The 57080-nt window shown below is 73.1% G+C and carries 46 protein-coding genes, 3 pseudogenes and 1 riboswitch (1 of these 50 running past the window's edge); of the genes and pseudogenes, 32 read left to right on the top strand and 17 right to left on the bottom strand.

Annotation, left to right across the window (positions count from 1 at the left end):
• Positions 1-952, top strand: partial view of a glucose-6-phosphate isomerase gene (gene pgi, locus ACFFGY_RS20795; RefSeq protein ID WP_377046452.1) — the 3' portion only. 650 nt of this gene lie to the left of the window's left edge; 952 of the gene's 1602 nt are visible here — the last part of the coding sequence; its start codon lies beyond the left edge, outside the window; its stop codon occupies positions 950-952.
• 215 nt (positions 953-1167) lie between these two features.
• On the opposite strand, the gene ACFFGY_RS20790 is transcribed toward pgi, so the two are convergent.
• The gene (locus tag ACFFGY_RS20790; protein WP_377046451.1) at positions 1168-2163 is read right to left on the bottom strand and encodes an alpha/beta hydrolase; all 996 of its coding nucleotides are present in this window, start codon (positions 2161-2163) and stop codon (positions 1168-1170) included.
• A 236-nt stretch (positions 2164-2399) separates the two neighbouring features.
• Between ACFFGY_RS20790 and ACFFGY_RS20785 the strand changes: the two genes are divergently transcribed.
• The 19 genes from ACFFGY_RS20785 to ACFFGY_RS20695 all read left to right on the top strand — a co-directional run bounded on the left by ACFFGY_RS20785 (position 2400) and on the right by ACFFGY_RS20695 (position 23314).
• Positions 2400-3566 (top strand): amidohydrolase/deacetylase family metallohydrolase, encoded by a 1167-nt coding sequence (locus ACFFGY_RS20785; RefSeq protein WP_377046450.1) that lies wholly within the window; start codon positions 2400-2402, stop codon positions 3564-3566.
• A 169-nt stretch (positions 3567-3735) separates the two neighbouring features.
• Positions 3736-3954, top strand: a riboswitch (cobalamin riboswitch).
• A gap of 36 nt (positions 3955-3990) precedes the next feature.
• A complete protein-coding gene (locus ACFFGY_RS20780; protein ID WP_377046449.1) occupies positions 3991-4185 on the top strand; it encodes a CbtB domain-containing protein in 195 nt (64 codons plus the stop codon).
• 8 nt (positions 4186-4193) lie between these two features.
• Complete coding sequence (locus tag ACFFGY_RS20775; RefSeq protein WP_377046448.1) at positions 4194-4919, top strand: CbtA family protein; 726 nt, start codon at positions 4194-4196, stop codon at positions 4917-4919.
• 144 nt (positions 4920-5063) lie between these two features.
• Positions 5064-5819: a histidine phosphatase family protein gene (locus tag ACFFGY_RS20770; protein ID WP_377046447.1), complete on the top strand. Its 756-nt coding sequence runs from the start codon at positions 5064-5066 to the stop codon at positions 5817-5819.
• Positions 5820-5843: 24 nt separating this feature from the next.
• Positions 5844-6740, top strand: a complete 897-nt coding sequence (locus tag ACFFGY_RS20765) for an NAD(P)H-hydrate dehydratase (protein ID WP_377046446.1) — start codon at positions 5844-5846, stop codon at positions 6738-6740.
• Positions 6741-6767: 27 nt separating this feature from the next.
• Entirely contained in the window at positions 6768-7571 is an 804-nt protein-coding gene (locus tag ACFFGY_RS20760; RefSeq protein WP_377046445.1) for a dienelactone hydrolase family protein, read from the top strand.
• Between the two features lie 271 nt (positions 7572-7842).
• On the top strand, positions 7843-9939 hold the full coding sequence (gene mutL / locus ACFFGY_RS20755; RefSeq protein WP_377046444.1) for a DNA mismatch repair endonuclease MutL: 2097 nt from the start codon (positions 7843-7845) through the stop codon (positions 9937-9939).
• Between the two features lie 529 nt (positions 9940-10468).
• Positions 10469-11125 (top strand): cytochrome c3 family protein, encoded by a 657-nt coding sequence (locus ACFFGY_RS20750; protein WP_377046443.1) that lies wholly within the window; start codon positions 10469-10471, stop codon positions 11123-11125.
• Positions 11113-14343 carry a 4Fe-4S dicluster domain-containing protein gene (locus ACFFGY_RS20745; RefSeq protein ID WP_377046442.1) on the top strand — a complete coding sequence of 1077 codons (3231 nt, stop codon included), beginning with the start codon at positions 11113-11115 and terminating at the stop codon, positions 14341-14343. Before ACFFGY_RS20750 ends, ACFFGY_RS20745 begins: the two co-directional genes overlap by 13 nt.
• Positions 14340-15689: an NrfD/PsrC family molybdoenzyme membrane anchor subunit gene (gene nrfD / locus ACFFGY_RS20740; RefSeq protein ID WP_377046441.1), complete on the top strand. Its 1350-nt coding sequence runs from the start codon at positions 14340-14342 to the stop codon at positions 15687-15689. Before ACFFGY_RS20745 ends, nrfD begins: the two co-directional genes overlap by 4 nt.
• Positions 15686-16342 (top strand): DUF3341 domain-containing protein, encoded by a 657-nt coding sequence (locus ACFFGY_RS20735; protein WP_377046440.1) that lies wholly within the window; start codon positions 15686-15688, stop codon positions 16340-16342. The genes nrfD and ACFFGY_RS20735 overlap by 4 nt, the downstream gene beginning before the upstream one ends.
• Positions 16339-17211 carry a c-type cytochrome gene (locus tag ACFFGY_RS20730; protein WP_377046439.1) on the top strand — a complete coding sequence of 291 codons (873 nt, stop codon included), beginning with the start codon at positions 16339-16341 and terminating at the stop codon, positions 17209-17211. Before ACFFGY_RS20735 ends, ACFFGY_RS20730 begins: the two co-directional genes overlap by 4 nt.
• Entirely contained in the window at positions 17208-18281 is a 1074-nt protein-coding gene (locus ACFFGY_RS20725) for a hypothetical protein (RefSeq protein ID WP_377046438.1), read from the top strand. The genes ACFFGY_RS20730 and ACFFGY_RS20725 overlap by 4 nt, the downstream gene beginning before the upstream one ends.
• Positions 18271-18705, top strand: a complete 435-nt coding sequence (locus ACFFGY_RS20720) for a hypothetical protein (protein ID WP_377046437.1) — start codon at positions 18271-18273, stop codon at positions 18703-18705. The genes ACFFGY_RS20725 and ACFFGY_RS20720 overlap by 11 nt, the downstream gene beginning before the upstream one ends.
• Entirely contained in the window at positions 18702-19529 is an 828-nt protein-coding gene (locus tag ACFFGY_RS20715) for an SCO family protein (RefSeq protein ID WP_377046436.1), read from the top strand. The genes ACFFGY_RS20720 and ACFFGY_RS20715 overlap by 4 nt, the downstream gene beginning before the upstream one ends.
• Positions 19526-20467: a cytochrome c oxidase subunit II gene (gene coxB, locus ACFFGY_RS20710; protein ID WP_377046435.1), complete on the top strand. Its 942-nt coding sequence runs from the start codon at positions 19526-19528 to the stop codon at positions 20465-20467. Before ACFFGY_RS20715 ends, coxB begins: the two co-directional genes overlap by 4 nt.
• Positions 20464-22182, top strand: coding sequence for a cytochrome c oxidase subunit I (locus tag ACFFGY_RS20705; RefSeq protein WP_377046434.1), 1719 nt, complete (start codon positions 20464-20466; stop codon positions 22180-22182). The genes coxB and ACFFGY_RS20705 overlap by 4 nt, the downstream gene beginning before the upstream one ends.
• Positions 22179-22859 (top strand): cytochrome c oxidase subunit 3, encoded by a 681-nt coding sequence (locus tag ACFFGY_RS20700; RefSeq protein WP_377046433.1) that lies wholly within the window; start codon positions 22179-22181, stop codon positions 22857-22859. The genes ACFFGY_RS20705 and ACFFGY_RS20700 overlap by 4 nt, the downstream gene beginning before the upstream one ends.
• Complete coding sequence (locus ACFFGY_RS20695) at positions 22856-23314, top strand: cytochrome C oxidase subunit IV family protein (protein ID WP_377046432.1); 459 nt, start codon at positions 22856-22858, stop codon at positions 23312-23314. The genes ACFFGY_RS20700 and ACFFGY_RS20695 overlap by 4 nt, the downstream gene beginning before the upstream one ends.
• 213 nt (positions 23315-23527) lie before the next feature.
• Here ACFFGY_RS20695 and ACFFGY_RS20690 read toward each other — a convergent pair whose 3' ends face one another.
• Complete coding sequence (locus ACFFGY_RS20690) at positions 23528-23908, bottom strand: response regulator (RefSeq protein WP_377046431.1); 381 nt, start codon at positions 23906-23908, stop codon at positions 23528-23530.
• 13 nt (positions 23909-23921) lie between these two features.
• Entirely contained in the window at positions 23922-25853 is a 1932-nt protein-coding gene (locus ACFFGY_RS20685) for a PAS domain S-box protein (RefSeq protein ID WP_377046430.1), read from the bottom strand.
• 234 nt (positions 25854-26087) lie between these two features.
• On the opposite strand from ACFFGY_RS20685, the gene ACFFGY_RS20680 reads away from it, so the two are divergent.
• Together ACFFGY_RS20680 and ACFFGY_RS20675 are read left to right on the top strand one after the other, a co-directional pair.
• Entirely contained in the window at positions 26088-27230 is a 1143-nt protein-coding gene (locus ACFFGY_RS20680) for a transglutaminase-like domain-containing protein (RefSeq protein ID WP_377046429.1), read from the top strand.
• A 402-nt stretch (positions 27231-27632) separates the two neighbouring features.
• Entirely contained in the window at positions 27633-29408 is a 1776-nt protein-coding gene (locus ACFFGY_RS20675) for a S9 family peptidase (protein WP_377046428.1), read from the top strand.
• A 388-nt stretch (positions 29409-29796) separates the two neighbouring features.
• On the opposite strand, the gene ACFFGY_RS20670 is transcribed toward ACFFGY_RS20675, so the two are convergent.
• Positions 29797-30690: a LysR family transcriptional regulator gene (locus ACFFGY_RS20670; protein ID WP_377046427.1), complete on the bottom strand. Its 894-nt coding sequence runs from the start codon at positions 30688-30690 to the stop codon at positions 29797-29799.
• A gap of 123 nt (positions 30691-30813) precedes the next feature.
• Between ACFFGY_RS20670 and ACFFGY_RS20665 the strand changes: the two genes are divergently transcribed.
• Positions 30814-31836 carry a zinc-dependent alcohol dehydrogenase family protein gene (locus tag ACFFGY_RS20665; RefSeq protein WP_377046426.1) on the top strand — a complete coding sequence of 341 codons (1023 nt, stop codon included), beginning with the start codon at positions 30814-30816 and terminating at the stop codon, positions 31834-31836.
• 218 nt (positions 31837-32054) lie between these two features.
• Here ACFFGY_RS20665 and ACFFGY_RS20660 read toward each other — a convergent pair whose 3' ends face one another.
• The 8 genes and pseudogenes from ACFFGY_RS20660 to ACFFGY_RS20625 all read right to left on the bottom strand — a co-directional run bounded on the left by ACFFGY_RS20660 (position 32055) and on the right by ACFFGY_RS20625 (position 40955).
• Positions 32055-34136, bottom strand: a complete 2082-nt coding sequence (locus ACFFGY_RS20660; protein WP_377046425.1) for a putative bifunctional diguanylate cyclase/phosphodiesterase — start codon at positions 34134-34136, stop codon at positions 32055-32057.
• Between the two features lie 74 nt (positions 34137-34210).
• On the bottom strand, positions 34211-35269 hold the full coding sequence (locus ACFFGY_RS20655; RefSeq protein ID WP_377046424.1) for an alanine racemase: 1059 nt from the start codon (positions 35267-35269) through the stop codon (positions 34211-34213).
• A 319-nt stretch (positions 35270-35588) separates the two neighbouring features.
• Positions 35589-36503, bottom strand: a complete 915-nt coding sequence (locus ACFFGY_RS20650; RefSeq protein WP_377046423.1) for an aldose epimerase family protein — start codon at positions 36501-36503, stop codon at positions 35589-35591.
• Positions 36500-37348, bottom strand: a complete 849-nt coding sequence (locus ACFFGY_RS20645; protein WP_377046422.1) for an NAD-dependent epimerase/dehydratase family protein — start codon at positions 37346-37348, stop codon at positions 36500-36502. Before ACFFGY_RS20645 ends, ACFFGY_RS20650 begins: the two co-directional genes overlap by 4 nt.
• A gap of 832 nt (positions 37349-38180) precedes the next feature.
• Positions 38181-38432 (bottom strand): annotated as a pseudogene (locus ACFFGY_RS20640) (RsmD family RNA methyltransferase); the annotation flags it as partial.
• A gap of 201 nt (positions 38433-38633) precedes the next feature.
• Positions 38634-38924: pseudogene (locus ACFFGY_RS20635) on the bottom strand (RsmD family RNA methyltransferase); the annotation flags it as partial.
• 217 nt (positions 38925-39141) lie between these two features.
• A pseudogene (locus ACFFGY_RS20630) lies at positions 39142-39831 on the bottom strand (pseudouridine synthase); the annotation flags it as partial.
• 299 nt (positions 39832-40130) lie between these two features.
• Entirely contained in the window at positions 40131-40955 is an 825-nt protein-coding gene (locus tag ACFFGY_RS20625) for a gamma-glutamyl-gamma-aminobutyrate hydrolase family protein (protein WP_377046421.1), read from the bottom strand.
• Between the two features lie 563 nt (positions 40956-41518).
• Between ACFFGY_RS20625 and ACFFGY_RS20620 the strand changes: the two genes are divergently transcribed.
• Complete coding sequence (locus ACFFGY_RS20620; protein ID WP_377046420.1) at positions 41519-42991, top strand: short-chain fatty acid transporter; 1473 nt, start codon at positions 41519-41521, stop codon at positions 42989-42991.
• A gap of 71 nt (positions 42992-43062) precedes the next feature.
• Here the strand turns inward: ACFFGY_RS20620 and ACFFGY_RS20615 are convergent, their stop codons facing one another.
• Positions 43063-43491, bottom strand: a complete 429-nt coding sequence (locus tag ACFFGY_RS20615) for a GFA family protein (RefSeq protein WP_377046419.1) — start codon at positions 43489-43491, stop codon at positions 43063-43065.
• Between the two features lie 650 nt (positions 43492-44141).
• On the opposite strand from ACFFGY_RS20615, the gene ACFFGY_RS20610 reads away from it, so the two are divergent.
• The 7 genes from ACFFGY_RS20610 to ACFFGY_RS20580 all read left to right on the top strand — a co-directional run bounded on the left by ACFFGY_RS20610 (position 44142) and on the right by ACFFGY_RS20580 (position 50299).
• Positions 44142-44768 carry a trimeric intracellular cation channel family protein gene (locus tag ACFFGY_RS20610; protein ID WP_377046418.1) on the top strand — a complete coding sequence of 209 codons (627 nt, stop codon included), beginning with the start codon at positions 44142-44144 and terminating at the stop codon, positions 44766-44768.
• A 352-nt stretch (positions 44769-45120) separates the two neighbouring features.
• Complete coding sequence (locus tag ACFFGY_RS20605) at positions 45121-46434, top strand: PLP-dependent aminotransferase family protein (protein ID WP_377046417.1); 1314 nt, start codon at positions 45121-45123, stop codon at positions 46432-46434.
• A 95-nt stretch (positions 46435-46529) separates the two neighbouring features.
• Positions 46530-46961 (top strand): nucleoside deaminase, encoded by a 432-nt coding sequence (locus ACFFGY_RS20600; RefSeq protein ID WP_456316179.1) that lies wholly within the window; start codon positions 46530-46532, stop codon positions 46959-46961.
• 276 nt (positions 46962-47237) lie between these two features.
• On the top strand, positions 47238-48074 hold the full coding sequence (gene tsaB / locus ACFFGY_RS20595; protein WP_377046415.1) for a tRNA (adenosine(37)-N6)-threonylcarbamoyltransferase complex dimerization subunit type 1 TsaB: 837 nt from the start codon (positions 47238-47240) through the stop codon (positions 48072-48074).
• Positions 48075-48082: 8 nt separating this feature from the next.
• Positions 48083-48577, top strand: a complete 495-nt coding sequence (locus tag ACFFGY_RS20590) for a GNAT family N-acetyltransferase (protein ID WP_377046414.1) — start codon at positions 48083-48085, stop codon at positions 48575-48577.
• 71 nt (positions 48578-48648) lie between these two features.
• Positions 48649-49011, top strand: a complete 363-nt coding sequence (locus tag ACFFGY_RS20585; RefSeq protein WP_377046413.1) for a DUF423 domain-containing protein — start codon at positions 48649-48651, stop codon at positions 49009-49011.
• 214 nt (positions 49012-49225) lie between these two features.
• Positions 49226-50299, top strand: a complete 1074-nt coding sequence (locus tag ACFFGY_RS20580; protein WP_377046412.1) for an alpha/beta hydrolase — start codon at positions 49226-49228, stop codon at positions 50297-50299.
• 136 nt (positions 50300-50435) lie between these two features.
• On the opposite strand, the gene ACFFGY_RS20575 is transcribed toward ACFFGY_RS20580, so the two are convergent.
• The 4 genes from ACFFGY_RS20575 to ACFFGY_RS20560 form a co-directional block, all read right to left on the bottom strand.
• Positions 50436-52259, bottom strand: a complete 1824-nt coding sequence (locus ACFFGY_RS20575) for a polysaccharide biosynthesis/export family protein (protein ID WP_377046411.1) — start codon at positions 52257-52259, stop codon at positions 50436-50438.
• Positions 52260-52312: 53 nt separating this feature from the next.
• The gene (locus tag ACFFGY_RS20570) at positions 52313-53566 is read right to left on the bottom strand and encodes a capsule biosynthesis protein (RefSeq protein WP_377046410.1); all 1254 of its coding nucleotides are present in this window, start codon (positions 53564-53566) and stop codon (positions 52313-52315) included.
• Positions 53535-54182 carry an ABC transporter ATP-binding protein gene (locus ACFFGY_RS20565; protein ID WP_377046409.1) on the bottom strand — a complete coding sequence of 216 codons (648 nt, stop codon included), beginning with the start codon at positions 54180-54182 and terminating at the stop codon, positions 53535-53537. The genes ACFFGY_RS20570 and ACFFGY_RS20565 overlap by 32 nt, the downstream gene beginning before the upstream one ends.
• 166 nt (positions 54183-54348) lie before the next feature.
• A complete protein-coding gene (locus ACFFGY_RS20560; protein ID WP_377046408.1) occupies positions 54349-54774 on the bottom strand; it encodes a DVU3141 family protein in 426 nt (141 codons plus the stop codon).
• 206 nt (positions 54775-54980) lie between these two features.
• Here ACFFGY_RS20560 and ACFFGY_RS20555 point away from each other — a divergent pair, with 206 nt between their 5' ends.
• Positions 54981-57008: a capsular polysaccharide export protein, LipB/KpsS family gene (locus ACFFGY_RS20555; protein ID WP_377046407.1), complete on the top strand. Its 2028-nt coding sequence runs from the start codon at positions 54981-54983 to the stop codon at positions 57006-57008.
• Positions 57009-57080: the final 72 nt, after the last annotated feature.

Genomic DNA, 57080 nt, shown 5'->3' with positions numbered 1-57080 from the left:
GGCCGGGGACCGGCAGCTCGTGGCGCTGTCCACCAACGAGAAGGCAACGGCAGCCTTCGGCGTGCCGGCGGACCAGGTCTTCGGCTTCAAGGACTGGGTGGGCGGCCGCTTCAGCCTGTGGTCCGCGGTGGGGCTGTCGGTGGCGCTGAGCTGCGGCTGGCCGGTGTTCGAGCAGCTGCTGGCCGGCGCCCGCGCCATGGACGAGCATTTCCTCGCCGCCCCCGACCGCGAGAACCTGCCGCTGCTGATGGCGCTGGCCGAGGTCTGGCACGTCGACGGCCTCGGCCTGCGCTCGCGCGCCGTGCTGCCCTATGACGAGCGCCTGTCCCGCTTCCCGGCGCACCTGCAGCAGCTCGAGATGGAGTCGCTGGGCAAGCGCGTGACGGTCGAGGGCCTGCCCGCCGAGCACGGCACCGGCCCGGTGGTGTTCGGGGAGCCCGGCACCAATGCCCAGCACTCCTTCATGCAGCTGCTGCACCAGGGCACCACGCCGGTGCCGGTGGACTTCGTGCTGGTGGCCCGCCCCGACCACGGCTTCCCCGACAGCCACCGCCTGCTGCTGGCCAACGGCCTGGCCCAGGCCGAGGCGCTGCTGCGCGGCCGCGACGCCGCCGAGGTGCGCGCCGAGATGCAGGCCGCCGGCAAGTCGGAGGCGGCGATCGAGCACCTCCTGCCCCATCGCCTCTTCCCCGGCGACCGGCCGAGCACCACGATCCTGATCCCCGAGCTTTCGCCCTTCACGCTGGGGCAGCTGGTCGCCCTGTACGAGCACAAGGTCTTCTGCCTCGGCGCCATCTGGGACGTGAACGCCTTCGACCAGTGGGGCGTGGAGCTGGGCAAGCAGCTGGCCACCGCGATCCTGCCGGAACTCTCGGGCGGCGCGGCGCAGGAACACGACCCCTCCACGACGGCGCTGATCGCCGAGCTTCGGAGCCTCTGGCCGCAGCCCTGAACGGCACGACCTGGGTGGGGTGGCCTGGGTGGGGTGGCCTGGATGGGCCAGCCTGAACGGGGTGGCTTGGGCGGAGCGACCCGGGCGGGGCGGCCTGAACGGCACGCCTTGGGCATGGCGGCCTGAGCAGAGCGGCCCGGGGCGGGTCGGCGCGGGCGGCGACCTGGGCCGGGGAACCTGCCTCCGCCGGGCCAGCCCCGTCGCGCGGCGGCCCGCTACGCGACGCGCAGCGCGGGGTAGGTGAAGAACTCGTGCATCACGTGCCAGATGCGGTGCCGGTTGATGCCGAGCACGGCGATGTGCGCCACGCCCTGCATCATGGCGAACTGCCGGTCCTTGTTCGGCAGCTTCGAGAAGAACTCGAACAGCTCCGCATCCGTGGCGTTGCCGTCGGTCGCCGCCCGCGTCATCAGCACCGGGCAGGTGATCCGCGCCGGGTCCACCAGCGGCATGTTCACCGCCATGTCGAGGTAGGTCCCGCTGGGCGCCCGGTCGCCCAGCGCCAGCTCGTAATCCGCCAGCGCCTGGGCCATGGCGGGCTCGAAGGTCGAGGGATCGTCGCGGCTGAAGATGCCGGTGAAGCTGTCGCGGTTCATCGGCCGGTAGGGCTGCGCGCGGTAGGTCGCCGCCTGCTCGCGCCGGCGCATGATCTCCGGCGCGCCCTCGCCGGTATAGGTGAAGGCGTCGAGCACCAGCCGGTCGAAGCGGTCCGGCGCTTCCATGGCGTAGACGCCCGCCCGCAGCGCGCCGGAGGACTGGGCATAAACCATCAGCGCCCGCGTCCCGGTCACCTGCTCCACCACCGGGAACACCGCGGCGAGGTCCGCCGCGCCGGAGCGGACATCGGAGTTGCTGCCGGTGCGCGAGGAGCGGCCGTAGTTCTCGTGGTCCACGGTCCAGACGTCGAAGCCCAGCGCCGCGAACTCGTCCATGAAGGAATAGCCGGGGTGGCCCGGCACCTGCAGGTCGAAGCCGCCCCGCCCCGAAAAGGACGAGCCGTGCACCAGGAACAGCACCGGCCGGCGCTCCTCGCCTTCCAGGCGCTTGCGATACAGGTAGAGCCGGACCTCGCCCTTCTGGGCCCAGCGCTCCTCGGCCAGGATGCGCGGGGGTTCGGCGGCCATGGCGCGCGGGATGGCCGTGGTGGCGGCCGCCGCCAGGGCCGCGCCCTGGATCAGGCCGCGACGCGCGAGCAGGCTCTGCTGTGTCATCGGGTGGTGCTCTGGACGTTTCGTTGCGGCAATGCTGAACCGCCGGCAGCGCCCTGCCAAGCGGTTTCGGCACCCCCCCACCCGCAGGGGCGAAGCCCCCGACAGGAGTTGCCGTGCGACGCCCCCGCGGGCGCCCGTCGTCCCGATCTTGCAGCCCGGGCGAAGGGCTCTAGGCTCCAGGCCCGCCTGACGGCCGCCGTTTCCCCGCGGCCGCTGCTTCCGGGAGTTCCTCGCCCATGTCCTTCGACCTCATCCTGCGCGGCGGCCGCGTCATCGACCCGTCGCAGCGAATCGACGGCATCATGGATGTCGGCTTCCGGGACGGGCAGGTCGCGCGCGTCGCCCCAGCGCTGGCGGCCGAGGCGCATACCGATGTCCGCGACGTCGCCGGCCACGTGGTCACGCCGGGGCTGATCGACCTGCACACCCACGTCTACGACGGCGGCACCTCGCTGGGCATCGATGCGGAGCACTTCGCGCGCATCAGCGGCGTCACCACCGCGGTCGACACCGGCTCCGCCGGGCCCGGCAATTTCCGCGGCTTCCGCCGGCACGTGATCGAGCGCTCGGCGGTGCGCATCCTGGCCTACCTCCACGTCTCGCACGCCGGCATCTACGGCTTCGACAAGCGCGTCATGGTGGGCGAGAGCGAGGAGATGCGGCTGATGAACCCCGTCGACGCGGTGCGGGTCGCCGACGAGAACCGCGACGTGGTGGTGGGCATCAAGGTGCGCGTCGGCCGCCACGCCTCGGGCACCTCCGGCATCGCGCCGCTCGACATCGCGCTGCAGGTGGCCGACGAGGTAGGCCTGCCGCTGATGGCCCATATCGACCACCCGCCCCCGTCCTACGAGGAGGTGATCGACCGCCTGCGCCCCGGCGACATCCTGACCCATTGCTTCCGCCCCTTCCCCAACGCCCCCGTCACGGCGCAGGGGCGGGTGAAGCAGGCGGTGCTGGCGGCCCGGGCGCGCGGCGTCCTGTTCGACATCGGCCACGGCCAGGGCTCGTTCTCCTTCAAGACGGCGCGCGCCATGCTGGCCAACGGCTTTCCGCCCGACACCATCTCCTCCGACGTCCATGCGCTGTGCATCAACGGCCCGGCCTTCGACCAGGTCACCACGCTGTCGAAGTTCCTGTGCCTGGGCATGCCGCTGGATGAGGTGATCGCCCGCTCCACCGTGGAAGCCGCCCGCGCGCTGAACCGGCCCGAGCTCGGCACGCTGAAGCCCGGCAGCCCGGGCGACGCCACGATCCTGCGCATCCGTGACGGGCAGTTCAGCTACACCGACGTGGTGGGCGAGGTGCTGCAGGGCACCCAGCGCATCGAGTCCGCGGGCGTGGTGATCGCCGGCCAGTGGTGGCACCCGCAGGACGGGCGGGCCTTCAAGGCGGCCGCCTGAACGGCCGCGGCGGCGCATGCATCCCGGGGGGATGGAAACCCTGCGCCGCCGCCGCAAGGCGTGCCGGCGCGCAAGCGGGCCGGCCAACAAGGCGGCCTGTTCCCTGCCCGCAGAATCCGCCCCGGACGCTTGTTGGACCCGGACGCTTGTTGGAAACCGCGCCGGCGCGATAGGGTGGCCGCGCACCGGTCTCGCGCGAGCGAGTGAAAAGGGAACACCGTGCGGCCCCGCCCCGGGGCCAAGTCGGTGGCTGCCCCCGTAACTGTGGGCGGGTCGCCGCTGCTCCGTCTGCCTCCGGGCAGGTCACTGGCACGGGTTCGTGCCGGGAAGACAGGAGCATCGGCCATGACCCGCGAGCCAGGAGACCTGCCGGGGCATGGCCAACCTTCCGGGCCGGCGCGGGGTGCGCCGGCGGAGACCCATCATGACGCCCACCCAGACCCTTTCCGCCCCGGCCAGTGCCGGCACCGCGACCTCCGCCGCCGCGCGCGGCGCCGCCAGCCTCATCATGCTGTGCTTCGGTGCCTTCCTGCTCTGGGGCGTCGGCTTCGCCCACAACGATCGGCTGCACAACGCGGCGCACGACACGCGCCATTCCAACGGCTTCCCCTGCCACTGAGACGCGCGATGTTCGCCCATCTCCGGCACATCCTCCTCGTCGCGGTGCTGGCCGGCCTCATGGCCGGCCTCGTCGCGACGGCCGGGCACCAGCTGAGCACGGTTCCCACCATCCTGGCCGCCGAGGTTTACGAGCAGGCCGCCGAACCCGCCGCCGCGGCACCGCCGCATGACCACGCCGCCGCCGGAACCGAGGCCGGCCACGACCACGCGGCCGCCTGGGAGCCGCGGGACGGGCTGGAGCGGACGCTCTACACCCTGCTGGCGGACGTGCTCACCGGCGTCGCCTACGCGCTGATGCTGGGTGCCGCGATCAGCCTCCGCGGCCAGCCGGTCGACGGACGGCAGGGCCTGCTCTGGGGCTTGGCGGGCTTCGCCGTGTTCACCCTGGCGCCCTCGATCGGCCTGCCGCCGGAACCCCCCGGGATGCCGGTGGCGGACCTCACGGCGCGGCAGCTCTGGTGGGTGGCGACCGCCGCCCTCACCACGCTGGGCCTAGGCCTGGTTCTTCTCGGCCGCAGGCCGCTGCCGGCCCTGCTCGGCGTGGTCCTGCTGGTGCTGCCGCACCTCTACGGCGCGCCGCTGGCGCCTGAGGAAACCTCCGCCGTGCCGGAAGCCCTGATCCACCGCTTCGTCACCGAGGTGATGGTGGTGAGCCTGTTGTTCTGGGCCACGCTGGGCCTCGCGCTCGGCGCGCTGCACGCCCGCTTCCGGCCGCGCGCGGCGCTGGCCTGACAGCTGTTCCGGGCGCCCGAGAAGCGCCCCGATCCCGCCCGCCGCCAACAATCCGCCGCTTGCCGCGTTGCTGCCCAGGAAGGGCCCCCAGGAAGGCCCCCCGGAATGGCCTCTTGGAACGGCCTCTTGGAACGGCGGTGAGCGATGCGGCAGAACTGGCCCGAGCGCCTGTGGATCGTGCGGCACGGGGAAAGTGCCGGCAACGTCGCGCGCGACGCGGCGCAGGCGGCCGGCCTGGCCCGGATCGACCTCGCGCAGCGCGACGCCGACGTGCCGCTCAGCGCCCGGGGCGAGCAGCAGGCCGAGGCGCTGGGCCACTGGTTCGCGGCGCAACCACCCGAGGCAAGGCCGGAGGTGCTGCTGACCTCGCCCTACCGCCGCGCGCGGCAGACCGCGGCACAGCTGCGCCGCGCCGGCGCCCTGCTGGGGGAGGCCCCCGACCTCGCCCCGGACGAGCGGCTGCGGGAAAAGGAGTTCGGCATCCTCGACCGGCTGACCTTCGCCGGCATCCGGGAACTCGAGCCCGAGCAGGCCGAGTTCCGCCGCCTGCTCGGCAAGTTCTACCACCGGCCGCCTGGGGGCGAGAGCTGGTGCGACGTGATCCTGCGCCTGCGCAGCGCCCTCGACACGATCAGCCTCCATCACGGGGGGCAGCGCGTCTTGATCGTGTGCCACCAGGTGATCGTGCTCTGCTTCCGCTACCTCCTGGAACAGCTGGATGAGGAACAGCTGCTCGCCATCGACCGGGCCGAGCAGGTCGCGAACTGCTCCGTCACCGAGTACCGCTTCGACCCGGCGCTGGGGCGGATGCGGCTGGAGCGCTTCAACTTCACCGCCCCGCTGCGCGAGGAACAGGCCCCCGTGACCACCGCCCCCGACGCCAACGTGGCCGCCCGATGAGCGACCCCCGATGAGCGACCCCCAATGAGCGAACTGGTCGAACTCACGCCCGCCCTGCTGCGCTCCATGCCGCTGCCCAGCCCGGAAAGCGGCGACAAGGAAAGCCGCGGCCGCGTCATGGTGGTGGGCGGCAGCCGCGAGGTTCCGGGCGCCGTGCTGCTCGCCGGCACCGCCGCGCTGCGCGCCGGCGCGGGCAAGCTGCAGCTGGCGGTGGGGGCCGCGGTCGCGCCCCAGCTGGCGGTGGCCGTGCCGGAATCGCGCGCCATCGCCCTGCCCGAAACCGCCGGCGGCGCCATCGACCCCGCGGCGGCCGAAACCCTGGCGGCGCGCGCCGACACCTGCGCCGCGCTGGTGATCGGCCCCGGCATGGTGGAGGCCGGGGCCGCCGCGGCGCTGACCGGCACCCTGCTGGAACGGGTGAGCAGCCCGGGCCTGGTGATCGACGCCGCCGCCATGTCGGGCCTGCGCGAACAGCGCCGCGCACTGCAACGGCACGGCGGCCGGGCCATCATCACGCCGCATGCGGGCGAGATGGCCAACCTCCTGGGCACGGAAAAGGCCGCCGTGGAGGGGGACCCGCTCGGCACCGCCCGGCGCGCGGCCGAGGAACTCGGCGTGGTGGTGATCATGAAGGGCGCCACCACCCGCATCGTCACGCCCGACGGAGAAGGCTGGATCTTTCGCGGCGGCTCGATCGGGCTGGCGACCTCGGGCTCGGGCGACGTGCTGGCCGGGGTGATCGGCGGGCTGCTGGCGCGCGGCGCGGCGCCGGCCCAGGCGGCGCTCTGGGGCGTTTACCTCCACGGCGAGGCCGGCCATCGCCTGGGCGAAGCGCAGGGCGGCCCGCTGGGCTTCCTGGCACGCGAGCTCCCGCCGCTGATCCCCCGGCTGATGGCGGGGCTCTCGCCCGGCACGCAGTAGGGCGTGTCACGAACCTGACCGGCGATCGTGACCGCGGCGGAGGTCCTGGGCTATGGCTGCCAGTTCCGCCCATGTTGCGAGGGTCCCAGCACCGTCATGCCGCACGAGCAGATCACCATCGCCACCGCGGACGGCGAATGCCCCGCGCACCTGTTCACGCCCGGCGCCGGCCGCCGCGGCCCGGCGATCATCTTCTACATGGATGCAGGCGGTATCCGGCCCGCCGCGCTGGCCATGGCCGAGCGGCTGTCGGAGGCCGGCTACGTCGTGCTGCTGCCAGACCTCTTCTACCGCTACGGCCCCTACGGTCCCTTCGATCCCAAGGCAGTGCTGGCGGGCGACGTGCGCGCCATTCTCGGCCCGCTGATGGCGACGACGGGCAATGCGAAGGCCGCCGAGGACACGCGGGCGTTCCTCGCCTGTCTCGACGCGCGCGGCGACGCGCAGGGCAAGAAGCTCGGCGCGGTCGGCTTTTGCATGGGCGGCGGCATGGCGATCGCGGCGGCGGGCACCTGGCCGGATCGCTTCGCCGCCGTCGCCAGCTTCCACGGCGGCAACCTCGCGACCGACGCGAGCGACAGTCCGCATGGCTACGCGCCCAGGCTGAAGGCCGAACTCTACGTCGCCGCCGCCGAGAACGACGGCAGCTATCCGCCCGCGATGGCCGAACGGTTCGAGCAGGCGCTGGACGCGGCGCATGTGCGCTACCGCGCCGAAACCTATCCCGCGGCGCATGGCTGGATGAAGCCGGATTTCCCTGTTTACGACGAGGCGGCCGCCGAACATGGCTGGAAGGAGATGCTCGCCTTTTTCGGCCGCACTCTCGGGTAGCGGCAGAAAGGCCGACCTTTGTCGCCCCGGAAGGTCACCCCGAAAAGCCGCCAAACACCACCCGGCACCTTTTCCGCAGTCCCGATCAGGGTTGGCCGCTTCCCCTTCCCTGCCCCCTTCCGGAGAAAGGCGGCAGCGCCGCGGCCAGGACCCGCCCATGGATCGAGGACGGACCCTCGATCCCATCCACGACCGCTGGCCAGGCCCGTCAAAACTCCCGAACAGCCGCCACCCCGTGACGCCGCCCCCGCCACCGCCTATCTCTCGTTGCATGCCGATCCGTCTCCTTCCCGCCGTCACGGCCGACCGCATCGCGGCCGGCGAGGTGGTGGAGCGCCCGGCGGCCGCGGTGAAGGAACTGGTGGAGAACGCCCTCGACGCCGGGGCGCGGCGCATCAGCGTCACCGTCGAGGGCGGCGGCATCGACCGCCTCCTGGTGGAAGATGACGGCGCCGGCATGGGCCCCGACGACCTCGCGCTCTGCGTCGAGCGCCACGCCACCTCCAAACTGCCCGACGAGGACACGCTGACCCGGATCGCCACGCTGGGCTTCCGGGGCGAGGCGCTGCCCTCGATCGGCGCTGTGGCGCGGCTGGCCATCACCTCCCGCACCGCCGACGGCACCGCCCATCGCCTCACCGTCGAGGGCGGCCGCAAGGGCGAGGTCGAACCCGCCAGCGGCGCGCCCGGCACCCGCGTCGAGGTGCGCGACCTGTTCTTCGCCACCCCCGCCCGCCGCAAGTTCCTGCGCCAGCCGCGCACCGAGGCCGAGGCGGCGGCCGAGGCCGTGCGCCGCCTGGCGGTGGCCTGGCCCGACACCGGCTTCCGGGTGGAGGTCGAGGGCCGCACCGTGCTCGACCTTCCGCCCGACACGCGCGAGGGCCGCGTCGCCGCCATCCTGGGCCGGGACTTCGCCGCCGGGGCCATCCCGGTCTCGGGCGCCTGGGACGACCTGCGCCTCAGCGGCCTGGCCGGCCCCGCCACCCTGTCGCGCGCCACCGCCAACGAGCAGCACCTCGTGGTCAACCGCCGCCCGGTGCGCGACCCGGTGCTCAAGGCCGCGCTGCGCGCCGCCTATCGCGACGTGATGGTGTCCGGCCGCCACCCCGTGGCCGCCCTGTTCCTCGAGGTCGAGCCCACCACCGTGGACGTCAACGTCCACCCGATGAAGGCCGAGCTGCGCTTCCGCGAACCCTCCGCCGTGCGCGGCGCGGTGATCGTGGCGCTGCGCCGCGCGCTGGGCATCGGCGCCGCGGCAACGGGCGAGGCGGGCGAGACCGGGCTGCGCGGCGGCCTGCGCGACATGGTGCGCGGCTGGGGCGGCGGCACCACACCCGCCCCGCCCCCCGCCCCGACGCAGGGCTTCGCCGAGGCCGGGCCGCGCAGCCCGACGCTGCCGGAACAGGGGAACCTGCGCTTCGCCCCCACCCCCTTCCGCTTCGCCCCGCCGCCCGCGCCGGGCCGCGACGCCACCGGTCGAAGCGGAAGCGGGCACGGTGGAAGCGGCTGGGACACGGAGCCCGGCCGGCACGCCGCGCCCGGCACGGGTGCCGGAGCCTGGGACGGCGATGCGCCGGAGCGCGGCGGCTGGACCGGCGCGGGACGGGAAGCGGCGGCCCCGCCCGGGGCGGACGCTGCCGGAACCCCCGCGAACGGGGCAAGGCCGGACGGCACCACCCCGGCCGCGGCAGGCCGGGACGCCGGTCCCGACGGAACCGGCGCGGACGCGGCGGGCGCCGATACGGCAGCCTGGCTCCCGGCCGACGGTGCCCCGCTGGCGGAGGACGGCCCGCTCGGCCGCCCCGTGGCGCAGCTGCTGGACACCTACCTCGTGGCCGAGGCGCCCGACGGCGCGCTGGTGCTGGTGGACCAGCACGCGGCGCATGAGCGGCTGACGCAGGAACGGCTCCACGCGCAGCTGGTCGCCGGCGGCGTGCGGGCGCAGCCGCTGCTCTTGCCGGCCGTGGTGGACATGACCCCCGCCCGCGCCGCCCGCCTGCTCGACCATGCGGAGGACCTTGCGCGGCTGGGGCTGGAGATCGAGGGCTTCGGCGCCGGCGCGGTGATGGTACGCGCGCTGCCAGCCCTGCTCGGCGCGCCGGAACCGGCGCCGCTGCTCAATGACCTGGCTGATGGGTTGGCGGAATGGCGCGGCACGGAAGCGCTGGAAGCACGCCTCGACGCCGCGGTCGCGCGCCTGGCCTGCCACGGCAGCGTCCGCGCGGGCCGGCGCCTCAACGGCGCCGAGATGACGGCGCTGCTGCGCGCCATGGAAGCGACGCCGCGCGCCGCCACCTGCTCGCACGGCCGCCCCACCTTCCTGCGCTTCGGCAAGGCGGAGCTGGAGCGCCTGTTCGGCCGCCGCTGAACCGGCGGCGTTGGAGGCCGCCGCGACGGCGGCGCGCGGATGCTTGCCGCCGGCATGCTTCGCGGGATGCTTCCGCCGGCCTGCCGTTGCGGGCGTGGTTTCCCGCGATGGCGACGCGCCGGATGGTTCCATCGGCGCGCCTGCCCGCGCTACTTGCTGCCGGGATGGTTCCACCGCCGACATGTCGCGCCGTTCACGCCCCTGAACTCCGCGCGAGAAGGCCCGTTCGGCCACACGTTATCTCGTTGTGTTGAACGGTGGTGCCGGGCGCGGTTATTCCCAGCACCGGCGGTTTCTCGCAGCTTGGCGGCAGATGGCTCCCTTGCTTTGGTGATCAGGTCTGCGATGCGCCTCATTCGCAACAACGCGGCGCATCCCGCGCCGGGTCCCATTGAGGGCCCGGCCCGTTGTTGCATGCCCTTACGCCCGAGGTTTCGCCGCGTCGCGACGCGCGCCGTGGCGCACTCCTGGTGTTGCATGAGAGCGGCCGCGCATCGCGACGCGGCCTCGGCGGCCTAGAAGCGCGTCCGTGGCACAGATCTTCCCGCCCTATGCCAATACCCTGTCGCGGGCGGCGCTGGCAGCGACGGCGCTGCTGGTGCTGTCGCTGCTGGCGCTGGGTTTCTGGCTGCCCTTCACCTCGCACGTGACGCATCAGGACATCACCGTGGAACAGCCGGTGCAGTTCAGCCACGCGCACCATGCCGGCGAGCTCGGCATACAATGCGGCTACTGCCACACCTCGGTACAGAAATCGCGCTTCGCCGGCGTGCCGCCGACCGAGACCTGCATGACCTGCCATTCGCAGATCTGGACCAACGCCGCGATCCTGGCGCCGGTGCGCGAAAGCCTGGCGAAGGGGCAGCCGCTGCGGTGGGAGCGCGTGCACGTGCTGCCGGACTACGTCTTCTTTGACCACAGCGTGCACGTCAACAACGGCGTCGGCTGCTCGTCCTGTCACGGCGACGTCACGCGAATGCAGCAGATCCGTCAGGTCGCACCCCTCACCATGGAGTGGTGCCTCAGCTGCCACCGCGACCCGGCGCCGAACCTGCGGCCCCAGAGCGAGATCTTCAACATGGACTGGCAGCCCGCCGCCGATCAGCGCCAGCGCGGCGAGCAGCTGATCCAGCACTACATGATCCACACCGAAGGGCTGACGGAGTGTTCGCGTTGTCATCGCTAACACCCCCGCCCCGCCGCACCGAAATCCGCCACGCCGCCCCGGCGGCGCGTTCCGCCGATGAGGCGGGCACGGCGCCGCGCGTCGGCGAGATTTCCCGGGGCGAGCGTCATCCGCACGGACAGGCCGCGCACCATCCGCACGACCACGGCGCGGCCCGGCATGCACCCGCGCAGCACGGACAGGGCCCACAGGATCAGGGCTCTCACGATCAGCCCCCCCACGATCACGGCGGCCACGATCACCCCCATCCTCACGACCACGGCCACCCGCACGCCGCCGCCGCGCCGGGCGCCCCGGCCGGAACACCGGCCAACGCCGCCGAGGCCCCGGCGCTGAGCCGTCGCCAGGCCGGGCTGGCGCTGCTGGCCGCGGGCTTTGGTCTTTCCGCCTGCAAGCCCGCCGAGCAGATCGTGCCCTACGTGCAGCAGCCCGAAACCGTGCTGCCCGGCGTCCCGCAGCACTACGCCACGGCGCTGACGCTGGGGGGCTTCGCGCGCGGCGTGGTCGCCACCAGCTTCGAGGGGCGCCCGGTGAAGCTCGAAGGCAATGCCGCGCACCCGGCGAGCCTGGGCGCGACGGATGCCTTCAACGAGGCCGCGATCCTGTCGCTCTACGATCCCGACCGCTCGCGCGTGTTCCGCAAGAACAACCGCATCGGCGCGCGCGAGATCTTCGAGGCGGAGCTCACCCCGCGCAGCCGTGCCCTGGCGGAGCGCGGCGGCGAGGGCCTTCATATCCTTTCCGGCCACCTCACCTCACCCACCACGCTGCGCCTGCTGCGCGAAGTCCGGGCGCGCTTCCCGGCGATGCACTGGCACGCGCACGAGCCGGCGGGCGAAGACAACGCCCTGCGGGGCGCGCAGCTGACCTTCGGGCAACCCCTGCGCGCCGTGCCGCGGCTGGAACGCGCCGCGGTGATCCTGTGTCTCGACGCCGATCCGCTGGGCCCGGGGCCGGACCAGATCCGCCTCGGGCGCGGCTTCGCCGAAGGGCGGCGGGCGCGGCGCAGCGGCGGCCCCGCGGCCGGCGCGAACCCGGACGCAGCCTCCCCGCGCTTCAACCGCCTGTACGCGGCGGAAGCGGTGATGAGCGCCACCGGCGCCAAGGCCGACCACCGCCTCGCCCTGCCGCCCGCCGGGCTGCGGGACCTGCTCCTCGCGCTCGCCGCGCGCATCGGCACCGCGGCGCCGGCCTCCGCCCCCATCCCCGAACCCCCGGCCCTCGCGCCCGAGGCGCAGCGCTTCCTCGACGCGGTGTCCGCCGACCTCCTCGCTCATCGCGGCGAGGCGGTGGTGCTGGTGGGACCCTGGCAGCCGCCGGAGCTGCACGCGCTGGCGCACTGGATCAACCGCCAGCTCGACGCGCCGGTGGACTATCTCAGCCCACCCGAGCACGCCGCGGAAATCCCTGAGGATCTCCCCGCCCTGGCCGCGGCGCTGCGCGCCGGCACGGTGGACACGCTGCTGATCCTGGGCGCCAACCCCGCCTACGACGCCCCCGGCGCGCTGGGCTTCGCCGACCTGCTGACCGACCGGGTCTTCACGGTGCATCTCGGCACCACCAACGACGAAACGGCGCGGCGCTGCCGCTGGCACCTGCCGGAAACCCACCCGCTGGAAGACTGGGGCGACGCGCGCGCCACCGACGGCACGGTATCGATCATGCAGCCGCTGATCGAGCCGCTTTACCGCACCGTCGGCGCCGCCTGGCTGCTGGGCGCGCTGCAGGGCCGCTTCGATGGCAACGGCTACGCCGCGGTGCGCGCCACCTGGGCCGCCGCGCAGCCCGCCGATTTCGAGACCTGGTGGCGTCAGGCGCTGCACGATGGCGTGCTGCCCGGCACCGCCGCAACGCCCGTGGCATCCCCCGCCGCCACGCTGCCGGCGCTGCCGCCCGCCGAACCGCCCCCGCCGGGCCTGGTGCTGCTGCTGCGCCCCGACGCCTCGGCCTGGGACGGGCGCTTCAGCAACAATGCCTGGCTGCAGGAACTGCCGCGCCCGCTGACGCGCCACGTCTGGGGCAACGGCGTGGTCCTTTCACCCGCCGAGGCGGAGCGCCAGGGGTTGCGCGACGGCGACGTGGCGCGGCTGACGGTGGCGGGCCGCAGCATCGAGGCGGCGGCGATGGTGCTGCCCGGCCTCGCCCCAGGCGTGCTGCTGCTGCACCTGGGCTACGGCCGCACCGGTGCCGGCGCCATGGGGGACGGGCTGGGGGTCAGCGCCTACGCGCTGCGTCCCGCCGACGGCGCCTCCATCGTCCCCGGCCTCACCCTGGAAAAGACCGACCGGCAGGAGCCGGTGCTGCGCCCGCACGCCGCGCACCGGCTGGAGGGCGAGGACCGCACGCTGTTCCGCCGCTTCGACCTCGCCGCCCTGGCCGAGGCCGAAACACCCGAGGAGGAGCGCCCGCCCAGCCTGATGCCGCAAGGCGCCGACCGCCCGGGCGCCGAAACCCAGCGCCCTGAAACCCCCGCCTGGGCCATGGTGATCGACACCGCGCTGTGCATCGGCTGCAACGCCTGCGTCGTCGCCTGTCAGAGCGAGAACAACGTGCCCGTGGTGGGGCCGGAGGAAGTGGCGCGCAACCGTTCCATGGAATGGCTGCGCATCGACACCTACGACCTCGGCACCGAGGCGGCGCCGCAGCCCGGCTTCCAGCCCGTGCCCTGCATGCACTGCGAACAGGCGCCCTGCGAGCCGGTCTGCCCCGTCGCCGCCTCGGTACACGACTCCGAAGGCCTGAACGTGCAGGTCTACAACCGCTGCGTCGGCACCCGCTTCTGCCAGGCCAACTGCCCCTGGAAGGTCCGGCACTTCAACTTCTTCGGCTACAATGACGGGCAGGAATTCCGCAACCTCGGCGACCCGGTGGTGGCCGCGGCGCACAACCCCGAAGTCACGGTGCGCGCCCGCGGCGTGATGGAGAAGTGCACCTACTGCACCCAGCGCATCTCCTCGGCCCGCCGCACCGCCGAGCGCGAGCATCGCCCCGAGGCGGCCGACGAGGTGCGCACCGCCTGCCAGAGCGCCTGCCCCACCAGCGCGATCATCTTCGGCAACCTCAAGGCGGCGAACTCCCCCGTGGCACCGCTGCGCCAGGAGCCGCAGCACTACGCCCTGCTGGGCGAGCTCGGCACGCGGCCGCGCACCACCTATCTCGGCGCCGTGCGCAACGCGAACCCGGCGCTGGAAGGCCCTGCCCAGGAAGGCCCGGCATGAGTGCCGCCACCGACGGGCTGCTGCCCGAGGACGCCACCTACGGCACGCTGGTGGGCACGGTGGCCGACCCGCTGCTGCGCGAAAAGGCCGGCGGGCGCTACCGCATCGCCTTTCTCGCAGCACTCGCCGTCACGCTGATGATGCTGGGCGTGATCGGCTGGCTCTTCTTCGAGGGCATCGGCATCTTCGGCAACAACACCTCGGTGGTCTGGGGCTTCCCGATCGCCAACTACGTGTGGTGGATAGGCATCGGCAATGCGGGCACCTTCATCTCCGCGGCGCTGCTGCTGACGCGCCAGCCCTGGCGCGCCGCGATCAATCGCTTCGCCGAGGTGATGACGCTGTTCGCGGTCAGCATCGCGGGCCTCTTCCCGATCCTGCACCTCGGGCGCCCCTACCACGCGGGCTGGGTGTTCCCCTATCCGAACAGCATGGATCTTTGGCCGCAGTGGAGCAGCGCGCTGATCTGGGACGCGGCCTCGATCGTCACCTACCTCACCTTCTCGGCACTGTTCTGGTTCCTGGGCCTGATCCCGGACCTCGCGACCCTGCGCGACCGCGCGCGGACGCGGGGCTGGCAGCTGATCTACGGCGCGCTGGCGCTGGGCTGGCGCGGCTCGGCCCGGCACTGGCAGCTGCACGACGCGGTGTACCGCGCCATGGCGATGATGGCGCTGCCGCTGGTGATCTCGGTGCACAGCGTCGCCGCGCTGGACTTCGCCGCCAGCCTGATGCCCGGCTGGCAGGAAACCATCTTCCCGCCCTACTTCGTGGTGGGCGCGCTGTTCTCGGGCTTCGGCATCGTGATCGTGCTCGCCGCCACCATGCGCTGGAGCCTGCACCTGCAGGACGTCATCACCACGCGCCACTTCGAGGTGATGGCCAAGGTCGTGCTGGCGGGCTCGATCGCCATGGGCCTCAGCTACGCCACGGAATGGTTCAACGACTGGTACGCCGGCGACACCGCCGAGCGCGCCCACCTGCACTTCCTGTTCACCGGCACCTACGCGCCGCTCTACCTCGCGATGCTGTTCTGCAACATCGCGGCACCGCAGATCCTCTGGATCCCCGCGCTGCGCCGGCGGATCCTGTGCGTCGTGGCGGTGGCGGTCGTGCTCAACATCGGCATGTGGCTCGAACGCATCCTGATCATCTGGAACACCCTGTCGCACACCCACCTTCCCACCACCGAGAGCGTCTTCTACCCCACGGTCTTCGACTGGATGCTGCTGGCCGGCACGCTGGGCTTCTTCGCGCTGCTGCTGCTGTGCATCTCGCGCCTGATCCCGGTGGTGGCGATGCACGACGTGGGCAAGCTGCTGCATCAGCGGCGGAGCGGCGAATGAGCGCCGCCGCGCAGCCCGGCCCCGCCGTGAACCCCCGCGACCTGCAGGCGCAGCGGCACCGGGCGGAGGCGAGCCCCACCGAACGCCCGGACACCCACGGCGAAACGCGAGAGCGGGCCGAGGCGCACGACGCCGCACCGCCGCTGATCCTGGTGGAGTTCCGCGACCCGGATACGCTGTGCGCCGCCGCGCGCCGGGTGCGCGAAGCGGGCTTCACCGCCCTCGACGCCCACACGCCCTTCGCGGTGGAAGGCTTGGCCGAGGCGCTGGCCCTGCCGCAGCCGAAGCTGCGCCTCGTGATGCTGCTGGCCGGGCTCGGCGCCGCGGCGTTCGTGTACCTCCTGTGCTGGTACAGCGCGGTGTTCGATTACCCGCTGATCGTCGGCGGCCGCCCGCGCAACGCCTGGCAGAGCTTCGCGGTGCTGTGCTTCGAGGCCGGCATCCTGGCCGCCTGCGTGGCGGGCGTCGCGGGCTTCTTTTTCCAGGCCCGGCTGCCGCGCCTGCATCACCCGGTCTTCGACGGCCGCGACTTCCGCCTGGCCTCGCAGGACCGCTTCTTCCTGTCGGTGGCCGACCCCGCTGCCGAGCCGGAGCGCCTGGCCGCGCTGCTCGACGGTCTGGCGCCGCTCTCGATCCGGCGGGTGGAGCCGTGAGCATCGCCGCCTCCCCGGCCACCCGCCCGGCCGCCGTGGCGCGACGCGCCCGCCCCGTCGCGGCGCTGCTGCTGGCCATGCTGGCGCTCGCCGCCTGCAAGCAGGAGATGGTGCAACAGCGCCGCATGGACACCTACGAGGCCAACGGCGTCTGGCACGACGGCACCACCGCCCGTCCGATCCCCGCAGGCACCGTGTCGCGCACCGCGATCGCGCGCGAGGCTGCGGCCACCACGCCGCCGCCGGTCACGCCGGCGCTGCTGCAGCACGGCGCGCAGGTCTACGGCACCTTCTGCACGCCCTGCCACGGCTTGTCCGGCGACGGTGACGGCATGATCGTGCAGCGCGGCTTCCCGCGCCCGCCCTCCTACCACACGCAGCGGCTGCGGGCGGTGCCGGCGCAGTACCTCTACGACGTCATCACCGACGGCTACGGCGTGATGTATTCCTACGCCTCGCGCATCGAGCCCGCCGACCGCTGGGCGGTGGTGGCCTACCTGCGCGCCCTGCAGCTGTCGCGCCACGCCACCGTGGCGGAAGCGCCCGAGGCGCCGGCACGGATCGCGACGGAAGCGGCGGAGCACCGCCTGCCGCAGGACCCGCCGTCCCCGGACCGCGCCGCCGACGGCCAGGGCACCGCCAGCCGCTCCACCGGCGCCAGGCCGGCGGACCCACCGCCCACGGCCGACGGCGGCTCCGCGAGCCCGGCCGCGCCGGGCCAGGTGCCGGCAGAGCAGACCCCGGCGGGGCAGCGCGCATCGGACCAGCCTCAGCCCGACCGGATGCCATCCGGCGAGGCGCCGGCCGGACCGCCGCCGGCCCAGACACCGGCTCAGACGCCGGCTCAGACTCCGGGCGCCGCGCCATGAGGCCGCTGTTCCGCCCCCGCCTCACCCTGCCGGCCGGCCTCCTCGCCGCGGCGATCCTGCTGTGCTGGGCGGTGTTCCTGCCCGACGGCACCGCCGCCGCCGGCTGGCTGGTCGGGCTGGTCTTCACGCTCGGCATCGCGCTCGGCGCCCTGGTGCTCAGCGCCACCGCGGCGCTGACCGGCGGCCGCTGGGAGGCCGCGCTCTGGCCGGCCCTCGGCCCGGCAACGGCGGGGCTGGTGCTGTTCCTGCCACTCGCCGCCCCGCTGCTGTTCCTGGTGCCGGCGGGCCTGTATCCCTGGGCGGCGCGGCCGGAACTCGCGATGCATCCCGACGTGGCGGCCGGCTGGCTCAACGGCTTCGGCTTCGGTTTGCGGGGCTTCGTGGCGCTGGCGCTCTGGGCGGTGCTCGGGCCGCTGATCCTCCTGCTGCGCGGCGCCGCCCGGACGCTGGTGGCGGCGCTGGCCCTGCCGCTGCACTTCGTGGCGCTGACGGTGGTGGCGACGGACTGGGTGCTGTCGGCCGATCCGCGCTTCCATTCCACCGCCTTCCCGATGGAGGTGCTGGTGATGCAGATCCTGGCCGCCCTCAGCTGGGCCGCGGCGCTGCGGCCAACGCCGGCGGGCGAGGCGCCGGGACGCGCCGGGGACCTCGCGGGCCTCATGATCGCGGCGGCGCTGGGCGTGCTCTACCTGAGCTTCGAGCAGTACCTCACCGCCTGGTACGGCGACGTGCCCGACAAGGCGCGCTGGTTCCTCGCCCGCCAGGGCTGGGGATGGGGTGGCCTGCTGGGGCTGGCCACGCTCCTTGCCTCGGTCCTGCCCGTCGCGGCCGGCACGCTGCGCACCGTCCGCCGCTCGCCCCGGTGGCTGGCGCGGGTGGGCCTGGCGGCGCTCCTGGGGCTGCTGCTGCACTGGTGCTGGATCATCCTGCCGCCCTTCGGCGCCACCTCGATCCTCGCCGCCGCGCTGGGCACGGTGGCGGTGGGCGGGCTCTGGCTCGGACTGATGCAGGCGCTGATCGGCCGCCGCCTCGTGGGCGATCCGACGGAAGGGCTGCACCATGCCGTCTGAGATCCAGCTGAGCCAGCAGGCCGAGGCCGAGCTGGCGGAACGCCGCGAGGGCATCGACCTCAGCCCGAAGCCCATCCTCTGGGTGGGGCTGGGGACGCTGGTCTTCCTGCTCGTCTCGATGGCGGGGCTGCTGTTCTACTACCGCTGGGCCGCCACGCCGATCAACGACCCGCCGCCCCCCGCCCGCTTCCCGGCCCCGCGCCTGCAGAGCGACCCGGCCGGCGACCTCGTGATCTTCCGCCAGGAGCAGCAGCGCGGGCGCGAAGGCTATGCCTGGATCAACGGCGAGGGCGGCTTCCTGCGCATTCCCGTCGACCGCGCCATGGAGATCCTGGGCACGCGCGGCGCCCGCGGCTACGACCCGCTGGAAGCCCCCGACCCCGCCATCCCCCTTCCCGTCAGGCCGGAGGCCGCGCGGCCATGACCACACGGCGCCCCGCCCCCCGCGCGCCGCGGCTCCTGCCGTTCGCGCTCCTGCTGGCCGGCCTTCTCCTCGCCTCGCCCGCCGCCCGCGCCGCGCTGACGCAGGCGCAGCTCGATCAGGTCGAGCTCGCGCCGCCCCAGGGTGCCCAGCTGCCCACCGACCTCGCGCTGGTGGATGAGGCCGGCCGCCCCACCACCATCGCCGCGGCGCTGGACGGCCACCCGGCGTTGCTGGTGATGGCGGACTACACCTGCACGACGCTGTGCGGCACGGCGTTGGGCGTGGCGGCCGAGGCGCTGGCCCACACCGGCCTCACCCCGGGCGAGGGGTTCCGCTACCTCGCGATCGGCCTCGACCCGCGCGACGGCCCGGCCGACGCCGCCGCCATGAAGCACAACTTTCTCGGCGGCGACTCGCCCGCCCTGCTGGCCGCCACGCATTTCCTCGGCGGCCCGGCGGAAGCGCTGGGCGCGGTGGCGCGCGCGCTCCATTACCGCGCCGTGTTCGACCCGGATGACGACCGCTACGCCCATCCCACCGGCGCCATCGTGCTCACCGCCGACGGGCGCGTGTCGCGGGTGCTGGACAACTTCTCGCTCGACCCCGACACGCTGCGCCTGGCGCTGGTGGATGCCTCGCAAGGACAGCTCGGCACGCTGGGCGACCGCGTGCGGCTGCTCTGCTACGGCCTGGGCCCGGCGCACGGGCTTTACAACGGCACGGTGGCGCGGATGCTCTCGATCGGCAGCGGCGTGACCATCGCGGCGCTGGCGCTCTTCGTGCTGTGGCTGGTGCGCCAGAACCGCCGGCGGCGCGCGGCATGAGCGAGCTCCGCTTCTGGCCCGACCAGGCCTCCGACATCGCCGGGCGCACCGACTTCCTGGTGCTGATTCTCCTGGTGATCACCGGCGCCATCATGGCGCTGGTAGCCTTCCTGCTGCTAGGCTTCGCGATCCGCTACCGCCGCGGCTCCTCCGCCAAGCGGGGCGAGCTGCCGGAGCTGCTGAAAAAGGAAGTCGAGATCGGCTGGACCTTCGCCACGCTGCTGCTGGCGCTGTTCATCTTCGCCTGGGGCTCCTCCACGCAGCTCTCGGCCGACAAGCCCGAGCCCAACGCCATCGAGATCCACGTCGTCGCCAAGCAGTGGATGTGGAAGGTGCGCCACGCCAACGGCGCGGGCGAGATCGACGCGCTGCACGTGCCGCGCGGCGAGCAGGTGCGGCTGATCATGACCTCGCAGGACGTGATCCATTCCTTCTTCGTGCCGCAGTTCCGCGTGAAGCAGGACGTGCTGCCCGGACGGCTGACGGAGCTGCGCTTCACCCCCACCCGCGCCGGCACCTACAACCTGTTCTGCGCGGAATACTGCGGCACGCTGCATGCCAAGATGGGCGGCACCGTCACGGTGATGGAGCCCGACGACTATGCCCGCTGGCTGACCGCGCAGCCGCAGGGCGACGACATGGCGAAGGAGGGCGCGGCGCTGTTCACCTCGCTGGGCTGCGCCGGCTGCCACGTCGGCTCCTCCACCGTGCGCGCGCCGCGGCTCAACGGCATCTACGGCACGCAGGTGCAGCTCGCCGGCGGCCGCACCGTCACGGCCGACGAGGCCTACCTGCGCGATTCCATCCTGCAGCCCACGCGCGACGTGGTGGCGGGCTTCGGCCCGCAGATGCCCTCCTTCGCCGGCATCGTGGGCGAGGACGACCTCCAGCGCCTCGTGGCCTATATCCGCTCGCTCCATGAAGGGGACCAGCCGTGAGCGACATCACCGCCGACCGAGCGGGCGACCGGGCGGGCGACCAGGCCGGCACGCCCGCCGCCTTTTCCCCGCCCGCGCGCCCCGCCAGCTACCTCACGGCAGAACAGGGCATCGCCTCCTGGCTGCTGACCACCGACCACAAGCGCATCGCCCTGCTCTACGCCCTGGCGCTGACGGTCTTCTTTTTCATCGGCGGCGCCGGCGCGGTGGCGATCCGGCTGGAACTCTTCACCCCGGCGCAGGACCTGATGTCGGCGGACGCCTACAACCGCATGTTCACGCTGCACGGCGTGGTGATGGTGTGGTTCTTCCTGGTGCCCTCGATTCCCAACACGCTGGGCAACTTCCTCCTGCCGCTGATGATCGGCGCCAAGGACCTCGCCTTCCCGCGGCTGAACCTCCTTTCCTGGTACGTCTTCATCACCGCCGGCGCCTGCCTGGTTTACGCGCTGGTGGCTGGCGGCGTGGACACGGGCTGGACCTTCTACGCGCCCTATTCCACCACCTTCTCCAACTCCTACGTGGTGGCGGCCGTGCTGGCGGTGATCGCGGTGGGCTTTTCCTCGATCGCCACGGGGGTGAACTTCATCGCCACCGTGCACATGCTGCGCGCGCCGGGGCTGCACTGGTTCCGGCTGCCGCTGCTGGTCTGGGCGATCTACGGCACCTCGCTGGTGATCGTGCTGGCCACCCCGGTGCTGACTGCGGTGCTGCTGCTGATCTTTGCCGAGCGCGCTTTCGACCTGCCGGTCTTCGACGCGGCGCGCGGCGGCGACCCGCTGCTGTTCCAGCACCTGTTCTGGTTCTACTCGCACCCGGCCGTGTACATCATGATCCTGCCCTCCTTCGGCGTGATCAGCGAGCTCGTGACCTGCTTCGCCCGGCGGCAGGTCTTCGGCTACCGCTTCATGGTCTACGCCATCCTGTGGATCGCGGTGATCGGCTTCACGGTCTGGGGCCACCACATGTTCGTGTCGGGCCAGTCGCTCTACGCCTCGCTGGTCTTCTCGTTCCTGAGCTTCGTGATCGCGGTGCCGTCCGCCATCAAGGTCTTCAACTGGACCTTCACGCTGTACCGCGGCGACATCCGCTTCGACGCGCCGATGCTCTACGCCATCGGCTTCATCGGCCTGTTCACCATCGGCGGGCTGACGGGGCTGTTCCTGGCCTCCATCCCCATCGACGTGCACGTGAGCGACACCTACTACGTCGTGGCGCATTTCCACTTCATCATGGTGGGCGGCGCGGTGTCGGCCTTCTACGGCGGCCTGCATTTCTGGTGGCCCAAGCTCACCGGCCGCATGGCGCCCGACCGCTGGGCGCGCTTCGCCGCGATCCTGATGTTCTTCGGCTTCAGCTTCACCTTCTTTCCCATGTTCATCATGGGCTTCCTCGGCATGCCGCGCCGCTACGGCGCCTACCCGCCGGAGTTCCAGGTCTACCACGTGATGGCGAGCTGCGGCGCCGTGCTGCTGGCGGTCGCCTACCTGCTGCCGATGGGCTACCTCGCCTGGTCGCTGATCTGGGGCAAGCGCGCCGGCAACAACCCCTGGGACGCCACGGGGCTGGAATGGCAGACCACGTCGCCGCCGCCGCGCGAGAACTTCCACACGCCGCCGGTGGTGGAAACCGGCCCCTACTACTACCACCCGCACGGGCGCGGCCCCGGCCCGCGGACGGCGGAAACCGAGAACCCGCAGGGCCACGAGACGTGAGCGCCGCCGCCGCGCCCCAGCCCCAGACCCCGTCGCAGCACGCCGCCACGACGGAACCCTCGCCGCTGCTGGAGCCCTGGGGCAGCCTGCAGCGGCAGCGCCAGGGCGTGGCCTTCGGCACCTGGGTCTTCCTGGGCAGCGAGGCGCTGCTGTTCGGCGGGCTGATCATGACCGTGGCGGTGATGCGCGCCCTCAACCCCCAGGCCTTCGCGGTGGCGGGGCACGAGACCAACGTGGTGTTCGGCACCGTCAACACCGCGATCCTGCTGACCAGCAGCCTGTCCATGGCGATCGCGGCCGAGGCCTCGCGCGCGGAGCTGCGCACCGCCACGCTGCGCGGCCTCGCCGTCACCTGGCTGCTGGGGCTGAGCTTCCTCGTGGTGAAGGCCTTCGAGTACCGCGAGGACATCCACGAGCACCTCGTCCCCGGCCCCAACTTCCCGCTGGCCGAGCCCCAGGCGCAGATCTTCTTCGCGCTGTACTGGATCATGACCGCGCTGCACGCCGTCCACATGACGGTGGGCCTCGGGGTGGTGGGCTGGCTCACCTGGCAGGGCTGGACGCACCGGCGCCCGCTGCGCTCCCCGGCCTTTGAGGCGGCGGCGCTGTACTGGCACCTCGTGGATATCGTCTGGGTGTTCCTGTACCCGCTCTTCTACCTGGGTGGCCGGACGTGAGCGCCGCCGCCGGACAGGCCCGCCCCGCGGAACAGGACCCGTCCCACGAGGCCCCTCACAAGGGCCTCCACAGGGGCCCCCATAAAGGACTGGGCGAGGACGTCCCGCAGACCACGCGCGCCATCCTGCGGCGCGCCGTGCCGCTCTGGGCGGCGCTGATGGTGCTGCTGGCGCTGACCCTGGTGCTGGCCTACGTGCCGATGGGCCACTGGACCACCGTGGCGGCCTTCGCGATCGGCGCGGCCAAGGCCATCCTGATCGGGCTGTTCTTCATGAACCTGCGCCGGCCGGACCCGCTGCTGCGCGTGGCCGGCGGCGCCTCGGTGCTCTGGATCGCGCTCATGTTCGCGCTGACCTTCGCCGACGTGCTGACCCGCCCGTCGCTGACCCAGCCCGGCACCGTCACGCCCGCCACGATGCAGACCGACCACGAAGCCGGGACGCGGCTGTTCTAGGGCGGCTTCCATCCGCCTCGGCGCACGGAAACCGCTCCGCACCGTTGTCTTCCCCGAGCGTCTTCACCCGATCGGAATCTGCTCCAGGGCCTCGCACGACCGCGCGGCCGTTCTCGCTGCTGCTGCCCCGGCCGGCGTCACTCCGGCTGGCGTCACTCCGGCCGGCGCTGCCCCGTTTGGCATCGCTCTGGCCGGCGCCACACGAGGCCGCGGCTACGGCTTCGGGCGCGCGCCGCCGAAGCCCAGCGCCCGCAGGACGGCGTCGATCCTGACGGGCTTCTCGCAACGCCCGACGGCCGCGTAGCGCTGCGGGATCACCCCGCTGTCGTAGCCGGTGACGAACACGAACGGCACGCCGCGCGCCAGCAGCGCGTCGGCCACGCCGTAGGACATCTCGCCGCGCAGGTTGACGTCCAGCACGGCGCCGTCGATCGCCCCCGCGCCGGCGAGCAGCTCCATGGCGTCGCGGACCGTCGGTGCTGGGCCGACCACCTCGGCACCGCTCTCCTCGAGCAGCTCGCGCATCTCGTCCGCGATCAGGTAGTCGTCCTCGGCCACGAGCAAGCGCCGGCCCGTCAGCGCGGGTTTGAGCATCGCCCAGCACTCCTCACACGGCCCCGCTCACCACCGGGGCGGTGATGGTGCAGGTCACGCCGTCGGTCCCCAGCTCGTAGGTCGTCTTCGCCCCGAGCTGGTAGGGAAGCGCCCGCTCGATCAACTCACGTCCGTAGCCGCCTCCCGGCGGCGGCGCACTAACCTCGGGCATCTTCACCCCGCTCTCCCGCCACTCGACCTGCAGCCAGGGCTCGCCGTCCTCGGTCGCGGGAACCAGGCGCCAGGACACGCGCAGCCGCCCCGCGGGCTGTCCCAGGGCGCCGTACTTCACGGCGTTGGTGGCCAGCTCGTGCAGGGCGAGCGCGAAGGTCTGCACCACGCCGGAGCGCAGGCGAACGCCGGGGGGCCCTTCCAGCACTACCTTGCCCGGCTCCTCCAGCGCGCCGTGCACGGCCAGCTCCGCCCGGATCACCTCGCCGAACTCGACCCGCTCGCTCCCGGCCAGGCGCGACAGCAGGCCCTGCACCCGCGACAGCGCTTCGAGCCGGTCGTTGAAGCGCGTCCGGAGGTCCTGCAGCGAGGTGCTGCCCCGCAGCGTCTTGTTGAAGGTGGACCACACCACGCCGATCAGGTTGCGGGTCCGGTGCTGGAGCTCCGCGATCATCACCTCCTGCTGCTCCTGCAGCCGGCGCAGGTCGTCCACGTCGGTCGAGGTGCCGAGCCATTCCACGACCTGCCCGCCCTCGCCCCGCACCGGCGTGGCGCGGGTCCGGAACCAGCGGTAGCGCGCTTCCCCCCGGTGAAAGAGCCGCCCTTCCATCTCGAGCGGCACACCGGCCAGGGTTTCGGCCCCCGCCCGCGCCTGGGCATGAGCCTGGGCCCAGGCCAACAGGGCGCCCTCCCGGTCGTCGGGATGCACGGCCCGGAGCCAGCCGGAACCCCGGCTCTCCTCAACCGAAAGGCCGGTATAGGCGGCCCATTGCGGGCTCGACCAGGTCCAGGCGCCGTCGGTCCTGGCGCGCCAGACCAGCTGCGGCACGCCCTCCACCAGCGCCCGCAGCAGCCCCTCGCTCTCGGCCAGCGCGTCCTCGGCGGCGCGGCGCTCCGTCACGTCCTGGCCGATCTTGATGAAGCCGGTAAGGCGGCCCTCGGCATCCTTCAGCGCGCGCACGGAGCCTTCGATGAACACGCGCGCGCCATCCTTGCGAAGGTGCCAGCGCACGTTCGGCGCCACCCCCGTGGTCCGCGCCGTCTCGACCTCCTTTTCGGGCTCGCCGGCCTCCCGGTCCTCCGGCGTGAACAGGATGGCGCCGGGCCTGCCCTGCACCTCCGCCGCCGACCAGCCGAACACCGCCGCGGCCCCGGGCAGCCAGTCCACGATCCGGTCTTCCCGGTCCGTGATGAGGATGGCGTAGTCCTGCGCCTCCTCCATCATGAGGCGGAAGCGTTCCTCGCTGCTGCGCAGCCGCCCCACCGTGAGCAGCCGGTCGAGCACCGGCCCGAGGATGATGGTGTAGGTGCGCAGGAACTCCGTGTCCTCCTCGCCGAACTCGCGGGGCGCGGTGTCGTCCACCTGGAGCAGTCCGTAGGCCCTGCCGCCGGGCAGCAGGATCGGGGCGTTCACCAGCGCCACCACCCCGGCCTCCTTCATGAAGTCGGGAACCTGGAACCGGTCCTCCTTGCCGATGTCCCGGGTGACCACGGGCGCGCGCTTCCCGATGGAATAGGTTTCGGAGGAGTGCTCCTCCATGGGCAGGCGAAGCTGGCCGACGACGCCCTCGGCCCAGCCCACGCCGGCCCTCACGAAGAGCTCCCGCCCGCCCTCCTGGATCTCTAGGACCTTGGCCCGGCCGGTCCCGAGCGTCGCGGCGACGAGGCGGCAGGCCTCGTGCAGGATCTGGTCCAGGTCGTCGCAGCCCAAAGCGAACTCGCCGAAATCGGCCAGCACCTTCTGCCGCCGGATCATCTGCTCCACGTCAGGCATCGGGGGACGTCTCCGCCAGGGTTGCCGGGCTCGCCGCCGTTTGAACGCCCCGGCCATGCTCCGGCTGCCTCCAACGTGTCGGGCAAGACACCGGAGGAGCACCGGACAGGCGCCAAAGGGGACACCGGACGGGACACCGGACGGGGCGCCAAAGGGGGCACCGGTAGGGGGCACCGGAGTTGACGCGGCATTCCCACGGTTCCACTTGCAGGCTCCGCAACATCGGACACCACCATGGACCGTCGTGCCCTCCTGCTGACGCCTGCCCTGCTCGGCCTCGCTTCCACCGGCGCAGGCGCCGCCGACGCGCCGCCTCCGAACGGGCAGGCCGCGGCACCGGGCAAGGCGGACGGCACGGGCTGGCGCCGCTTCGAGGTGACGACCCGCGTCACCCTCACGGACCCCGAGGGCACCCACACCGGGGGCACCAACACCGGGGGCACCCACACCGGGGGCGCGGCGCAGCTCTGGCTGCCGCTGGTGCAGACCGCCGGCGGCTACCAGCTGCGGCAGGCGCTGCGCTGCGAGGCCGGCGGCCAGGCGGCGGTGGTGCGCGACGCCCAGTACGGCGCCGAGGTCCTGCGGGTGGAGTGGGCGGCGGACTCCCCCGCCCCCCGCACCGCCGAGGTGGTGCAGACCGTGGCCACCCGCGACCGCACCGGCGGCGAGGCGGCGCTTCCCCTCACCGCGGCGGAGCGCCGCTTCTGGCTGCAGCCCACGGAAAGCGTGCCCGTGGACGGCATCGTGCGCGACACGGCCGAGCGCATCGTGGCCGGCCGCACCGCGCCGCGCGACCGGCTGCGCGCCATCTACGACTGGGTGGTGGACAACACCTCGCGCAATCCCGACACGCCCGGCTGCGGGTTGGGCGACGTGCGCGCCATGCTCGAGAGCGGCAACCTCAGCGGCAAGTGCGCCGACATCAACGGGCTGATGACGGGGCTGGCGCGCGCGGCCGGCCTGCCCGCGCGCGACGTGTACGGCATCCGCGTCGCGGCCTCGCGGCAATTCCGGACGCTGGGTGCCAGCGGCGACGTGTCCAAGGCGCAGCACTGCCGCTCGGAAGTCTTCCTGGAAGACACCGGCTGGTTCCCGATCGACCCGGCCGACGTGCGCAAGGTCGTGCTGGAACACAAGCTGGCGCTGGACAGCGAGCCGGTCTCGGCCCTGCGCGAGCAGCTGTTCGGCAACTGGGAGATGAACTGGGTCGGCTACAACAGCGCCACCGACATCGAGCTGCCGGGATCGCTGGCGGGGCAGCGGCCGAACTTCGCCTTCCTGATGTATCCTTGCGCCTTTACCGCGGCGGGGCAGCCCGACTGCCTGGACCCGGCGCATTTCCAGTACGCCATCACGGCGCGCGAAATCGCGGCCTGACACCGGCGGGCAGCGCTTCCGCCTGAGATCGAGATCCGCCCGGTTTTCGAGGCGGCCGACTTCGGCGGGGGTCCTCTCTCCACGGACCGCCGAAGGGGAAAGCAGCACCCGCGAGGGGCTGGCCGGCCGCTGAGGCGCCCGCCTGGGATGTGACCCGGACACGCGGGTGGAGGCCCGGCTTCACCCGCCTCGCGCCCCGGGGCGCAAGCACGGCCCTGCGGGCCGCACGGAACAGGCCGCCCGCCGCGTGGGCACGGCAGTCGGTCCGCTCCGTGACACACCCCATTCCGGGCCACGAAAATCCGCGCCGCTGCCATCGCCACCACGGCGCGCCGGGCGCAGCATGGGCTTTCCACCCCGGCCCGCCTCCTGTTCATGGCCGGACGCTCGCGAGGCTCCTGCATGACCGAACTCCTCGGCACCATCGACCGGCTGCTGTCCGCCCCGGCCGCCACCGCGCCCTCCTTCGCCGCCGATGGCCGCCTGTACTTCCTCAACGATGCGGGCGGCTCCGCCCAGGTCTGGGAGATCCCCGCCAACGGCGCCCCCGCCCGCGCCCGCAGCGACCATGCCGACCCGGTCGCCTTCGTGGCCGGCAGCCCCGTCGACGGTTCCGCCGTGTTCGGCCGCGACCAGGCGGGCGACGAGCGCGTGCAGCTCTACCGCCTGCCGGCCGAGGGCAGCGCCACCGCGCTCACCGCCGACCCGAAGACGATCCACGGCTGGGGCGCCTTCTCGCCCGACGGGACGCAGGTCGCGGTCACCGCCAACAGCCGCCACCCCGCCCATACCGACCCGGTGGTGATCACGCTCTCGACGGGTGAGGCCCGCCGCCTGCGCGAGGTCGAGGGCCCGCACGAGCTGATGGGCTGGCACCCCGACGGCCGCTCCGTGGTGCTGGCCACCGCGCCGCGCACCTTCGAGGGCGACCTGATGCTGGTATCCGCCAACGGCCACCCCTCGCCCCTGACGCCGCACGAAGGCGACTGGCGCCACATGAACCCGCGCTGGCGGCGCGACGGGACCGGCTACTGGCTGCTGACCGACCGCGACCGCGACTTCCTGGGCGTCAGCTTCGCCACGCCAGCCGGCACGCTGCGCCCGCTCTTCACGCCCGAGCACGACGTGGAGAAGCTGGAAGTCTCGCCCGACGGCCGCACCCTGGCGGTGGTCGTCAACGAGCGGAGCTATTCCCGCCTGCAGCTGCTGGATGCCGAGACCGGCGCGGCGCTCGACACCCCGGCCCACCCGCCCGGCGTGATCACCAAGCTTTCCTGGCGCCCCGACGGCGCGGCGGTGGCGCTCGACCTCGCCCAGCCCACCCGCCCCTCGACGCTCTGGCTGGCCGAGCGTGGCGCGGCCGAGGCCCGGCTGCTCTTCGCCGCCAGCGAGGCGCCGGAGAACACCCGCGACTGGACGCTCACGGAGTTCCCCTCCACCGACGGGCGCACCCTCCCTGCCTTCCTGGCCCTGCCGGCCGGCGAGGCGCCGGAAGCCGGCTGGCCCGTGCTGGTCTGGGTCCATGGCGGTCCCGCGATGCAGGCGCTGCCGAACTGGCGGCCGGACCTGCAGACCATCCTGACCCGCGGCATCGCCGTGCTGATCCCCAACGTCCGCGGCTCCACCGGCTACGGCCGTGACTACGCCGGGCTGGACGACCGGGAACTCCGCCTCGACAGCGTGCGCGACCTGGCCGACGCGCATCGCTGGATCGGCACGCAGCCTGGCCTCGACGGCGCGCGCATCGCGGTGATGGGGCAGAGCTACGGCGGCTGGATGACGCTGGCCGCGGTGACGGAATACCCCGAGCTCTGGACCTGCGGCATCGATTACTACGGCATCGCCCGCTGGAAGACCTTCTTCGAGCGCACCGGCCCCTGGCGCGTCGAACACCGCGCGGCGGAATACGGCGACCCGGTCCATGACACCGAGCTGCTGGAACGCCTCTCGCCCCTCAACCGCGTCGAGCGCATCCGCTGCCCGATGCTGGTGGCGCAGGGCCTGACCGACCCGCGCGTGCCGCCGCATGAGAGCCAGCAGATCGCCGAGGCCCTCGGGGCGCGCGGCATCCCGGTGGAGTACCTGACCTTCCCCGACGAGGGCCACGGCTTCTTCAAGCGCCGCAACAAGCGCCGCATCTACGCCGCGGTGGCGAAGTTCCTCGAGCGGCATCTCTGACGCCGCGCGCCGGCCGGACCGTGGAGGGGCGACCATCCACGGCGAGCCGCAGGCGCCCGGCCCGCGCTTGGATCGCGTTGCGGAGCTGACTGGCGGCTTTGCCCGTGAACAGGGGCAAGGCCGATCCGGATGGTTTGCGGACATGGTCCGGGCCGATCACCAGCGACGGTCTGGCGCCCTCGGCGGCCGCTCCCAGATCAAGAGCAGTTTCTCGCAAGCAGGCCTCTGAGCGCTGAGCAGGAAGGGCGTGTCCGCGACCGGAACGTCGATGCGATCACGGACGCGCCGCACGAAGCCGGCATCGCTCGCGCGCAGCCACCGGGCCAGTCAGTCCTTGTCGGTTCCACGGGACCCGACCGAGGGAAGGCCCTCCGCTTCCGGCGGCGAGCTAGCGTGACAGCTTCACGACGTCGATGAAGGCACGCAGGGCTGCCGGCATGTGTGGCCGCCTGGGATAATAAAGGTGAAAGCCGGAAAAGGGCCTGCACCACTCATCCAGGACCCGCACCAGTTCACCACGCGCCAGGTGCTCCTCGACGAAGCTGTCGGGCAGGAACGCGAGGCCGAGGCCGCGCAAAGCTGCGTCGAGAAGCAGGTCCGTATCGTTCACGGTCAGGGCGTTCTCGACGTCGACATCGATCGCACCGTCGGGCCCATCGAAGCGCCAGCGGTACATGACGCCGGTGTCCTGCCAGCAGTAAGTCAGGCAGACATGATCCTGGAGACCGCCAGGAACCGTCGGCGGAGGACGAACCGCGAAGTATCGGGGTGACCCGACCACGGCCATGCGGAGATCCGGGGTCAGTCTGACGGCGGTCATGTCCTGATGCACGAGGGCGCCCGAGCGGATGCCCGCGTCGAAGCCGCTGGCGATGACGTCGGTCATGCTGTCGTCGACAACGAGATCAAGCCGAACGCCGGGATAGGCGGCGCGGAATTCCACCAACCTCGGCATCACCACCAAGTGCGCCGCGATCCGTGGCGCGTTCAGGCGCACGGTGCCGCTGGGTTGCGCCTGGAACGCGCCGACGTCGCGGACGGCGCCATCCAGCTCGGCGAGGGCAGGACGGAGCCGGTCGAACAGCGCCTGACCGGCCTCGGTCGGCGCGACGCTGCGCGTGGTCCGGTTCAGGAGCCGCGCGCCCAACCGCCGCTCAAGCGATCCGATGCTGTGGCTGAGTGCGGAAGGGGACATGGCCAGCCGCTGCGCGGCGCGCCGGAAGCTCCGCTCCTCGGCCACAACCATGAAGCCCATCAGCTCGGCGAACTCTGCCCCGCGCATATTGATGCACCCCGTGCAACAGCCCATGCGGATTGTAGCGGATTATCGCCGGCAATCGACGGTGCGACATCGGCCGCAACGCAGCGATGGCTCTTCCATCGCGCAACGGAACGAGGCGACCCAATGGCGGAGATGATGCGGCGGTGGGAGATGGATGCGATCGGTCGGGAGCGGCTCGCGTTGCGGGAGCGCCCGATACCCTCGCCGGGTCCGCACGAGGTGTTGGTCAAGGTGGCCGCAGTCGCCCTGAACCACCGTGACAAGATGGTCGCCGAAACCGGGAGAGGCCTGCCGATCGCCTTTCCCTTCACGCCCGGATCCGACCTCGCTGGTGCGGTGGTCGCGCTCGGTGAGCGGGCGACCCGCTTCGCTGTCGGCGACCGCGTCATCTCGACCTTCACGCCGGACTGGGTCGACGGCCTGCGTCCCGGGAATGCCCGCACGCCCGCTTACCGGACGCTGGGAGGATACTACCCCGGTGTCCTGGCCGAGTACGTCGCCCTGTCCGAAGACTGGTTCGTCCGGGCGCCACTCACCTTGTCGGACGCGGAGGCGAGCACCCTGCCTTGCGCGGGGCTGACGGCCTGGTTCGCCCTCGTGGAGCGGGCGGGCATACGGGCCGGACAAACCGTGCTGATCCCGAGCACGGGAGGGGTCGCGCTGTTCGGCCTGCTGATCGCCAGGGCGCATGGCGCCGAGGTCATCGTGTCCGGCGATCCGGGCAACCGTCACCGCGCCCTGGCCCTGGGTGCCGACCACTATGTCGATCGTCATCGCGAGGACTGGCTGGATGCCATCTACGCGGTGACGGGCGACCGCGGTGTCGACCATGTGCTGGACGTGATCGGAGGGTCACACTTAGGCAAATCGGTGCAGCTGGCTGCCGTCGGTGGCCACATCTGCCAGATCGGCGCCCTGGAAGGCTTCGACGTTTCCGCGCCGGCCATGCCGCTGATGATGAAGGATGTCACCATTCATGGCATCGGCACCGGCAGTCATCAGGGCCTCGAGAACCTTGTGCGTGCCGTCGACCGGACGGGCCTGAAGCCTGTCATCGACAGGCGTTACCCGCTGGCCAGCCTACTCTGCGCCTTCGAGCATCTTGACCGCGGTCCCTTCGGCAAGGTCGTCATTGAAATGGCGTGATGCGGGGGTGGCGGGGAGCGGTGCCGGGCGACGGAACCACCGCCCGGGCGGAGGCTGCGCCCGCATTCCGGATGCCTCGCCCGGAAGCGGACGCGGGCAGCGATCGGCCAAGTCCTGTTGTTCGGATCGCCAGCAGGGGCGCCCGCCATGGGCCGGAAGCCGACGATCGGGCCGAACCGCTTCCTCCCCCTGCCCGCCGGCAAGCTCCGCAACACCGTCTAGGACGCGCCGGACGGCGCCCGGTCCGCCGTCGCGGCCTCCCCGTCCAGCAGGCGCCGCACCGCCGCGGCCACCATCGGCCGGCCGAGGTGGAAGCCCTGCACCTGGTCGCACCCGGCCTCGCGCGCCAGCGCCAGGTGGTGCGCGGTCTCGATCCCTTCCAGCACCACCCGCAGCCCGAAGCCGTGCGCCAGCGCCACCAGCGCGCGCAAGGTGCTCAGCACCCGCTCATCCTCGCCGAGGTCGAGGCACAGGCGGTCGATCTTCATGGCATACAGCGGCAGGTCGCGCAGGTAGGACAGGTCGCAGTAGCCGGCGCCGAAATCGTCGAGCACCAGCCCGACGCCCAGCTGTTGCAGCGCCCGGCAGTTCTCCGCCACCGCCCCGTCGAGGCGCAGCGGCATGCCCTCGGTGATCTCCAGCAGCAGCCGTTCCGGCGGCAAGCCGGTGTCGCGCAGGATCGCCGCCACCGCGGCGCCGAAGCCATCCGCCATCAGTTCCAGTGGCGAGATGTTGACGCCGAGCCGCACCGCCGCGGGCCAGTGCCGCGCCTCCTGGCAGGCCCGCCGCAGCACCCAGCGGCCGAGCTCGGCCATCATTCCCGCTTCCTCGGCCGCCCGCACCAGCGCCGCGGGCGACACCGAACCGCGCTCGGGGTCGTTCCAGCGCACGAGCGCCTCGAAGCCGACCGGCAGGCCGCCACCGACCGGCAGCACGGGCTGGAAGCGCAGCTCCAGCGCATCCTCGGCCAGGGCGCGGCGCAGCGCCGCCGTCAGCGCCACCGCGTCGCGCAGCGCGGCCATGGCGCCCTCGTCGGCCTGCGCGCGGGCGCCCGACAGGTTGCTGCCATCGGCCACCCGGTTGCGCCCGCCCTCCTTGGCGACGTAGAGCGCGCGGTCCGCCCGGCCCAGCAGCTGCGACGGCGACAGCCCGCGCAGGCCCCGGCGCTGCGACGCCACGCCCAGGCTGACGGTCACCACGGGCAACGCGTCGCCGCGCGCGGCATGGGGGATCGCCAGCCGCTCCACCGCGCGGCGCAGCCGCTGCGCGATCGCCAGCCCCTGCCGCGCGCCGCGGCCCGGCAGCACCGCCGCGAACTCCTCGCCGCCGTAGCGCGCCAGCAGGTCGCCCGCCTCCATCTCGTCGCGCAGCGCGCCCGCCACCACGCGCAGGCACTCATCCCCCGCGAGGTGGCCGTAGTGGTCGTTGAAGCGCTTGAAGTGATCGACGTCGAGCAGGATCACCGACAGCGGCGCGCGCGAGGCTTCGCGCCCCGCCAGCAGCGCCGCGAACTGCGCGTCGAACTGGCGCCGGTTGGCGACGCCGGTCAGCGCGTCGGTGGTGCTGAGCGAGGTGAGCGCCACCTTCTCGGCCGCCAACGCCTGCGCGCGCAGCTGTTCCAGCAGCGACAGCAGGTAGGCCCGCCGGTGCGCCTGCTCCCCCCGCCAGTTTCCCAGCAGCGTGAACAGCGACACCAGCACCAGCACCAGCACGTCCACCGCCACCACCGCCGCCGGCATCGTGCCTTTGGCCAGCATCAGCGCGGCGAGGCCCGCCACGGCCGCGGCGACGAAGCTCACCGCCCAGCCGAAGCGCAGGTTCAGCGTGGTGCCGCCGAAGATCAGCAGCAGCGTGAAGGAAATGGGGTAGAAAACGGCCAGGCCGCTGTCGGACAGCCAGAACTCGGTGGCCGGCACCGCCACCACCAGCACCATGCACAGAAACAGCAGCGCTTCGCGCCAGCGCGCGCGCAGCACGCCCAGCAGCCACAGCGCCACGCACGACAGCGCGGGTGCCACGGCGATGTGGGTCACCAGCGCGAACTCCGCCATGTCGGGCATCAGCCGCAGGTCGGCCAGCACGTAGAGCGCGTAGCACAGCATCCCGACCACCACGGCCCGGCGCAGCTGCGCCACGCGCTCCTCGCGGTGATCGCTCTCGTAGCGGGCCTCCACGACGGGCGCGAAGTGCAGCCGCCAGCCTTCGCGCGCGAGATCGGCCTCCACCGTGCGCAGCAGCGCCGCGCCGGCGCGCGCCTCCCGCCCGGCGGCGGTGGGATCGCCCGCCGCCCCCGCAGGCAAGGGCGGGTGCGCCGCCGCCGGAACGGCAGCGGCGTTCCGGCGCGCCCGGCGCCGGAAGGGGACCCGCCAGTTCCTCAGGTGGTACGCCCCCGCGCCGCCACCGGCCGCTGCTCCACCACCTCGCCGTCGCGCGCGAAGACCACGCGGTCATGGAGGTTGGTGACCACGCAGGTGTGGTTGGGGATGATGCGCACGCGCTCGCCGATCGCGGGCTTCACGGCGCAGCGGCTGACATCCACCGTGCCGTGCTCCTCGTTGACGCGGGTGATCACCGCGTCCGGGTAGTCCACCAGCAGCCCGTAGCCGGGCCCGACCTCGGGCGCCACCAGGTCGCTCGACAAGGTCTTGGAGCCGCAGTCGAGGATCGCGCGGCCCTCGGCCGGGCGGCTGATCACGGTGGCATGCACCACCATGGCAACGTCCTCGAGCCTGGCCGCGCCCGCGCCCAGCATGGCGCGGTCGTTGTAGATGTAGGTGCCCACCCGCATCTCGTCGATCGGCGCGACCTCGTGCACCCGCATCGCGCCCGGCGAGCCGCCGCCGGTCACCATCGGGATCTCCAGCCCTTCCGCCGCGAAGCGCGGCCGCGCCTCGGCCACGAAGCGCGCCGTTTCCGCCGAGGTCGGATAGGTCATCAGCCCGTCGAAGCGCAGGTTCTCGGTGGCCGCGATCCGCTTGGCCAGCGCCAGCGCCTCCTCCACGGTCTCGACGCCGGTGCGCTTGTTGCCGCTGTCGAACTCCACCACCACGCCGATCGGGGTGCCGGCCTCGCGCGCGGCTTCCGCCACGGTGTCGAGCGCCAGGTCATTGTCCACCGCGACGCGCATCCGCACGCGCTTGGCCAGCGCCGCCAGCCGCGGCGCCTTGCCCGCGCCGATCAGCGGATAAGAGATGAAGATGTCGTCCAGCCCGGCATCGGCCATCACCTCGGCCTCGCCCAGCTTCTGGCAGGTGATGCCCACCGCGCCGAGCTCCACCTGCCGGCGGGCGAGTTCCGGCATCTTGTGCGTCTTGATATGGGGGCGGAGCTTGATGCCGTGCCGGTCGCAGTAGTCCTGCATCCGTTGCAGGTTGCGCTCCATCACCGGCAGCTCCACCACCGGCACCGGGGTTTCCAGATCCTCCACGCGCATCGCCGCGAACCCTTTCCGTGTCTCAGCGGGCCCGCGTGGCGGACCCTGTTCGGCGGGAACAGCGTCGATCCCGCCTCCCACTCGTCGAGCCCGCTGTTTGGACCCGCGCCGGCGCCGGCGGAACCCCCCTTGTCGGACCCGGAACGGGTCGCGGATCGGGATGCGGAACCCGGCCGCCCCGCGCGGGGCACGAAGGGGCGTCGCCGACCCGTCTTGCCGGCACCGGCGCCCGTGGCCGGCCGGGCGGCGGCACCTCCACCGCCCGACCGCGCCCGATCGCGCGGCGCCACCCCGAACCCGGCCGCGCCGCCGGGCCGCTTCAGCCCCGGAGGCGCAGCGTCAGCGCGGCGTCCATCGACTCGCCGGGTGCCAGCAGCCGCATGTCGCCGAAGCGCGCCAGCTGCCGGCGGTTGGAAACGTCGGTGACGTGGCTCACCGGCTCCAGGCAGACCACCTCGCGCGTGCGGGGCGCGAAGAGCTGGAAGTTGCCATCCCAGGCGCCGGTGGCGCGCAGCTCCAGCGGCAGGCCCGGCATGTCGATCTCCACCACCCCGTCCCAGCCGGCGAAGGCGCCGTCCAGGCCGATCCAGTTCGCTTCCGGCCCCGACGCGCCCGACGAGGGTTCCACCGCCTCGGGCATGTTGCGCGCATCCGGGCGCAGCGCCGTGTCGGCCCGCATCCGCAGCTGCATCCCCGGCACGCGCCGGAACCACGGGTGCCAGCCCATGCCGAAGGGCATCGCTGCCGCGGCGGTGTTGCGCACCGACGCGCCGAGCTCCAGCCCCGGCTCGCTCAGCGCGAAGCGCAGCTCCGCGACGTAGCGGTAGGGCTGCGACGGGTCCTCCGGCAGCAACGGCGGCGCGTCCTGCACCAGCCGCGCCGAGTGCCCGTCATGCTCCGCCACCCGCCAGGGCCCCTGGCGCGCCAGCCCGTGGATGGCGGTGTTGTCCTCGGCGCCGTTGCGGGGAAAGCGGTGCTCGCCGCCCGGCCAGCGCAGCCAGCCGTCGTCGAGCCGGTTGCACCAGGGCAGCATCGGAAAGGCCCCGGCCTTGGCGGCGATCGGCTCGATGCCCTCGGGCACCGGCAGCAGCACGTCGCGCCCGGCGTGGCGCAGCGAGGCCACGATGGCGCCACCCGCGGGCAGCAGCACCATCTCCCAGGCGCCGGCGCGTAAGGGCAGCGCGCCCGCCCAGGCTTCCGGCGACGGGGGCGCCGCCGGATACGCCCCGCTCACGACGCGTCGTCGAGCGCGAAGGCGTCCGGCGCGCTGGGCTGCGCGCGGCTGTAGCCGCTCGCGGTGTAGCCGCCGCCCTGGTAGCGCTCGCTGACCGGATCGGCATGGATGCCGCCCACCTTGTCGCGATAGCTTTCGGCACTGTCCTCGGGCTGCCAGCCGATGCGGTCGCGGTGGTCGGCGCCCCAGAACGTCGCGGGGTTGTTGCTGGCGCCCCAGATCACGCAATGGCCGGTGCGCTCGGCCAGCACCGCGCGCTCCACCAGCCGCGCGAGGTCGCCGTAGCTCAGCCAGGTCGAGAGCATCCGCGCGTCCACCGGCTCGGTAAAGGAGGAGCCGATGCGGATGTTGACGTTCTCCACCCCGTGCTTGTCCCAGTACAGCCGCCCCATCAGCTCACCGTAGCACTTGCTCAACCCGTAGAAGCTGTCGGGGCGGAAGGCGCAGTCGGCGTCGAGCTTGGCGGCGTTGCCGGCCGGGCGCTCATGGAAGCCGATGCTGTGGTTGGAGGAAGCGAACAGCACCCGCGCCCCTTCGCGACGCGCCGCCTCGTAGATGTGGTACAGGCCCTGGATGTTGGGGCCCAGCACCGTCTCGAAGGGCAGGTCCGTGCTGGCGCCGCCGAAATGCAGGATGGCGCCGCAGCCTTCCGCCAGCCGCAGCATCGTCACGCCGTCGGTCAGGTCGGCGCGGGTGAAGGTCGCGCCCTCGGGCAGCGGGTCGGGAAAGGGCGTCAGGTCGGTCAGGCGCAGGGTCCAGCCCTTGGCGCCGAGTTCCCTGGCCAGCATCCGGCCGAGATTGCCGGACGCGCCGGTGAGCAGCACGGGCTTGGCGGGTTTGGTCATGCGGATCGTCCCTGCGGAAAGCGTGCCCGGCGGCGGCACCGCCGGATCTTGCGCGGCATCCTGCGCCGCTCCCGCCCGGGCGTGAAGCACCCCGTCCGATGATGTGGCGCGACCAGTGCCGGCGGGCAGGCTGCGAAACACCGGTGCACCGGTCAGCAGGGCCGGGCTGCCGATCCCGCTCGGCGGGCTGGCGAAGTCTGGGGGCCGGAAAAAGAAATGGGCTGGCCGGACACGCGGTCCGACCAGCCCAGATTGGCCGCCCCCCGCGGGGGCCACCATTCAACGACGACCTGCCGGGAATAGGCCGCCGCTGATTCTCGGGGGAACGGGCCAGCCTGCCCGAACCCCAAACCTCCGTGCCGCCCCGTTACCGGGCGGCGGGAGCTCCTGCCCCACCGGTCGCCCCGCTGGGCGACCCACTCGGCGCCCCATCAGGCGCAGCGGACCGAACCGCGCGGGCCGCGGCGCGGCGCGACTGCCGCGTGGAGCGCGGCGCGCCGTCGGCCGGCGCCGGGTGCGCCGCGTGGCGCTTCACCCGGGGCGCGGCGGGGCGGTCCTCGTTCACCCCGTCGCTGGTGATCAGCTGCGACCGCGACCGCGCCTCGGCCACGTGGGGCAAAGCGAGCAGCGGTGCCGCGAGCACCAGGGGCAGCAGGAGCAGCCGGAAACGCGCAACCATGGCAACGACGCCCAGAATCCCCTTCCCCGCCGACCTCGGCCGCCCCGTCAGGAGCCGCCGCGGAACGGTCCGGCGATGGGAGGCATCATAGCGGCCGCGCATCTGACGCACCGATGGGCCACCGCTGAAGTTTCGTTCACCTGCCCCGCGCCGCTACCGCGCGGCGGCCGGCACGTCCCCGCCGGCCAGGGCGCCCGCCTCGCGCAGCACCAGCACCCGCGCGGCGCCGTGCGCGCGCTCCGCCAGCGGCTCCCACCCCGGCAGCGAAGGCGCGGGATCGTCGCGGCCGACCTCCACCACCGCCACGGCACCGGGCGCGATCCAGCCCGTACGGCACAGCGCCGGCAGCGCCCGCTCCGGCAGCCCGGCGCCGTAGGGCGGGTCCAGAAACACCAGCCCGCAGGCGAGGTCCGCCCGCGTCGGCCGCGTCGCATCCACCGGCATCACCCGCGCCTCGACCCCGGCGGCGGGCCCCACCGCCGGGGTGCCCGGCGCGGTGGGGCCCGTCGCGGCGTGGCCTGGTGCGACATGGCCTGGCGCGGCAGGACCCGGCGCATCCCTGCCGGCGCCGCGCCCGCCGGCGGCCGCACCGCGCCCGCGCCCTGCCTCGCCCAGCAGCGCCGCGACGTTGGCGCGCAGCACCGCCAGCGCCGCCCGATCGTTTTCCAGGAAGCGCGCCCGCGATGCGCCGCGCGACAAGGCTTCAAGGCCCAGCGCCCCGGTGCCGGCGAAGGCGTCCAGCACCGCCGCGCCGTCCAGCAGCGCCCGCCCACCCCAGGGCGCGTGGAGCAGCATGTCGAACAGCGCCTGCCGCACCCGGTCGGCGGTGGGGCGCGTCGCGGCGCCAGGCGGCGCCAGCAGCCGGCGCCCGCGCCATTGCCCGGCGATGATCCTCACGCGCGCGCCGACCCGGTTGCGCCCCGCGCCCGCCCGCTGCTCACGGCTTGCCGCGGCGCTTGCCGCCCCAGCCGGTCAGGTAGGGGTCGCCCGCCCGGCGCGCCCGCGGCGGCCGCTTGCGCGGCGCCTCCTCCGGCGGCGGCGCCTCGACCTTGGCGGAGGCCGCCTCGGCCGTGCGCTCGCGCCCGCTCAGCACCCGCGGCGCCACGTCGAGGCCGAGCTGGTCGCGCAGGATCTTGGCGTTCACTTCCTCCACCGCGCCACGCGGCAGGCTGCCGAGCTGGAATGGGCCGTAGGCGGTGCGGATCAGCCGCGTCACCTGCAGGTCGAGATGCGCCAGCACGCGCCGGACCTCGCGGTTCTTGCCCTCGTGCAGCGCCACCGTCAGCCAGGCATTGGTGCCCTGCCGCGAGTCCAGCCCGGCCTGGATCGGCCCGTACTTCACGCCGTCCACGGTGATGCCCTTGGCGAGCCACGCCAGCGCCGCCTCGTTGACCTTGCCGTGCACCCGCGCGCGATACCGCCGCAGCCAGCCGTTCGCCGGCAGCTCCAGCTTGCGGGCCAGCGCGCCGTCGTTGGTCAGCAGCAGCAGCCCCTCGCTGTTGAGGTCGAGCCGCCCCACCGAGATCAGCCGCGGCAGGCCGGGGGGGAGCTTCTCGAACACCGTGGGCCGCCCCTGAGGGTCCTTGTGCGTCGTCACCAGCCCGTCGGGCTTGTGGTGGCGGAACAGCCGCGTGCGCTCGGCCGCCGAGATGACCTTGCCGTCCACCGTGATCGCGTCGCCCGGGTTCACGAAGGTGGCCGGCGTGCCCACGGTGCGGCCGGCGATCTTCACGCGCCCTTCCGCGATCATCGCTTCCACCGCGCGGCGGCTCGCCACGCCGGCGCGCGCGAGGTAGCGGGCGATGCGCTCGCCGCGCTCCGCCTCGCCGCCCGCGTCGTCCCCGGGCGCATCGTCCTCGCCGCCGCCGTAGCCAGCCTCGTCGGCCGCCTCCTCGTCGAAGCCGCTGTCGAGCCCGGCCGCCCCGAAGCCCTCGTCCGCCGTCACCCCGGCGGGCATCGCGCCGGACGCTTCGCCCCCTGCTTCATCCGACGCGCCGCCGGACAGGTCGCCCTCGCGACCCGGCGCCCCGCCGCCCCGCCCGCCGGGCGCATCCTCGCCGCCGAAATCCGGCTCCTCCGGCATGTCGCCCCCGCGCCGCCCGCTCATGCCACCCGCTCCACGCCGCCCCGTTCCGCGCTGCCCTGGCCCACGCTGCCCTGGCCCGATCCCGCCGGCTGCCCGGCCGCCTCGCGCCATTCGGCGCAGGCCCGCACGAAAGCGCGGAAAATGTCGCCGTCACGCGGGTCGACGCCGTATTCGGGGTGCCACTGCACGCCGAGGCAGAAACGGAACCCCGCGTGCTCGATCGCCTCCACCACGCCGTCGGGCGCCGTGCCGCTGACCACCGCGCCGATGCCGGGCGTCGCCACCGCCTGGTGGTGCGCGCTGTTCACCGACAGGCGCGCGGCGCCGCCGGTGATGCGCGACAGCAGCGTGCCCGGCACCACCGCCACCTCGTGACCGGGCTCGGTCCGCGGGTTCGGCTGCTCATGCGCCAGCGCCTGCGGAACACTGTCGGGGATGTGCTGGATCAGCGTGCCGCCCAGCGCCACCGCCAGCAGCTGCTCGCCCCCGCAGATGCCCAGCACCGGCATGTCGCGCGCCAGCGCCCCGCGCAGCACCGCCAGCTCGAAGGCCGTGCGGCCGGACTTCAGCACCACCGTCGCGTGCCGCTCGCCCCCACCATACAGTGCCGGGTCCACGTCGAAGGCGCCGCCCGTCACCACCAGCCCGTCCAGCCGGTCCAGGTAATCCTCGGCCAGGGCGGCGTGATGCGGCAGCACCACGGGCAGGCCACCCGCCGCCGCCACCGCCTCGCAGTAGTTCTGGCGGATCGCGTACCAGGGCAGCTTGCTCCAGCCGCCTGCGTCCTCGGCATCCAGGGTCAGGCCGATGGCGGGTCTCACGGGGGCGTCGAGGGCTGTCATGCGGGTGGGTTCCTGGAGGGCAGCGGCCCTGGTCCCGGCAGAAAGCCTGGGGCGCAGGAGCCTCGCGCCGGAAAGCAGCGTGTCGCGGGGACGTTGCCGCTGCTCTAGCGGAGATCGCGCCGGCTGGGGAGGCGGATCAGGGAGGGCGCCGATGCCGGCCCGGAGGGGTGCACCCCGGAGGAGGGGGAGAAAGTGTTCTCCCCCTCCCCGGACCCCGCCCCCTCATCTTTTTCTGGGAGCGCTGCCGCGGAAGCGTGGCCGGGGTCGTGCGCTCCGGCTCACGGAGCCGGAGCGAGGGACGTTCCAGCCCATGCTGGAAAAATCATCCTGTTCGTTTCAGCAGCACCGACGGCCATCGTACCGCGACCGGCCTCCACCCGCCGCGCGGCAGCGTTCCCGGAAAAAGATGAGTGGGGGTCCGGGGGAGAGAATTCCTTCTCTCCCCTGGCGAGGCACCGCCTCAGGAACACCCCACCCCACGCTAGGCGCCCACCACCACCGCGCGTTACTGAAGGAAACAGAAGGCCCGAACGGCCACGACCCGATCCAAGGAGTTCCGCGCCATGTCCCCAGACCTGCCGCCCGACCGCGCGGCCCCGCCAACGCGCGCTCCGGCCTCGCCCGTCGCCCTGCGCCAGGGTGCGATGGCGCGGCTGGCGCTGCGCTTCACCGCCTGGGCCGAGACTTGGTTTCCCGACACCTTCGTCTTCGCCGCCGTGGGCGTGGTCGTGGTGGCCGTGGCGGCGCTGGGCAACGGCGCCACGCCGGCGGCCATCACCAAGGCCTTCGGCGACGGCTTCTGGAGCCTGATCGTGTTCAGCATGCAGATGGTCTTCGTGGCCATCAGCGGCTACGTCGTGGCGACCTCGCCGCCGGCCGCGCGGCTGATCCGCCGGCTGGCGATGATCCCCCGGACCGGCCCGGGCGCGATCGCGCTGATCGCCACGATCAGCATGTCGGCCTCGTTCCTGAACTGGGGTCTGTCGCTGGTGTTCAGCGGGCTGCTCGCCCGCGCCATGGCGACGCGCACCGAGCTGCGGATGGACTACCGCGCGGCGGGGGCGGCCGGCTATCTCGGCCTCGGCGCCACCTGGGCGCTGGGCCTGTCGTCATCGGCGGCGCAGCTGCAGGCCAATGCCGCGAGCCTGCCGCCCGCCCTGCTGCGCATCACCGGCGTGCTGCCCTTCGGCCAGACGATCCTGCTGTGGCAGTCGCTGGTGATGGCCGCGGTGCTGCTGGTGGTGTCGGTGCTGATCGCCTGGCTCTCCGCCCCGCGCGGCGAGGCCGCGGTCACGGCGCAGCACATGGGCATCGACCCGCAGGTGCCGGTGGGCGAGGTCGCGCCGCGCGAACGCCCGGGCGAGTGGCTGGAATACAGCCCCTTCCTGACGGTGGTGCTGGTGGCGCTCACCGTCGGCTGGATGCTGCAGGAATTCACCCGCCTGGGCGTGGTGGTCGCGATCTCGGGCCTCAACGCCTACAACCTGATCTTCCTGATGCTGGGCCTCGTGCTGCACTGGCGGCCGCGCTCCTTCCTCAACGCCGTGGCGCGCGCGGTGCCGGCCACCACCGGCGTGCTGATCCAGTTCCCGCTCTACGGCGCGATCGCCACGATCATGACCAACGCCCGGGGCTGGGGCGATGTCAGCCTGGCGGACCGGATCGCGCACCTCTTCGTCAGCTTCAACACCACTGAGAGTTTTCCCGTGGTGATGGGCATCTACTCCGCGGTGCTGGGCTTCTTTATCCCGTCCGGCGGCGGCAAGTGGATCATCGAGGCGCCCTACGTGATGCAGGCCGCCAACGAGCTGCGCGTCCATCTCGGCTGGGCGGTGCAGGTCTACAACGCGGCCGAGGCGCTGCCGAACCTCGTCAACCCGTTCTGGATGCTGCCGCTGCTGGGCGTCCTGTCGATCAAGGCGCGCGACATCGTGGGCTTCAGCTTCCTGCAGCTGCTCGTGCACACGCCGCTGGTGCTGTTCATGCTGTGGTTCCTGGGCCGCACGCTGCCCTATATCCCGCCCGTGATGCCCTGACGGCCAGGACGGGACGCGTGCCGGGGGGCGGTTTCCCCTGGCACGGCTCGCATCGTGCCGGGATGCCCCGGCTATTCCGCGACGGTCTCGCCCGAGCCGCCGAACTCCGCCGGGAAGTCCCGCAGCTTCGGCAGCCCGTCGCGCATCGGCAGCACGGTTTCGGCGTAGTTCACGTGCACCTGCGGCACGAAGTCGAGGTCGGGGATCGTCGCTGCGAAGACGTCCACCATCTTCAGCGGCGGATGCACCGCCATCAGGTGCCCGCCGCACAGCCGGCAGTACTGGCGGTGGCTCATCTCCGTCTTGTGGTAGGTGGCGATGTGCTCGGCCCCCTTGCGCACCTCGACGGCCTCCGGCGGCCAAAGGCTGAAGGCGTTGACCGGGCCGCCGGACCAGGACCGGCACGACCGGCAGTGGCAATAGCCCATGGCGTTGGGCTGGCCGGTCACCTGGATCTCGACCGCGCCGCAGAAGCAAGCGCCCGCGTACGAACCGGACAAGGCTTCCTCCTCTTCTTCCGGCATCACCGGCGCGGAGTTTCAGCCGGCAGCGGCGGGAGGCAAGCAAAATCGGGCAGCATCACCGTCGGCGCCGAGGCCGCGCCGCCCGGTGACGCCGCCGCCCGGGGCGACACCGGGCGGCTTGCCGGCCTTAGCGCTCGGACTGCGCGTCGGTGACGTGCTCCATCCAGTCCACCCCTGGAACCGTCGAGCTTTTCCTGGAGGGCGAGGTGGCCCATGGCGGTGGTGAGGGCGGCACCGTGCCAAGGCTTCTCGCCGAGTGCGAACCGGACCGCGTCGCCCGGGCGGATCTCCTCCACCGGCCCGCCCTCGCCTTGCCATGCACGCCGGTGGAGATCCGCACCCGAGACTGGCCAGTCCGCCAGGCTGGCTCTATGGGGGCATGTGGCAGGGCCGCTCAGGCCCAGCGGCCAGCTTTCGGAGAACCACGGCGATGTGCCTGTTGTGTGCTCCCGGTTCGACAGGCCAGAGTCTCGCCTGCCGTGCCCACCTGCCCCGGACTTCGCACCCGTGATCGACCCCACCCTGCGCAACGGCATCAAGGCAATGCTCGCGGCTGCGGGCGCCTGGCTGGCGGACGCCTGGCCGGCGGACGGGGCGGCGAAGCCCTGACGGGTTTGGAACCGGCGATGCTGTTGGTCCAGGTGCTGGACCTGATCGGAACCTTCGTCTTCGCCCTCAGCGGGGCGGCGCTGGGCGTGCAGCGGGGCATGGACCTGTTCGGCGTGCTGGTGCTCGCCTTCGTCACGGCGGTGGTGGGCGGCATCGCCCGTGACGTGCTGATCGGCGCCATCCCGCCCGCCTCCGTCGCGAGCTGGCACAACCTGGCCCTGGCCGCCGTGGCCGGGCTGCTGGTGTTCCGCTGCTTCGGGCTGTTCGACCGGTTGCGGCACCCCGTGCAGTTCTTCGACGCAGCCGGGCTCGGGGTGTTCGCCGTGGCCGGGACGCAGAAGGCGCTGGACCACGGGATCAACTGGCCGATGGCGGCGGTGCTGGGCATGGTCAGCGGCATCGGCGGCGGCATGGTGCGCGACGTGCTGACAGCGCAGGTGCCGACCGTGCTGCGCGCGGACATCTACGCCGTCGCGGCACTGGCTGGCGCGCTGGTGGTGGTCGCAGGTGACGCTGTCGGGCTGCCGCCGACCGCCGTGGCCCTGGCCGGGATCGCGCTGTGCGTGTTCCTGCGGCTGATGGCGCTCTACCGCGGCTGGAAGCTGCCTGTCGCGCCATCGCGGAAGCCGGGCGCGCCCGTGTGACGATCGCCGCGCCGATGCCGGTCCGGTCGGAAGGTCCGGATCTGGTCGATCCCGGCGGAAGGCGGTGAGGCCGCCATTCGCCTGGGCGCAACCGCTGGTCAGGTCCGCAGCACGCTCCGCAAGAGCAGCGTCACGGTGGCGCGGGTAAAACCCGGCACGGTGGCAGGCGGGAAAGCTTCGCGCGGGCCGCGGACCTGCCACCCGGCCCGCCATCCGCGCACCCTGCCGGACGCCACCCCCATCCTCACCCGCGCCCCGCGACGATCCACCTACCCCGCCACGGCGCCCCGGCGTACAAGCCCCCGTCCCCGGCGCGCGGGGGGAACACGGGGTGGCAAGAGGAACGCGGCCCATGGCGACCGAGAACAGCACGCCGGTGGCGGAACTCCGGGGCGCGGCGCTCGCCGCCCGCCTGGCCGAGGTCCGGGCGGATTACGACCGCTTCCGCGCCCGCGACCTCAAGCTCGACATGACGCGCGGCAAGCCGGCGCCCGAGCAGGTGGCGCTGGCCGATGCCATGCTGACGCTGCCCGGCAACGGCGACGTGTTCAGCGAGAGCGGCGAGGACGCGCGCAACTACGGCAACCTCCAGGGCTTTGCCGAGACCCGTGCGCTGTTCGCACCCCTGCTGGGCGTGCCACCCGAACAGGTCGCGGTGGGCGAGAACTCCTCGCTCGGCGTCATGCACGACTGCGTCGTCTGGGCCATGCTCAAGGGCGTCCCCGGCTCGTCCCGCCCCTGGAGCAAGGAGGAGGCACCCGCCTTCCTGTGCCCCGTGCCCGGCTACGACCGCCACTTCGCGATCCTGGAGGAATACGGCATCCGCGCCATCCCCGTGCCGCTGACGGGGCGCGGCCCGGACATGGAGGCGGTGGAAGCCCTGGTCGCCGACCCCTCGGTCAAGGGCATGTGGTGCGTGCCGCAGTACAGCAACCCGTCGGGCGAAACCTACGCGCCGGAGGTGGTGCGCCGCCTGGCCGCGATGCGCACCGGTGCGCCGGACTTCCGCCTGTTCTGGGACAATGCCTACGCCGTCCACGACCTCCGCGACGCGCCGGAGCGGGTCGCCAACATCCTCGACGCCTGCACGGCCGCCGGGAATCCCGACCGCGCCTTCATCTTCGCCTCCACCTCCAAGGTGACGCTGGCCGGCGCGGGCCTTTCCTTCTTCGCCGCCTCGCCCGCCAACACCGCCTGGTACCTGGCGCGCGCGGGCAAGCGCACCATCGGCCCCGACAAGCTGAACCAGCTGCGCCACATCCGCTTCCTGCGCGACGAGGCCGGCATCCGTGCCCACATGGTGCGCCACCGCGCGCTGATCGCGCCGAAGTTCGACGCCGTGGACGCGGCGCTGCGCGCGCGCCTGGATGGCACCGGGGTGGCGCACTGGACGGCGCCGGCCGGCGGCTACTTCATCAGCCTCGACGCCACCCCCGGCACCGCGCGCCGCGTGGTGACGCTGGCCAAGGAGGCGGGCCTGGCACTCACCCCCGCCGGCGCCACCTGGCCCGGCGGGCAGGACCCGGAAGACAGCAATCTCCGCCTCGCCCCCACCTTCCCGAGCCTGGAAGACGTGCGCGCCGCCTCCGAGGGCATCGCGATCTGCATCCTGCTCGCCGCCCTGGAGCGCCGCGCGGCCGAGCCGGGGGCGCAGGACGCCGGCTGATGCCCGACGGCGCCGGCCATCCGCCGGAGCCGCCCGGCGCCCCGCCCTCGCCTGAGCCGGCATCCGTCGCCCCGGCATCCGCCGCTCCCACGCCCATATCCCTGGCGCTGGAGGAGGCCGCCGCCGCCGCCGCGCGCGGCGAGGTCCCCGTGGGCGCCGTGGTCACCGACGGGCGCGGCCGGGTGCTCGCCCGCGCCGGCAACGAGGTCGAGGCGCGGCACGACCCTTCCGCCCATGCCGAGATCCTGGCGCTGCGCGCCGCCGCCGCCGGGCGCGGGGAAAAATGGCTGGCGGACTGCACCCTGACGGTCACGCTGGAGCCCTGTCCGATGTGCGCCCAGGCGGCCTCGCTGTTCCGGGTGCGCCGCGTCGCCTTCGGCGCCTACGATCCCAAGGGCGGCGGCGTGGAGCACGGCGCCCGCGTTCTCGCCGCATCCTCCTGCCACCACGTGCCGGAGGTGATCGGCGGCCTGCGGGAGCGCGACTGCGCCGCGCTGCTGCGCCGCTTCTTCGCCGCGCGGCGCTGAGGCGCGCGTTCCGGGTCCGGCGCGTCCGGGCACCGGGCCCAGGTATTGGGCCCGGGTATTGGACCTGAGTATTGGGCCATCGGGCACGGCGTTCCGTGCTCCTTCGCCCCTGCCTTCTCCCCCGTCTTCTCCTCTGCCTTCTCCTGCGGGCCGGTGATGCCATCCCGCCGCGGGCGTGCTCTAAGGAGGCGCCGTGTCCGACCCCGTCCGCCCCACCTGCCGCCCCGACCATCGCCCGGGCCCCGCCATTCCGCCCCTCGCCGCGGCGCCCCCGGCATGAGGATCCTGGCCCTCGACGGCGCGCTGGCCCGCTGTTCCGCCGCGGTGTGGCAGGACGGCACCGTGCTGGCCGAGGCGATGCAGGACGGCGCGCGCGGCCATGCCGCCGTGCTGCCGGCGCTGGCGCGCGACGTGCTCCGGCGCGCCCTGCCCCCTGCATCCTTGCCCGCCGCACCCTCGCCCGCGACGGCCTCGTCCCCCGCTGCACCGCCCCCCGGTGCGCCGACCTCCGATGCGTCGTCCCCCGGTGCGCCGACCTCCGATGCGTCGTCCCCCGGTGCGTCGTCCCCTGGTGTGTCACCCGCCGGGCCGGCCGCCGCGGCACGGCCGCCCGAGCCCGGTGCCGACGCGCCGAGCACCCGCCCCGATGCCGTGGCGGTCACCGTCGGGCCCGGCGGCTTCACCGGGCTGCGCGCCGCGATCGCGCTGGCCCAGGGCTTCGCCGCCGGCTGGGGCGTCCCCTGCATCGGCGTCACGGTGGGCGAGGCGCTGCTGGCTGCCCTCGCGGCCGCCGGGGAGCCGCCCCTCCCCAGCTGGGTCGCGGTGGACACCAAGCGGGGCCGCGTCGCCCTGGAACGCCCGAACGAGGCCCCGGCCGTCTTCGCACTGGATGACCTTCCCCCGGCGCCCGCCTCGCTGCTGGTGCTGGGCGACGCGGCGCCGCTGCTGCGCGAGGCGCTGGCCGCGCGCGGCGCCGCGGTCACCCTCGGCCCCGCGCTGCCCGAGGCCGCGGCCGTGGCCGCCGTGGCCGCCCGGCGCCTGCGGGGCGAGCTGCCGCCGATCGAGGCGACGGAGCCGCTCTACCTCGAGCCGCCGGCGGTGCGCGGGGGATGACGGTGCCGGTGCTTCGCGCCCTCGCGGCCCGGGAGGCCGCGGCCCTGGCTCCCCTTCACGCCCGCGCCTTCGCGCCGCCGGAAGCCTGGGGCGCGGTGGCGCTTCGCACCATGCTCGAAATGCCCGGCGCCTTCGGCCTGGCCGTCCTGGACGCCCCGCCCGCCGAGCCCGTTCCGCCCGGGGCCAGCCCCGCCGGCTTCGTGCTGGCCCGCGTCGCGGCGGGCGAGGCGGAGCTGCTGACCGTGGCGGTCGATCCGGCCCATCGCCGGCGCGGCTTCGGCGCCGCGCTGCTGGCGGGCGCCGCCGCGGCCGCCGTGCTGCGCGGGGCCGAGGCGTTGTTCCTGGAGGTTTCGGAACACAACGCCGCCGCCCGCGCCCTGTACGAGGCCGCCGGCTTCCGCGAGGTCGGGCGGCGGCGGCGCTACTACGCCGACGGCACCGACGCGCTGGTGCTGCGGCTCGACCTCGCTCCCGCGGGCGGCAAGCCCACGACGGGGAGCTGAGCGGAGCCGGGGCCCTTGCCACCGGCGCCGCCCGGCGGGACACCCCCGCGCGACCCGCGGAGGAACCCACCATGTCCCGTTTCTGGATCGCGCTCGGCGCCGGTTTCGGCCTGCTCACCGTCGGCATCTCCGCCTGGGCCGCGCACGCCGCCTTCGCCGCCGATCCCGCGCGCGCCCACCTCATCCGCCAGGCGCTCGACATGCAGGGCCTCCATGCCGGCGCCCTGCTCGCCACCGGGCTGCTGGCGGAACGCCGCGCCGGCCGCGTCGCGCACCTCGCGGGCGGGGCGATCGCGGCGGGGGTGATCCTGTTCTGCGGCGCCCTTTACGTGCTGGCGCTCACCGGCACCTCGCTCGGCCGCGTGGCGCCGACGGGCGGGGTCCTGCTGATGCTGGGCTGGCTGCTGCTGATCCTGGCCGCCATCCGGCGCTGAGAACCGCCACACGATCCCGCCGCGGCCCAGCCAGATCACGGTGTCGCGGCAGAGCCCGGCGGCCTTCCTGCGGGCCGCGGAAAGCACGCCAGGGAGTCCCAGGCGCCGAAGGGTTCCGGCAAAGGGAAGCGGGAACCAGTGCGCCTTGTCAGCCGGTTCCGTGCAGGTCCATCGTCGAGATAAGCAGGCACCCGAGGCCCGCACGAGGATCTCCATGACCACCCCATCCTTCCTTGCCGCACCGCTCGCCGCCGCCCTGCTGACGGCCCTGCCCGCGGCAGCCCAGACCGCCGCACAAGCGCCCACGCAGCCCCTGCCCCCACGTGAGGTTCCGGCGAAGAGCCTGCCCGTTCCCACCACGGTCAGTCCCGAAATGCAGGCCGTGATCGCCCAGCCGCTGCGCAACAACTGGGACAAGCCCCCCACCACGCCCGACGGCTGGCGGCAGCTCGCCGAAAGCAATGTCGCCACCGTCGCCGCGCAGATCCCCGCCATGGCGGAGCGGCTGCGCGTTTCGGTCGAGCCCACCACCATCGACGGCGTGCGCGCCTACACCATCACCCCCGCCGACCTGCCGGAGCGCAACCGCAACCGCCTGGCGGTCCATGTCCACGGCGGCTGCTACGTTCTGAACCCGCGCGAGGCGGCGCTGCCGGAAGCGATCTTCCTGGCGGGCTTCGCGCGGATGAAGGTGATCGCCGTCGATTACCGCATGCCGCCCGAGGCGTTCTTTCCCGCGGCGCTGGACGACGCCATGACGGTCTACCGCGCGGCGATCCGCATGGTGCCGCCCGCCAACCTCGCGGTGTTCGGCAGCTCCGCCGGCGGTGCCCTGACGCTGGAGATGATGCTGCGCGCCAAGGCGGAAGGACTGCCGATGCCGGGCGCCATCGCCCCCGGCACGCCGATGTCGGACGTCACCAAGCAAGGCGACTCCTTCCAGACGAATGCCCTGGTCGACAACGTCCTAGTGTCGCCGGACGGCTTCTGCGACGCAGCGACGCGCTTCTACGCCAACGGCCACGACCTGAAGGACCCGCTGCTGTCGCCGGTTTACGGCGATGTCCAGGGTTTCCCGCCCACGATCCTGACCACCGGGACGCGCGACCTGCTGCTGAGCAACACCGTGCGGATGCACCGCGCCCTGCGTCGCGCCGGCACCGAGGCGGTGTTGCAGGTCTTCGAGGGGCAGTCGCACGCGCAGTTCTACCGCGACGACCGCATCCCCGAGGTCCGGGAAGCCTTCAACGAGATCGCGCTGTTCTTCGACCGCCACCTGGGGAACTGAACCCGGCCCCGCCGCAGCCCTGGGAAGCATGGCTCCCAGAGCGCCACCGCAGCTGGTTTTCCAGATGTGAAAAGGGCGGCCACCGTTGCCGGGGCCGCCCTCCTGATCATCTCGCCGCAGGAGCCCGCGGCGGCGCTTACAGCCCCGCCAGGCTCGCCGACACCGCCGACTGGTAGATCAGGTTCAGGACGTCGCGCGCCACCTGGAAGTACTTCGGATCCAGGCGCGGCAGCGCGATCAGCTCGTCGCCCGGCTGCGGCCCGACGCGCGGGTCGAGGATGATCTCGCCGCTCGCCTTGCGCAGCATCAGGTTGCCGATGCTGCCACGGTCCGAGAAGCCGCCGGCCTGGTCGATGAACTGCTGCACCGTCATGCTCGGCCGCCACACCACGGCGGTGGGCATGTTGACCTCGCCCGCCACCAGCACGGTCTGCGACTTCTCCGGGATCACGATGGTGTCGCCATCCTCCAGCCGCACGTCGGCGCAGCGGCCGTTGCTGTCGGACACCACCAGCCGTCCCTCGGGCTGGATGCGACGGCCGCGCTGGATGTAGTTGGCCACCAGCTGCGCCTCGGAGTTGCGGATCTCGGCCACGCCCGTGGTCGAGGAGGTGCCGAGGAACAGCTGCCGCTCCAGCCGGTCCAGCGTCTCGTTCAGCGCGCGGCGCTGCTGGGCCGCGATGCGGCGACGCAGCAGGTAGACCGAGTGCGTGTCGGCCAGCTGCGGGTCCACCGCCACGTAGTCGAGAAGCTGGCACAGCCCGGTGTCACGCTCGGCGATCAGCACCGAGGGGCCGATGCGGCTGCCCTCGATGTTCACGCGCACCGTCGGCGCCGGCGCGTCGGTGATGAAGCTCACCACGTCCTGGTCCAGCAGCGCGACCGAGCGCAGCTGCACCGTGGTGAGGTAGCGCGAATAAGGCTTGCCGTCGCGCGTGCCGCGGATCACCGCGTTGGTGGCGGCCGGCAGCGGCGCCGAAAGCTGGATCAGCTCGTCGCCGCTCATCGCGCGGCCCGGCACCTCGAACAGGTAGTTGTTGCGCACCGAACCGTCGACGCCCACCAGCGCGCCCTGCTTGCCAACGATGATGGTGTCGTCATCCTGCAGCGTCAGGTTGGGCAGCGTGCCGCGCAACAGGAAGGAATACAGGTCGACCTTGCCCACCGCGCGGCCGCCGCGCTGCACGGTGATGTCGCGGAAGGAGCCGCGCGCCGGATCGACGCCGCCGGCCCGCACTAGGAAGTCCAGCACCGTTTCCGACCCCGCGCCCGACCAGCGGCCGGGGGCGCGCACGAAGCCCGTGACGTAGACGCCGATGCGGTTGGCGTTGATCAGCACGGCGTAGACCTGCACCTGCTGGGTGTAGATCCGCCGCACCTCGCTCTCGACCACGCGCTGCAGGTCGCCCGAACGGGTGCCGGCGATGCGGATCGGCCCGATCGAGGGCAGGAACAGGTTGCCGTCCGGGTCGACCTGGCCCAGCGCCTCGGCCTCCACCGCGCCCCAGACGCGCACGCTGACGCGGTCGCCGGGCCCGATGCGGTAGTTCGGGTTGGGCGCGTCGGTGGCGGACGGCGCGCCGCGCGTGAACAGCGCCGCGCCGAACACGGTCTGCGAGGAGCCGGGCAGGCGCATCTGGTCGCCCAGCGGGGGCGGGATCTGCGGCCCGCCCTCCGCCTCGGTGGTGCTGCCCTGACGGTTCAGCAGGACGCTGTCGGGCAGGATGTTGGTGTTCTGCAGCTGCTGCTGTTGCTGCTGCTGCGCCGCGGCGGTCGGGTCGCCGTAGCCGGTCTGGGGGTTGTAGGCGTAGCCGCCGTTGGGCGTCTGCTGCACCTGGGCGGAGTTCGACAGCAGGCCCGGCACGGCGGATTGCACCGTCTGCTGCTGCTGTTGCGCCCAGGCGAGCGAGGGAAAGGCAAGCGGCACCATCAGGGCCGCCGCCAGGGTCAGCGCACGCATCGAACCTCGTCCCCCAAACTCAATCAACGACTTCCTGCAGACCCCCCCGGGTGTCAGGAAGCGTGCTCCTTGACGCCGGCCGAAACGAGCCAGCCCATAGCGTAGGCCACCAGCAGCACCGCGAACAGGCTGCCCAGGATAAAGCCGGCCCGCGGGTACTCGGCCTTTTCCGCCACCAGCGGCTGGGTGATGCGCGCGAGGAAGAGCTGCTGGCGCAGCGCATCCACCCGCGCCGCTTCCAGCGACGCCGTGGCCGAGGCGAGCTGCCGGTCGGCGAAGGTGCTCTCGAGCATCAGCCGCTCATAGCTGGCCAGCTGCTGCGGGATCGCCAGCGGGGCCTGCCCGCCGCCCGCCTGCGCGGAGGCCTGGCCCGGGCCCTGTCCCGGAACCTGCCCGCCCGTCATGCGCTGCCGCTCGGTGGCGACCTGGCTTTCCAGCGCCGAGATGCGGTTCTGCACGTTGCGCAGCAGCGGGTTGTCGGGGCGCAGGTAGGCCGACTTCTCGGCGTACTCGGCGCGCGCCTCGCTCAGCGAGGATTCAAGCTGCCCCACGATCTGCAGGGAGTTGCGCGCTTCCGTGGTCGGGTCCACCGCCCGCTCCCGCACGCGGAAGCTGGTCAGCGCCTCGCGCGAGGACACCACGCGCTGCTCGGCGCGTGTCACCTCGTTGCGGGCCACCTCCAGCGTGTTCTCGCGCCCGCGGGTGCCCAGCCGGTTCACCAGCGCCTCGGCCTCTTCCAGCAGGGTTTCGGCGATCAGCTGCGCGTCCTCGGGCCGGAAGGCCTTCACCGACAGCGTCACGGTGCCCGAGGTGCTGTCGAGCGAGGGCGTCACCATGCGGTTGTAGTACTTCAGCAGCGTTTCCGCCGGCGGGTCGCTGTACCAGAGCCGGGCGACCGGGTCCCAGTCCGCCTCGGGACGCCGCCAGATCTCCACCACGTTGACCTTGGAGCGCAGCTCGTCCAGCGCGTCGCGCGATTCGAGGAAGTCGCGCACCGCGGTGGAATCCTCCGACGAGGACGAGAAGCCCGCGCCCGCCAGCATGCTGCCCAGCCCGGCCGCCTTGTTGGCGTTGCCGCTGTAGCTGCGCACCACGAAGGTCGTCTCGCTCTGGTACTGCGGCGCCGCGATCAGCAGGTAGTAGGCCGAGGCCACCACCATCGGCAGCACCACGAAGAGCAGCAGGTTGCGGTAGGAGCGCAGCAGTCTTCGGAAGCGGGGACGCGCACGTGGCAGCGGCGCCGTGAGGACGCTGCCCTCCAGCGTCCCGGTGGCGTCAAAGGGACTGATACGTGGCGATAGCTTCATCGACGTCCTCGTAGATCTCGAGCCGTCCCTGGCGAAGGATGGCGGCGGTGCGGCAGAACATCCGCACCTGCTCCGTGTTGTGGGAAACCATCAGCAGCGAGGATCGGCTCAGGCGCTCCTCGAGCGCCTGCTGCGTCCGGTCGACGAAACGGGCATCGCCCGCGCCCACCGCCTCGTCGATGAGGTAGCAGTCGAAATCCACCGCGAAGGAGATGCCCAGCAGCAGCCGGCTCATCATGCCCGCGGAATAGGTGCGCACCGGCTCGTCGAAGTAGGGGCCGAGTTCGGCGAAGTCCTGCACGAAATCCAGCACCTGCTTCACGTCGATGCCGTAGATGCGCGCGATGAAGCGGGAATTGTCGGCGCCCGTCAGGCTGGCCTGCACGCCGATGCCCTGCGCCAGCGGCCAGCTCACCGTCATGGTCTTGCGGAAGCTGCCCTGGGTCGGCGCCTCGACCCCGCCCAGGATCTTGAGCAGCGTCGACTTGCCCGAACCGTTGCGCCCCAGGATGCCCACCGAGTCGCCGCGCTGCACCAGCAGGTTCACGTCCTGCAGCACCTGCTTGGTGCCGGAGCGCGTGTGGTAGGATTTCCAAACGTTGCGCAGCTCGAGCATGGCGCTACCCCGCTCTCGCCGCGCGCCGCGTCGGCCCCATCGCGCGCAGCGCCGGCCCCATCGCGCGCAGCGCCGGCACCCTCACGCCGGACGTGCCGGGCCGGCGGCAGGAGGCATCCCGCCTCGCCTGGTCGCGACCGCCGCCGAGGCTCACGAAAGGTTCATCTCAGGTTCGCCCCACCGCGCCGCCGCGCAGCAGCGGCCGCGCCGGAACCCAGCCCAGCTGCGGGTCCTGGCAGTAGAGCACGTTGCGGCTCTCGGTGCCGCCGCCCACCAGCAGCTCCTTGCACTCGCGCCCCGCGGCGCTCTGGTAGACGCGGGCGAGGCGCACGCTGGCGGTGCGTCCGCTGTCGGACAGAAGCACGGTTTCCTGCTGTCCTTCCGCCGCGCGCGCGGCGAAGAGGCCCAGCGCGTCGCCCGGCCGTGCCAGCTGCACGGGGCCCTGCGCCACCACCGGCGCAGGGCCGGTGGCCTTGCCGTCCCAGCCCAGCGAAACGCCACCCCGGCTGCAGGCCGCCGTCGCGAGCAGCAGCGGCAGGATGAGCAGGGCGCGCGCACCGGGTCGGCGTCGGGCAGGGGTCGGACGGTCCATAGCCCCACGATTAGCCGATCCGCGCGAAACGGGCAAAATGATACCGCATGAGCGAACACCCCTTCCCGGCGGTTTCCCCCCGCCTCCTGGCACGATGGCCACACCTGCTGGGTTTCTGGCCGGGCCTGGAGGCAGCCGCGGGCGGAAAGAACGGTACGATACTGCTCGCTTCCGGCGAAAAACCCCCGCCCGCACACCGTGGCGTTGTGCTGCGCGTCACCGAGTCGCCCTTCGATGCGCCCCGCTTCAACCACCGCCACGCGCCGCCGGTCCTGCTGCCGCTGCCCGCCGAGGGACTGCCGGCGGGAACGCCGGAGGAGTCGCCCGGCGCCCCTGCGCTGCTGCCCGCCCCCGCGCACGACGCGGCGGCGCTGGCCGAGGCGGCCGCGCTGGTGCGCGCGCGCCGCCTGGGCGGCTCCTCGCTGCTGCCCGACCCGGGCGCGGGCGCCCTGGGCCTGCCGCCCGGCGGCGCGGTGATCGCCTTCACCGCCGCCGCCGCCGCCGAGGCCCTGCGCGAGAACACCCGCCCCGTGCTGCTGGCCCGCGATCCCTGGCGCGGTTCCCATGGCGACCCGGCCGCCCCGCCGCCCGGCGCCCGGCAACTGCCGGGACGCCTGGCTCCCTGGACGCTGCTCGATGCGGCGGTTGAGCTTCGCGGCGCTTCCCACCCCATGGCGGTGCTGGCGCGGCTGGCGGGGGTGCCCTGCCCAGGCGCCCCGCCCGGCACGCTGGCCGGGGCCTGGGCGGCCGACCCGTTCCGCCGCCAGCCCTGCACCCTCGTGGAAGCGCTGGAGCTGCTGGACCATTGGCGCGACCGCGCGCGCGAGAACCGGCGGGTCGCAGTCTGCCTCGGCATCGCCTTCTGGAAGCGCGACCACATCCGCGCGCTGCTGGCCCGGGACGTGCCAGAGGAAGCGTTCATGGGAGCACCCGGGGGAGCGGCCGGGGGAGCGGCCGGGGAAGCGCCCCGGGGAGCGTTCAGGGGAACGCCCCGGGACATGTCCGGGGACGTGCCAGAGGACGTGTCAGGGGCCATGCGCCAGAACATGCGCGAGAACCTGTCCGGAAACGAACCGGGGCACATGCCGGCGACCGCGCCCGGGAATGCGCCTGCGACCGCATCCCGGAACGCACCTGGAAATGCACCCGCGACCGGACCCCGGAACGCCGCCGGGACCGCACCCACGGACGCCCCCAGGAATGGGCCCGCGCCGGGGAACGTAGCCAGCCCCGCGCCGCTGCGCTTCGCCCGCGACGCCGCCGGAGCCCTCCGGCTGGCCCGGCAGGCCATCGCGGCGGGCCAGCCCGGCGGCATCGCCGCCTGGGCCTCGCGCGAGCCGGCGGGGCTGCGGCAACCGGACAACCCGCCGGTCTTCGCGATCGAGGACGGCTTTCTCCGCTCGCGCGGGCTCGGCGCGCGCTTTCTGCCCGGCGCCTCCTACTGCCTCGACGAGGGCGGCGCCTATTACGACCCGGAACGGCGCACCCGGCTGGAAGCCATCCTGCGCGACGGCATCCGCGACCCGGCGGTCCTCGACCGCGCCCGGGCGCTGCGCGCGAAAATCGTGGCGCGCGGCATCGGCAAGTACCACCTGAGCGGCGCGGCGCCCGTGTTGCAGGCGCCCCCGGGCCGGCGCGTGATCCTGGTGCCGGGCCAGGTGGAGGACGACGCTTCCGTCCGGCACGGCGGCGGCGCGATCCAGAGCAACCTCGCCCTGCTGCGCGTCGTGCGGGCCCGCTGCCCGGACGACTTCCTGGTCTACAAGCCGCACCCGGACCTTGAGGCCGGCTTCCGCCGCGGCCGCCTCGCCTCGGCGGAACTGGACGCCGTGGCCGACCAGGTGGTCACCGGCACGCCGCTCTCGGCGCTGTTTCCGCTGGTGGCCGAGGTCCATACCCTGACCTCGCTCTCCGGCTTCGAGGCGCTGCTGCGCGAGGTTCCCGTGGCCACCTACGGCCGCCCCTTCTACGCCGGCTGGGGCCTGACGCGGGACTTCGCGCCGGAAGGCTTTCCCCATCGCGGCACCCCCCGCACGCTGGATGAGCTGGTGGCCGCCGCCCTGCTGCTCTACCCGCGCTACCTCGACCCGGTGACGCTGCTGCCCTGCACGGCCGAGCTGATCCTGGAACGCCTCGAAGACCCCACCGCCTGGAAACTGTCGCCGCTGACTCTCCATCGCGGGCTGGAAGGACACCTCAAGCGCTGGGTGGCCCGGCTGCGCGGGCGCCGCTGAGGGACCCGCCGGTGTCTTCATCCCGGGGAGGGGGAGAAGGAATTCTCCCCCTCCCCGGACCCCTCCCCCTCA

The organism is Roseomonas elaeocarpi, assembly GCF_042433915.1.
GTDB lineage: Bacteria > Pseudomonadota > Alphaproteobacteria > Acetobacterales > Acetobacteraceae > Roseomonas > Roseomonas elaeocarpi.
This window is presented reverse-complemented; position numbering and strand designations above follow the sequence as displayed.

Excerpts from the sequence above, each read along its gene's own strand:
- ACFFGY_RS20720 (WP_377046437.1), top strand. The coding sequence starts at position 18,271 with ATGCCGTCTGAGATCCAGCTGAGCCAGCAGGCCGAGGCCGAGCTGGCG.
- ACFFGY_RS20725 (WP_377046438.1), top strand. The coding sequence starts at position 17,208 with ATGAGGCCGCTGTTCCGCCCCCGCCTCACCCTGCCGGCCGGCCTCCTC.
- ACFFGY_RS20570 (WP_377046410.1), bottom strand. The coding sequence starts at position 53,566 with ATGAAGCTATCGCCACGTATCAGTCCCTTTGACGCCACCGGGACGCTG.
- ACFFGY_RS20790 (WP_377046451.1), bottom strand. The coding sequence starts at position 2,163 with ATGACACAGCAGAGCCTGCTCGCGCGTCGCGGCCTGATCCAGGGCGCG.
- nrfD (WP_377046441.1), top strand. The coding sequence starts at position 14,340 with ATGAGTGCCGCCACCGACGGGCTGCTGCCCGAGGACGCCACCTACGGC.
- ACFFGY_RS20690 (WP_377046431.1), bottom strand. The coding sequence starts at position 23,908 with ATGCTCAAACCCGCGCTGACGGGCCGGCGCTTGCTCGTGGCCGAGGAC.
- ACFFGY_RS20780 (WP_377046449.1), top strand. The coding sequence starts at position 3,991 with ATGACGCCCACCCAGACCCTTTCCGCCCCGGCCAGTGCCGGCACCGCG.
- ACFFGY_RS20605 (WP_377046417.1), top strand. The coding sequence starts at position 45,121 with ATGGCGACCGAGAACAGCACGCCGGTGGCGGAACTCCGGGGCGCGGCG.
- ACFFGY_RS20575 (WP_377046411.1), bottom strand. The coding sequence starts at position 52,259 with ATGCGTGCGCTGACCCTGGCGGCGGCCCTGATGGTGCCGCTTGCCTTT.
- ACFFGY_RS20680 (WP_377046429.1), top strand. The coding sequence starts at position 26,088 with ATGGACCGTCGTGCCCTCCTGCTGACGCCTGCCCTGCTCGGCCTCGCT.
- ACFFGY_RS20585 (WP_377046413.1), top strand. The coding sequence starts at position 48,649 with ATGTCCCGTTTCTGGATCGCGCTCGGCGCCGGTTTCGGCCTGCTCACC.
- ACFFGY_RS20715 (WP_377046436.1), top strand. The coding sequence starts at position 18,702 with ATGACCACACGGCGCCCCGCCCCCCGCGCGCCGCGGCTCCTGCCGTTC.
- ACFFGY_RS20620 (WP_377046420.1), top strand. The coding sequence starts at position 41,519 with ATGTCCCCAGACCTGCCGCCCGACCGCGCGGCCCCGCCAACGCGCGCT.
- coxB (WP_377046435.1), top strand. The coding sequence starts at position 19,526 with ATGAGCGAGCTCCGCTTCTGGCCCGACCAGGCCTCCGACATCGCCGGG.
- ACFFGY_RS20610 (WP_377046418.1), top strand. The coding sequence starts at position 44,142 with ATGCTGTTGGTCCAGGTGCTGGACCTGATCGGAACCTTCGTCTTCGCC.
- mutL (WP_377046444.1), top strand. The coding sequence starts at position 7,843 with ATGCCGATCCGTCTCCTTCCCGCCGTCACGGCCGACCGCATCGCGGCC.
- ACFFGY_RS20735 (WP_377046440.1), top strand. The coding sequence starts at position 15,686 with ATGAGCGCCGCCGCGCAGCCCGGCCCCGCCGTGAACCCCCGCGACCTG.
- ACFFGY_RS20765 (WP_377046446.1), top strand. The coding sequence starts at position 5,844 with ATGAGCGAACTGGTCGAACTCACGCCCGCCCTGCTGCGCTCCATGCCG.
- ACFFGY_RS20625 (WP_377046421.1), bottom strand. The coding sequence starts at position 40,955 with ATGACAGCCCTCGACGCCCCCGTGAGACCCGCCATCGGCCTGACCCTG.
- ACFFGY_RS20645 (WP_377046422.1), bottom strand. The coding sequence starts at position 37,348 with ATGACCAAACCCGCCAAGCCCGTGCTGCTCACCGGCGCGTCCGGCAAT.
- ACFFGY_RS20580 (WP_377046412.1), top strand. The coding sequence starts at position 49,226 with ATGACCACCCCATCCTTCCTTGCCGCACCGCTCGCCGCCGCCCTGCTG.
- ACFFGY_RS20665 (WP_377046426.1), top strand. The coding sequence starts at position 30,814 with ATGGCGGAGATGATGCGGCGGTGGGAGATGGATGCGATCGGTCGGGAG.
- ACFFGY_RS20775 (WP_377046448.1), top strand. The coding sequence starts at position 4,194 with ATGTTCGCCCATCTCCGGCACATCCTCCTCGTCGCGGTGCTGGCCGGC.
- ACFFGY_RS20655 (WP_377046424.1), bottom strand. The coding sequence starts at position 35,269 with ATGCGCGTGGAGGATCTGGAAACCCCGGTGCCGGTGGTGGAGCTGCCG.
- ACFFGY_RS20685 (WP_377046430.1), bottom strand. The coding sequence starts at position 25,853 with ATGCCTGACGTGGAGCAGATGATCCGGCGGCAGAAGGTGCTGGCCGAT.
- ACFFGY_RS20675 (WP_377046428.1), top strand. The coding sequence starts at position 27,633 with ATGACCGAACTCCTCGGCACCATCGACCGGCTGCTGTCCGCCCCGGCC.
- ACFFGY_RS20560 (WP_377046408.1), bottom strand. The coding sequence starts at position 54,774 with ATGGACCGTCCGACCCCTGCCCGACGCCGACCCGGTGCGCGCGCCCTG.
- ACFFGY_RS20770 (WP_377046447.1), top strand. The coding sequence starts at position 5,064 with ATGCGGCAGAACTGGCCCGAGCGCCTGTGGATCGTGCGGCACGGGGAA.
- ACFFGY_RS20565 (WP_377046409.1), bottom strand. The coding sequence starts at position 54,182 with ATGCTCGAGCTGCGCAACGTTTGGAAATCCTACCACACGCGCTCCGGC.
- tsaB (WP_377046415.1), top strand. The coding sequence starts at position 47,238 with ATGAGGATCCTGGCCCTCGACGGCGCGCTGGCCCGCTGTTCCGCCGCG.
- ACFFGY_RS20670 (WP_377046427.1), bottom strand. The coding sequence starts at position 30,690 with ATGCGCGGGGCAGAGTTCGCCGAGCTGATGGGCTTCATGGTTGTGGCC.
- ACFFGY_RS20785 (WP_377046450.1), top strand. The coding sequence starts at position 2,400 with ATGTCCTTCGACCTCATCCTGCGCGGCGGCCGCGTCATCGACCCGTCG.